A 57,387-nucleotide genomic window follows, 5' to 3' on the forward strand; every position below is an offset into this window, starting at 1 on the left:
CTCGGTCGCCGGTTGCAGGGGAAAGGCGGAGAGCCAGTCGGCAGCCTCCGTCACGCAGGCACCGCCAGCTTTTCGGAGCCGGCGCGTGACTGAACCATCCGCACGATGTGCTCGGCGTCACGCAGCGCCTGGCGGACGGTCCAGCTGCGGTGCGTGAGAGGCCGGGCCAGATAAAGACTGCCATCGATCCACAAATGGGCATCCGGGACGAGGGTGAGGTGATCGCCCGAGGGGATGGTTCGCAAGCCCGACTTGCGCAGCGATGCCAGGGTTTCGATGACCAGCTCGTCATCGATGGCTGCCTTGGCAGCGGAGGGCGCGCGCCCCTGCTCGGCGTAGCTGATCTTCACGATGCCCGACGGACCTGCACGCGTCGGGTCGCTGGCGACCACGTTGACGTCGAACCGCCCTCGGCCGCCGGTCCGATCGCGCCAGGTGGTGAGCGCTGCTGCCAGCGCATCGGCGTAGATGCGGAAATCCTGCTCGCCCGCGGTTCTTTGCGCTGGAGTATCGAGGCTCTTGAAGCTCCGCGGTCTGATCGAGGGCATCAAGACCTCGACCGTCTCGGTCACCAGCGTCTGCTCTTCATCGGTCAGGCCGAAGTAGGAGAAGACGGCCTTGTCGAGCTTGTCACGAACAGACTGATAGTCGGCGCGCTGGAGCAGCTCGTCCTGGCCTCTCAGCCGATCGACGTAACTCGTGACCGAGGCCAGCGCGGTAGCGGCAGCGTCTGGATCGGGTGCGTTTTCCGGCGCGAAAAACGGAAAGGCGTCGACATCGGTGAGGTGGACGCCGTTGCGCTCGCACAGCATCTTCCAGCCGCGCATCATGAGGAAATAGCGGGCGAGGCTGGACCGAAGATAGACGGCGGCGAACTTGAGCAGGGGTGCGTCGGCCTCTGGACCGGCGATGACACCGATGCTATGCGTGAAGCTCGCCGGCTGGTCGTAGTAGACCGCGCGGACGTTCTGCTGCTCACGCGAGAAGCCATCGGGGAAGACGACGCGCGGACCGTCGAACACGGCGAGTACCGCATCGTTCAGGCCGACGACGGTGGTTTTCTCCGGCGGCCAAGACCGCAGCAGGTCAGGATGCAACACCGGAACCCCAGCGCTCAGCGCGGCGATCGGGATATGGCGCATGTCGCGAAGCGGGCCGGGGTCGACTGCTTCACGGCTCTTGTCTTCGAGATGAATGCCCTTCCGGTAGATCCAGCGCCTAAACTCGCGCGGCCCGCGCCAAAGGTTCGCGAAGGTTCCGCGCAGGCTGAGTCGGCTCCAGATCGCCAGGTCGTTGGCATCGCCCCACATCATGGTGACGAGAAGCTGCGGATCCTCGGCGACCGAACGGGTCTGCAACAAGTGTCGATCAGCCGACTGCATGGTGAGACGGCCGAGCGCGAGACTCAGGTCGGCCTTAGGAACCAGATAGTCGAAGACCTCGCCGAACGGGATGACCTTCGGGACGACGGCCTCGCGGCGAGCGCCGAGAAAGACATGGCAGGTGTTTTCGGCGGTCGGAAACAACAGTCCCTGAAGGTCACCGAAGTTGATGATGCGGCTCGGCTTGTAGGCGCGCAGCAGGTAGGAGACGAAGGCTTCGCTGGAGGCGCCGAGCAGCTGGCCGATCGGCAGGATCAGGCAGGTTCGGCCCCCTTTGTTCAGGTAGTCGAGCGCGCGCAGGGCGTAGGCTCCGGCCACCTGGCGGCGCGAGAAGGGCGTGCCCGCGCGCGCCGCCCAGGCGTCCGCCGAGGTGTGCGCTTCACCTTCCGGCTCCGCCCAAGGCGGATTGGAAATGATCAGCGAGAAGCGACGTCCGAAGAAGAGATGGCCATCGTCGAAGAAGTCCGCGTAATCCCGGCCGTGCGCGAGATTGTGATCCTTGAGCGGCGGCAGCTTGGTGCCATCGCGCTCCTGCGCATCCAAAATGTCGGCCGGATCGAGCCCCTCCAGCAGCGACAAGTAAAGGCTGAACGCGGTGACCCGGCATGCCATGAAGTTGATGTCGCCGCCGAAGATGCGGCGCGTGAGAAGTTCACTGCGCTCGGCAAAGCCGAGCTGGCGGCCCTTCTGCGCCTCCGCGAGCGCAATCAAACGGCGGTACGCCGTCGTCAGCAAAATTCCCGAGCCGCACGCGCCGTCGAAGATCGTCTCGGTCAGCGGATCGGGAGAGGCGAGGAACGCCTGATCGACGGCGAGCATGGCGAGATTGCGGGGCGTGTAATAGGCGCCGTCTTCCGCCTGCTCCTCGGGCGTGAGGAACTGTTCGTAAAGGCCAGAGAGCAGCTCGACCGGAATGTAGCTGAAGTCGTAGTTCCAGAAATCGCCTTGCCCGGTCTGCAGGTCGGTGCGGCTGAGAAACTGCGAGAGCAGGCCGAAGCCGCTGTCCGAGAGAGCCGTCCAGGCATCGTGCCGATCGTCGCCGAGGAAGTCGCCGTTGAAGTCCGACCGCAGCCGATCGATCAGCGCCGCGATGCCGGAACGGTCGAGCCGCGCGACCAACTCAGGGAGTTGGTCCACATTGCGCCGCGCTCGATAGGTCGCACCGACGATCTCACGATGTTCGAGGTAGGAGATGAAGAGCACCTGGCCCATCAGAAGCTCGGCGAGGCGTCGCCGCGCGCGGGCGTCGTCGATTGCGGTCAAACCCTCATCGGTCAGTTTCGCGACAGCCGTCGAAAGGTTTGCCAGCAGCTTGCGATCGACCCGCGCTTTAACGTCGAACCATTTCGGCATCCGCCGCGACAAGTTGGCCGTCGAGACATCCGAAGCGGAAAACGGGCCATCCGGACGCGCGTCTTCGAGCCGCAAGCGTTCGCCAGCATTCTTCAGCTTACGGGCCGGAAGCGCGATGGCTTCTTCGCCCTTCAGCTCGATCACAATCGTCGCCAGATTTTGGTTCCAGATACGCTGGCGAGCCTTGTCCAGTTCGGCCTGCGACAGCGACGTGCCGTCTTCCCCGACGAAAACGACGGTCGGCACACCCTCGACGTCGAAAACGGCCTGCGCGCGGATGGCCCCCTCCGGCTTGAGGAGGGTCTTGATTTCGAGAGCGTAGGGGTGGGTGTCCGGAACGGCATCGCCGCGCAGATGCAGAACGCCCGGCTCGGCTGCATAGCCGAGCTTCTCTAGCCAGCTCTCGACCGCTGCTGCGGTCATGGTCGCTGCTCGGATGTCGCGCGTTTAGCCCCGCGGGTTCCATCCATTGCGTAGGACCAGCCAGCAGCCGAACGTCGGGCTCGGATCGGGTGCCCCTTGCTACGCAGGTAGCTTAGGTCGCGATTGATTGTCGCCGCAGAAACGCCGAGCACTTCTGCCAGAGCGGTAGCGGACCCGCCCCCGCGATGAATAAGCCCGAGCAGGGTGTCATGCCGCTCCGCGATGGCTGCGCTCCGACCGTACGGCAAGCGAGTTTCCTCAAGTCTATCACCGATCGATAGACTCGGCGACCGACAAACGCAAGAACATCCGCGGAACGCTCGGAACAGCATGCCAGGTGCCGATTGCGACGGAGTAGCGGCTGGATCGACGCCCGCTCGGAGAATCCAGTTATCCGTTGAGCGTGCGCCTGCCAGCAATGTGCTCCTCACCCGATGGGCACCGTTGCTTCGCGCGCAAATGACTGACCTAAGAGCGCAGTGCGGACTGATCAGCGCCAGACGCGCTGCCTCAACGCAACCAATGGCTCCCCGGCGAGCCCACATCGTCGAGAAACAACATATGGTCTGGAATAGGCCGTCGATGTCGCCTGCCTTTGATCGGATAGGTCGCGGTCGTCTCGGTCAGGGCCGCGGATTCCATCCGTGCCGTGGTGTGCTCGGGCATCATGTAGTTGCCATACACCCATTCAAGCGTGCTGCCCCTCGGATCGAACGTGCGCATATGCTCCACATTGAGATGATGGCGCAGACCCTCGACGGCATTACCGCCGGTGGTCTCGTAGCCGACATGGAGTATGCCCGGGCGATCGTGCAGCTGCCGCGACTTGTCGCCGACGATCGACCTGAAATGCATCGCCTTGCGGCGCGCGGCACCCTCGGAGGCGCTCACCCAACCCACCACACTGGCGCGATCGACCGCCGTCGCATGAAATTTTCGCTTCGGCGCCGGCGTCCACGCGCCCGCCATCCAATAGTCGACCTCTTTCATATAATAGCCCGTCACCAGCTCGATCATCCTGCTCGAACCGAAGACAAGATCGTCGAAGCCGAGGATCGCCCGTAGCGGTCCGAGATTGGCGCGGCTCACCCTCCCGCCGCCCATATCATCCCGCCATTCGGAAGAGCCGCCGGAAAGAAAATCAGTCACGCGATCTGCCAGATAGCGCTCGGGCAGATTGACCAGCTCGGCCTCGTAGACCGCTTCGATCGTGACCGAAACCCGATGTCGTTCAGCTTCGTCCAAGGCGAGCCGCGCAAGCCGGGTTCCTGCCGCCCGTTCATCGGCGACATAGTCGGACCTTCCGGTGCGGGTGCACTCGACCGCCCAATGGCTGCGTCGCCGACTCACATGTAGATCGGGCGTGCGATGAGGCGGATCCTCCGTCACGAACTGAACATCGGCCCATCCTCGCGATCCGTAGGCGCCCGCAACCAGCAGTTCGTACAGACCGTCATCAGGCACAGCCCGATTGTTGGTCATCAGGCGAGCGACCCGATCCTCGATACCCCCCACTCGTTTGAGAACGGGCAGCAGCTGGCCGAGCCGGCGAAAAACCGGCGCGATCCGATACGCATCCTGCTCAAACCAGTTCGCCCGCTCGGCGGCATAGGCATTCGCCTGAAAGACGTACCAGGCAACGAGATCCGAGGGGTCGTACAATGCCGGCCGAACGCCCGTCGGCCAGAGATCGCGAGCCAGTTCGAAAATTGCCTGCAGAGCTTCTGTCCGCGCTTCCCAGTCTCGAGACGGTACCGTCGCCACGAGCCATTCAATTGCCGCCAGCGTGTCCTCGTCGCGCCGGTCCTGCCCCCCGCGAGGGGCTATCCACATTGGGCTTTGCGCCATCACTTTCCAGCCATGTTCGTGAGGCAGCTTCCGGCCAGTGGCACGTTCTTACTCCCCATCGCGCGCCTGCCATTCGGCCTCCATCCGCTCATCATACTCGACTACGGTCAACCGGAGGCGCTCGCGCGGTTTTTCGCCAGCCGCCTTGCGTTCCCGGAGGTTCATTACCGAGACGAAGAGGAACCAGTGGAAGACCCTGTCCACCGCGCGCAACGCTGGCTCGTACAGCTTCGTCGCCTTCCTGTGCTCAAGATAGCGCGCAAGAACTGCGCGCATCTTGCGTGCGCGTTCGGTCGGACTGGGGTGGGTAGCGCTCATCTCTCCGGCCAGCCCGAACACTTCGGAGCAGGCTTCGAGCGTCTCGACCGCCTTCAAAAAGATATAGGGTACGAGGCAATTGAACATGCCCGGAATTTTCAACCGCGCCATGGTCTCGATCGTAACAATCGCGCCGATGATATCGGCCTGGAACTCATCGTCATGCGCATAGAGCAGGAAGTCGCCAAGGCGGTGGACAGCTACCTGCCTTGTATTCGGCGCCTCGACATGGCGGAGATGCAAATGGCCAAGCTCATGCGCGAGCGGGAACAGGTTGAGTCCGAGGGCGAGCTGCTGCGCATAATTATAGGCCTCGGGCGACGGCAGCCAGGGCTCACTCGCGCGCGGCGTCCCCTTCAGCACGCTGGAGCAAAACAGATCCGCCGCGCGCATCTGGATTTCCGAACTGCGTGCATTGGCTTCGACGGCCATCAGGTCGAGCTTGTCGCCCTTGATCGCGCCGCCGCGCGCCAGACATTCGGCGACGAGCTTGCCGACACTGTTGCAGAAAACAAGCAGGTCCGGATCGACAAACACGTGGTAATAGGTCGGATCCCAACTGTTGGCCGCACATAGCGCGTTCACCTGGCCCGTCGCGAGCGACCAGACCAACAGCGCCCGATCGCCGACGTCCATCGTCGCGTCGACCATCGTCTTGGTCAGCATGTCGACCAAGGTGGCGGAGGAATAGCGAACCTCGGGCTCGTCGAATTCGGTGAGCTTCTCTACCGCAGGTCGCGCGAACATCGCTGCTGCGGCCATAGGGTCGGTGCCACCCTCAACGGCAGCCTTCATGATCCGGTCGCGATAAGCCGGGTCCATCGGCTCGCCGTCACTCTGCCGCGCCAATTTGCCCATCAGATGTTCGGCATGGCGCGCCTGCATCGAATGCGCCCAGTCGAGCGTGCCCTGGTCGATCGTGTCGCGCATAGCGGTTGAAGTCATGCAGTTAATTTGGGGCCGCAGCTCAACAGTCGCAAGCAACTGCGCCGTCAGCAATGCAAGGCCGACTTGCCCGAAGCGTTGTCGGTGATCGGCTCCGGCGCGGCAGCTTTAATCGCACGCGCGACCGCGAGATGCGAGATCATCCGCGCTGATCGCTCGTCCTTGCTGCGTTAACGAACGGCAGCTTTCAGGTCTAAATGCCGGGAGGGTGAATGGCTGGAGTTGGGACGCGTTACTGACGGTCTGCGTCCAAGCGATTTATCGGCAGCTTCTGTCAGAGGGAGACGTTCGCGGTAACTGAGCTGAACGACCAACTTTGGTCGGTCGTAGACAGTCGTGTGAATGAAGGTTTCAGAATGCGAGCGGTGGACTACATCATGGTTGGCCAAGCCGCAGGCTTTCGCAAAATCGGATGATGGCTTCACCCGAGATCAGCCGCTGATTGGCCATTCTACGCTGTGACGACGGACACACCGCCGTTTCCTGAATACGTCACCCGTCAAGAGCGGCGCCTCGACCAGCCTTGATCGCCTGAAGTTGCGGCAGGAGCGACGATCGCCGGGCGGAGGGCCTTACGCTTTTCGATATGAACGCGATCAACGGGTCGCGCTCCGCCGCCTCGCCGAGATGTCGGGCGCTTCCATCATCGAGTTCCACCGCATCGCCCGGTGCCATCGCGATGATCGCGTCGGCCTGTTCACGCGTCACGGACGTCGTCGAGGTAACGCCATCGGCCGGGTCATGGAGGTGCAGGACATATCGCATCGCCGGGCATGATACGGGCGTCGGGTCGACGCTGGCAACGGCGATCGCCGACGGCGGTCATACCTTCGCCTCGTAACCAGCGACATCAGGTCGAGAAGGCGGGGAGCCACGCGCGATTTCCCCGTATCGCTGGCCTTCACTCGCGCAATGACCGCGACGCCCGAAGCTGCCGGACGATTCCGTTGAAGGCGGCCGTGCAGCCTTGTGCCCGGCCGATATCATGTTCGACGGCGGCCGAACTCCAGAACATGTCGAGCGGCCAGCGTTCGGGACAATGCGAAATGAGGCAGCGGAGCGCCAGACGCACCTCGATCGTGTCGACTTGCTGCTCGCCGGACCGCGCCATGGCGGCACGCAGGATGCGGAGCGACAGGTCGACGACGATGCGGTGATGGCGCGATACCTCACGCACGGGCCTCAGTGGAAATCGCGTGATTTCACGCGCACCGCCTGCTCGGGATCCACGCCCGCGGCATGCGGCGGCCAGTAGCTGTCACGCGGACCCGGCCGCCAGCCGGCATCGCCGCGGTCGGGGCTGCCGCCGTGCCGCGCGCCATCGCCGCGTCCGGTCGCGTGCGGGAAATCCATCTGGCCGACCTGCGCGAGGAGCGGGCCATAATCGATGATCCGGTCGCAGATGACGTGGATCACCTGTCCCTCCTTCTGGACGCGACCCTTCATCCCGATCATCGCCGCCGACATGACCGTTCGGCGCTGTGCCTCGAACCGGTCGGGCCAGAGGATGCCGTTGGCGATGCCGGTCTCGTCCTCGATCGTGATGAACAGGACGCCCTTGGCGCTGCCCGGCTTCTGGCGGACGAGGATGATCCCGGCCAACTCGATATGGCGACCGTCCTTGATGTGGACGAGGTCGGCGCAGCGGGTGATGCCGCGACGGGTGAACTCCTGCCGGAGGAAGGCGAGCGGATGCGCCCGGAGCGAGAGCTGGAGCGCGCGATAATCCTCCACCACCTCGCGCCCGTCGGAGAGCGGGCGCAAGGAGACGTCCGGCTCCAGTCCTTCCGGGCTGAACACCGCCGCTCGCGTATCGGCGGCGGCGAAGAGCGGCAAAGGCGCATCGCCGAGCCCCTTCACCTTCCACAACCCCTGTCGACGATCCTCGCCGAGCGCGCGGAAGGCGTCGGCCTCGGCGAGCCGCTCGATAGCGGCGCGCGACACGCCGGCCCGGCGCCAGACCTCCTCGACCGAGCCGAACGGCGCTTGCCCCCAGGCGGCAACGATCGCGGCGCCATGCGCGTTGGCGAGACCACGAACCTGCCGGAGGCCGAGGCGCACCGCGAGATGGCGGCCGCGCGTCGGCTCCAGCGTGCAGTCCCAGCGGCTGGCATTGATGCAGACGGGCCGTATCTCGACGCCGTGTTCGCGCGCGTCGCGGACGACCTGCGCGGGAGCGTAGAAGCCCATCGGCTGCGCGTTGAGAAGCGCCGCGCAGAACACGTCCGGGTGGTGGTGCTTCATCCAGCACGAGGCATAGGCGATCTTGGCGAAACTTGCCGCGTGGCTCTCGGGAAAGCCATAGGAGCCGAAGCCCTCGATCTGCTTGAACGTCCGCTCGGCAAAATCGCGCGGGTAGCCGCGCGACACCATGCCTTCGACCAGCTTGTCATAGAAGTGGCTGACCCCGCCGGTAAACTTGAACGTCGCCATGGCACGGCGCAGCTGGTCGGCCTCGACCGCCGTAAAGCCTGCGCCGACGATCGCCACCTTCATTGCCTGTTCCTGGAACAGCGGCACGCCGAGCGTCTTCTCCAGCACCGCGCGGAGTTCGGGTCGCGGATAATCGGGCTTCTCGCGACCCTCGCGGCGGCGCAGATAGGGGTGGACCATGTCGCCCTGGATCGGACCCGGCCTGACGATCGCCACCTCGATAACGAGATCGTAGAAGCGCGCGGGCTTCATCCGCGGCAGCATCGACATCTGCGCGCGGCTCTCGATTTGGAAGGTGCCGAGCGTGTCGGCTTTCTGGATCATTGCATAGACGTCCGGATCGTCGTCCTGCAGGTCGGCCATGCCAACCCGGATGGCTTTAGCCTCCTCGAGCAGGTTGAAGGCGCGGTTCATGCAGCCGAGCATGCCCAGGCCGAGCACGTCGACCTTCATGAACTTCAGCGCATCGATATCGTCCTTGTCCCATTCGATGACCTGCCGGTCGACCATCGCGGCGGGCTCGATCGGCACGAGATCGTCGAGCCGGTCATGGGTCAGCACGAAGCCGCCGGGATGCTGCGACAGATGGCGCGGCACCCCGATCAGCTTGCGAGCGAGGTCGAGCGCGAGCCGCAACCGCCGGTCGCCCATGTTGAGGTTCAATTGGGCGACCTGTTTCTCGCCGACGCCTTCCTGGCTCCAGCCCCAGACGAGACCCGCCAGCGTCCCGGTCAGATCTTCGGGCAACCCCAGCGCCTTGCCGACGTCCCGGATCGCGCGTCGGGCGCGGTAACGCTGTACCACGGCGGTAATCGCCGAATGATCGCGGCCATAGGTTTCATAGATCCACTGGATGATCTCCTCGCGTCGCTCGTGCTCGAAGTCGACGTCGATATCGGGCGGCTCGCGGCGTTCGCCCGACACAAACCGCTCGAAGAGCAATTCATGCTTGATCGGATCGATGCTGGTGATCCCGAGGACGAAGCAGACGCAGGAGTTCGCCGCCGAGCCGCGCCCCTGACACAGGATGCCGCGTCGCCGGCTCTCGGCGACGATGCTGTTCACGGTCAGGAAATAGGGCGCATAGCCGAGTTCGCCGATGAGCTTCAGCTCATGCGCGATCTGGGTCCGATAGGCGGGCGGTACGCCATCCGGAAACAGGCGATCTGCCGCCGCTTCGGTCAATTGCTCCAGCGCGCCTTGCGCCGTCATGCCCGCGATCACCTGCTCGTGCGGATATTGATAACTCAGCTCACCCAGGTCGAAGGTGCAGCGGCGTGCGATCTCGGCGGTGGCACGGATGGCATCGGGAAAGGCGGCGAAACGCCGCTCCATCTCTTCAGGTGCCTTGAGGTGCCGGTCGGCATGCCGCTCACGCCGGAACCCGAGCGTATCGACGGTGCATTTCTCCCGGATGGCGGTGACCACATCCTGCAATAGCCGGGCGTCCGGCGCGTGATAGAGGATGTCGCCGACCGCGACGGTGGCGACGCGCGCGGCTGAGGCCAATGCGGCGAGGTCATGGAGACGGATGGCATCGTCGGGCCGATGCCGGAAGGCGAGCGCGAGGTAGCCGCGATCACCGAAGGTGCGGCGCAACCGGGTGAGGTGATCGGCGGTGGCGGTGTCGGCCTCGACCGGCAGGAGGATCGCGATCAGTCCCTCGCTCCATGCCGCGACATCCGGCCAGCCAAGCGTGCAGCCGCCCTTGCCCGCTCGCGACTTGCCCAGCGTCAGCAGGCGGGTGAGCCGCGACCAGGCCGACTTGTCGGTGGGGTAGAGCAGCAGCGCGCCTCCGTCGTCGAGATCGACACGTGCGCCCGCGATCATCCGCACGCCCGTCGCCTTCTGCGCCTCCCACGCCCGCACCAGTCCGGCCACGCTGCCGCGGTCGACGACGCCCAGCGCGCTGTGGCCCTGCAACGCGGCGGCGGCGAACAGTTCGTCGGGGCTGGAGGCGCCGCGCAGGAACGAGAAATGGCTCGTGACCTGCAACTCGACATAGCCCGCCATCAGCCGAACAGTCCGTGCAGATACCAGCTGAGATCGCCGGTTGCGGCATCGACCCCGTCGCCGCGCCGGAACAGCCAGAAGCGGGCACCTGCATCATCCTCGACCCGGAAATAGTCGCGCACCGCCCAGACCTCGCCATCGCGTCGCCACCACTCGCCATGAATGCGCTCCGGGCCGTCGCCGGCGACCACGGCGTGGACCTTGCCCCGCCATGTGAACCGCCGCGGCGGCGCGTCCGGCAATAGCGCCAACACGCCCACGAGCGGTTCCGGTCGGGACAGGAGGCGTACCGGGCGGCGCCATGCCGGCCAGCCGGTCGGCGCTTCCAGTGGCCCGGCGCGGCGTACCGCACGCTCGGGAACGTCACTTTCCACCGACATCGTGGTGAACAACGCTGCCTCTCCGACGCGGCTGGCGAGCTGGTCGACGAGCGTCGCGACATCGGCAGGCGCATCGTCTCCGGCGAGACTGGCGGCGAGTGCGGTTGCGCCCAGCGGATCGGTGCGCGTCGCGGCGAGACGCATCGTCTCGATGCCGTCGCCGGGATCGATGCGCTCGATCCACAGGTGGAACAGGCGGGCGAGGTGCGAGGCATCCCGCGTGGCGCGGGCGGTACCCACCGCCACCCGCTGCGCGCTGCCGTCGATCCGTTCGAGGATCAGCACCAGCGTGCGCGCACCGCGTCCCGCCCGCCCGAGCAGCTCGACCAGATCGGCGAGGAGGTCGGCGATTACCTGTTCGATCGCCTCGGCGGTGCCGATCGGCTCGATCAACCGGCGCTCGGCGACCGGCGTCTCTTCGGGGAGGATCGGAACGATCGGCTCCGCCACCCGACCCAGCGCTTCGTCGAGCCGGCGGACGCTGGCGAGACCCAGCCGGCGGGCGAGCGGCGCGCGCGGTAGCGGCAGGAGATCGACGATCCGGTCGAGGCCGAACCGTCGGGCGGCCACCTGCGCCTCGGACGATAGCCGCAGCGCCGCTGGCGGTAGCGGCGCCAATGCCTGCGCTTCGCTACCGTTTGCGACCAGCGTCGTCGTGTCCGATCCGTAGCGGGCCAGCGCGTGCGCCGCGCCCGGCGTACCGGCGACCGCGACCCGCGCGGTGTAGCCGAACCGTCGGCAGAAGCGGATCAGCCGCGCGCAGAACCGCGCCTCGCCGCCATGGAGGTGCGCCGCGCCGGTCAGGTCGAGCCACATCCCGTCCGCGTCGCTGGGCGCCGCGGTCGGGGTCCAGTGGCGCGCGGCATGGAGTGTCAGGCTGTCGAGCACTGCCCGATCCGCCGCCGCATCGGCCGGGCGAACATCGAGGTCGGATACCAGCGCCCGCGCCTGTGTCACCGCCATCCCGGGCACCAGCCCCAGCGCATGCGCCGCCGGGCAAACCGCGGTGATCAGCTTACGTTGTCCGATCGTTTCCGCGAGGACGAGCGGCACCGTGTCCATATCCGGCACCGGAGATAGCGGGCGCATGCGTCCACCGGACAGGGGGCGCTTGAACGGATGCTCCGCCGCCTCCGACCGCCGTCCGAGTTCGCGCATCGTCGGCTGCTGATGGAGCGGCATCGCCGCCACCTCCTGTGCGATCCCGGCCCGTTCACCCTCGGCTTGTTCGCCCTCGATCCGTGCCCAGCGCGCACCGGGCCGCCAGCCGCCGCCCTGCGGTACCGAGCAGGCACCGGGGTCGTCATCGATCGGCAGGAGCGGGGCCGCCTGCGGCTCAGGCAGCGCGCGCGGTCGCTCCAGCCGCCGCAACCGCTCGATCGCGAGGTGCGGCAGGTAGAGCGAGGCGACCCGTGTCATCGCATGCCTCCAGTTCGAGAGAAAATCCCGGGCCACCGCGCTGGCGGGCCAGCTCGACCATCCAGCATGCACGCCCGACCCCGGGCGCCGCCAATCGCGCGGATGGTGCACAGGCGATCCGCCAGCGCGTCATCGCCGCCGAGATGTCGGTGAACGGACACACCTCCGGCTTTCGCCAGCGACGTGCCAGCAGTGCCGGTGTGCTCCCGGTCGTGGCGGCGAGCTGCAACCGCCGGGTCGCGACCATGTCGGCGCGCTTCACCTCGCCGACCACCGCTGCCAACCCCCCGTGGCGCAGGCCATCCTCCATGACCGCCAGCACCTCCTTGTCCTCGCGCGTCTCGGCGAACAGCAGCGCAGCCGGATCGAGGCCGGCCTGTTCGAGGCCGGGTGCGTAGAGATCGAACCGCGTCAATGCCCACAACACTCGCCGGCCGCTGCCCGCCGCCGCACGCGCGGCGATCCCGACAGTGAACAGCGTCGCTGCCGCATCGTCGGCCAGCGCCGGCGTCATCGGCGAGACCTCGTGCAGGCCGCTGCGGGCAAGGCCGCCCTCCGCCAGCCGGGAGTCGATCGCCTCGACACCGAAGGGCAGAACAGCAGCGTCGCTCGCGCGCAGATCGCCCACGCTCTTCCGCAGGAGGGTCAGGGCTTCGTGGCGACGGGTATCGGCGGACATCATTGCAGCGACTCATATGTTCGCTTTATGTTCCAGAAACCTTGACGATCGGTCAAGGGCTTGAATGAACCTTCTCCCAGAGAAATGCGGAGCCGAGGCGATGAAAAATGCCGATTACGATCATGTCGGCCGGCGTCTGCGGACGCTGGAGCAATGCGCGCTCTACAGGCGGACGCTACGGCTGACGTGCCCGCGATGCCGGCACGTTCGTGTCCTCGACGCGGTGGCGCTCTGGTGGCTGTTCCACCGCCGCGGCTGGAACGATGGACTGTCGGTGATGGCGCAGCGGCTGCGCTGCTCACTCCGCGACAAGCAGGGCCATGTGACGCGCCCTCGCATCGTCATCGGCCGCGACGAGCCTACGGGCGAGCAGCCGCCCTACCCGGATGCGGCGACGTGGAAGAGGCTTGTATCGCGCTATCGCTCGTGATCGAAGGCAGGAATGTGCAACCTTGTGTGATTGCGGTCCCCGCCACAAGCGGAAAACTACCCAGCGGCTGAAGCCATTTCGATTATTTGACCCAGGGGTCAGGCCCGTGCCGTGGGAGTCGGCTCTGGGGCGACCGATGTTCCATTTTCCGGTCAATATCTATCACGGTAGAGTGTCGCCAAGTAGGACAGGAGGCATTGGATGAGATTTGAGGTTCTCGGGGCAATTCTCAGCCTAGCAGTCGTTCAGGTTGATGTAGTGCCGCCTCCGGGACCGCCACCACCTCCTCCAAAGGAGGGCGCAGCTTCTTTCAACGCGATCGACAGCTTGTCCTTTTTGGAAGGAGACTGGAAAGGCGAAGAGCACGACAGTCTTGGAGGGGCGAGCCATCTGGCAGAACGCCGGGTCGGTCGTTTTGGGAAAGGTGATGATCATCTTCTGATAGGGTCTATCCTAGTCTACGGGAAAGAGGGGCAAGGCGCGGTGATACACCACCTGCATGTGCTGACGTACGATGCTATCAGAGGTGGGTTTTGGATATACGATCCTTCATTTTACAACGACAACCTCAACCCAGCGCGTGGCCATGATGAGCAGGTGATTATCGACCTGAACTCGCCCAAGACAATGACATGGACGCGGACGATATCCGGACGGCAGCGCCAGATCATCAAAGTCACCGGCGATCGGTGGGATGAGCGCGTCGAAAGTGAACTAAGCAACGGGCAAAAGCGGGTCGTCGAGACAATACTGACAAAGCAGCCAGGAAGGACCGCGTGGGGAGATGCCCCTGATCGATGACAACGTCGGGGACGATCACGCAACGCCGGTCACGACCAGGCGAAGCACCTGATCGGCGATATCATGTTTGGGCTACCGAGGTTCGAGCTTGTGTCCGAGGTCGGCGCGGAGCCGCCTCACCATGGGTCGTTCGATGGCTGATCGAGGGCTGCTATCTACCTTGGACGGGCTCTGGTGGCACTCCGGTTACAGCGCAGTCGCCTCGACCTCGTTCTCTCGGTTGCCCCCGCGTTGCGGCGGAGCTGGTGCAGGTTGCGCGGGATCAGACCGTCATGCGGTTGCTTCCTCGCGCGTCCAGCGGAACTCGGTGCCGTCGGCCCAGATGCGGTGCATGATGATCGCCAGCTTGCGCGCGACCGCGACGATGGCCCTGCGTAGTCCGCGTCGCTTTGCGACAGCCATGCCCCACGCCTTCAGCGTCGACCACCGCTTTGATCGCGTCAGCAGCGCAAGCGATGCCTGGTAGAGCGTCGTGCGCATCAGCGCGTCGCCTGTCTTTGAGATGGAGCCGTTCCGATCCGTCTCGCCGCTCGCATACTTCCGCGGCGTCATGCCGAGGTGAGCGCCTACATCGCGCGAGTGCTGGAAGCGGCTCGGGTCATCGATGACGGCGAGGAAGGTGACAGCCGTTACCGCGCCAACCCCCGGCACGGTCATGAGGCGTCGGCAGGTGTCGTCATTGGCGACGGCATCAAGCAGCATCTTGTGCAGCACGGCGCACTGCCTCACGCAGCGCCGATCGCGCGATGAGCATAGGCCTCACCATAGCTGCGAGCCTCGGTCGATCCTCAACCAACTCCATGGCACGCTGTTCGAACTGCCCCGACGCGATCCGGCCCGAGAGCTTCAGCCCGAAGGCACGGAGCGTACCACGCACCTCGTTCTCGATGTCGCCATGCTTGATCAAGAGGGTCTTGCGGTTGGCGAGCAGCATCCGCAGTTCCTGGCCCACTGGGCTCTTGATGTGGACCGGACGATACCAGCCGACCCGGATAACCTGCGCGATGGCGCGCGCGTCGTTGCGGTCCGTCTTCACCGGCATCGTCTTGGTCAGGGCGCGCAGCCGGCGCGGGTCGATGCAGATCATCGGGAGTCCACGCTCCGCAAGCTCGGAATACAGCCAGCGTGCCAAGCCGCCAATCTCCAACCCGACCTTCTCGGGATGAACGTCTCGCTCAAGCAGCCAGTCGGCGATGGCGTCTGGCTCGGAAGGCGCTGTGCCCTCCAACTTGATCGTCCCGTCTTCGTCGACCACACAGATCGCCACCTCGGCCAGCGAGACGTCGAGCCCAACATATTGCATCATGGCATCACTCCGCGTCTGCCGGCCCCATGCCGGCTCAGATCACGGTGCGCGTCGAAGAGAGTGAACCGCAATCACCCCATCTACAACCTGCAGGTCGATCCTCGCGGCTATTTCGATGGGCTCGCCGCGACCGAGGATTCCGGGAATGTCCTGACCGTGGAAAAGGATTACGCCGCACCCGGGAAGCCGGGCTACGTCGTTCGCAACCATGATGGACAGCGCGTGCTCAGCACGATGCGCTGGGGCTTTCCGACCCGCAAACCGCGCAAGCGGGATCGTGTCCCACCGAGTGGTGTAGCTTCGGCGGCGTAGCCGCATCGATCTCCGGGCAGGCCGGGGTTGGTCAGGCGGCCATGGCTGGCAGCGTGACGGTGGGATCATCGCTCAATTGCGCGACGCTTTCCAGCGTCATGTAACGTCCCCGCTGGACGGCCCATTCGTCGTTCTGCTCGAGCAGCAAGGCACCGACGAGACGGGTGATGGCATCCTCGTTGGGAAAGATGCCGACGACGCCAGTGCGTCGCTTGATCTCGCCGTTCAGGCGCTCGAGTGGGTTGGTGCTGTGCAGCTTGGTGCGATGCTGCGGCGGGAAGGACATGTAGGCGAGCACGTCCTCCTCGGCGGTGTCCATCATCCGGGCGAGCTTGGGGACGCTGGGGCGCAGCTGGTCGGCGACCTTGCACCACTGTCCGCTGGCCGCCTCGGGCGTGTCCTGCGCATACGCCGTGGCGATGAAGGCGGAGACGACACGGCGCCCGCTCTCGCCGGCATGCGCCATGGCGTTGCGAGCGAAGTGAACCGGGCACCGTTGCCATGTCGCGCTGAACACCCGTGATACCGCCGCCTTGATGCCCTCATGAGCATCCGAGATGACGAGCTTCACGCCCCGCAGGCCTCGCCGCGCCAAGCTGCGCAGGAAGTCCGTCCAGAACGTCTCGGCCTCCGATGCGCCGATCGCCATCCCCAGCACTTCGCGTCGACCATCGCCGTTCACGCCCACCGCGATGGTGACGGCGACGGAGACGATGCGTCCGGCCTGCCGCACCTTCAGGTAGGTGGCGTCGACCCAGACATACGGCCAGTCGCCCTCGATGGGGCGGTCCAGGAACGCCTTCACGCGTACGTCGATCTCCTCGCAGAGCCGGCTGACCTGGCTCTTCGAGATGCCACTCATCCCCATGGCCTTGACCAGATCATCGACCGAGCGGGTCGAGATGCCCTGGATGTACGCCTCCTGCACGACCGCGGTCAGCGCCTTTTCGGCCAAGCGGCGTGGTTCGAGGAAGGCCGGGAAATAGCTGCCGGTCCTCAACTTGGGGATACGCAGCTCGACCGTGCCGGCTCGCGTCTCCCAGTCGCGCTCGCGATAGCCATTGCGTTGGGCAAGCCGGTCGCTGCTCTTCTCGCCATAGCCGGCGCCGGTCAGGCTGCCGACCTCAAGGTCCATCAAACGCTGCGCGGCAAAGCCGATCATCTCGCGCAGGAAATCGGCGTCCGCGCTCTTTCCCACCAGCGCCTGCAGGTTCATCGTATCGTCGGTCATCGGGGTCTCCGTCGGTTGAGTTTCGCAATCCCAACCTAGCCGAAGATCTCCGATGGCCACCCCTCAGCTACACCACGTCCCGGGACGCGACCCTTTTACCCGGTCATCGTCGAGACGAGCGCCGAATGGCGCGAATGGGACGCCTTTCTGGATACGGATCGCGTCGCTCCGGTTGCCCCGGACCTGCTCGACCGGCGCCCTTCGGCATTGAGTACCGCAGGGATCACGTTCGCGCACTATGATCCACCCGCACCGGGTTGGCCGTGGGTATTGCTGTGCCACTGGCCGGCTTGTCACGTCGAGATCGCGGACGGCCACGACGACCTGTTCGCCCGGTCCGCCTACTCAATGGAGGTAACGCCGGATCCCGATGCTCGTGCGACGTTACAGGACAAGTTGTTCCATGCGCTGGGAAGCCGAGCCGCGCTGGACATCGTCATCGTCCCGCCATCTGCTGTCATCGGCAACGGCTGAAGCGACGCTCTTTCCCCGTACCACCGTGCTGGGGTCCCCGAACCTATAACCCCGCCGCGACGTGCCGCGGTCTCGCGCCGCCTCTGCAAGTGAGCGCGGACGCAAGGGGTGGACGACAGCGTCGCGCGATGTGGCGGGCGTCGTGCGTGGTCGCGGCGCGCGCGGCGAGGGGCAGCGCGCGAGCCGGTAAGGCAACGTGCGTGGCGAGTGCGGGATCAGAGGAGAGGAGGATTTGAGATTTGTGTCGCCGGGAATGAGCTCGAGAGCGACGTGAATGTCGAAAGGTTGAGACGATGAACATCGGTGAAGTTCGCAACGTCAACGGGCGTCTGATGGGTTCGATCGCGACGCGTACGATCGATCTGCCGAAGATCGGGCTGCGCCGCGTGGAGAGCGACAATCCGCGCGCTCCGAAGTTCGAGGTGGTGGCGCTCAACGTCGCGCGGCGCTGGGTGCAGATCGGCGCGGTGTGGGAAGCGGCGATGAAGCGGTCGGGCGAGGTCTTCCTCGCCGGCACGATCGACGATCCGAGCCTGCCCGAGCCGCTGCCGGTTGCGCTGTTCCCCTCGGCAGACTTCGACGGCTACGCGATCGCGTGGCGTCGTGACACGATGCGCTCCGAATTCGGCGGCGGCTTCGGTGCCAGCAACTACGACACCGAGGCGCAAGGCGATCGCGGTCGCGGCGGTGATCGCCGGGGCGGTCAGGATAGCGGCTTCGGCGGCAGCACCGCGGGTGAGCGCGGCGAGCTGGTCGGCGCGGGCGGGGACGATCTCGACGACGACAACCCGTTCTGACCGCGCGGCGCTGACCGCCTGACCGGGGCCGGGGGAGCATCGCTTCACCGGCCCTTTTTCCTGTCCGAGCATCCGGAGCCTGCATCGTGGCCACACCCCATACACCTCGCACCGCCGAAATCACCGATCCGTGCACGAAGTCCAGCGCGGCACCGTCCGCACCCGATATCGGGTCGGTCATCGCGCGGGTCTTCGACCTGCTGGAAGGCAGCGGGCTCGAGCCCTTCGCGGCGCAGGTCGCAGCGAGCATCGTCAATGGCCGCCGCCGGGCTTGTCGAGCCTGATCGTGCCATGCCGGGCCGGAGGGCATCGCTCCTTCGGCCCTTCACCTTTCCAGATACCCGGAGCCAGCACCATGGCCGATACCGACCTGACCCGCAGCGTCCGCGACTTCGCCGACCTGCCCACCCTGATCGCGGCGATGACCGCCACCCCCGAGTTCGAACGGGCGTTCGGCGATCCGATCCCGTTGTCGATCATCCAGCCGGGCGACGAACCCGGCGAGCACGATATGCCCGAGCCGCTTGCGGTACAGGCCGAGTGCGGCGCGATCGTCGCCACGATCTTCGACCTCTTCTCCGACACGCGGCTGGAGCCGCTCGCGGCAGAGGTCGCTTGGGGGATCGTCAACAGCTTCCACTTCACCGCCCAGAAGCTGGAGCGGCGCGAGCAATCGCTGGTGGACGAACTCGGCGATCTCGCGCGCCGCCCGGACCTCAGCGAGGTCTACAACAACGAGCTGGAGGAGAAGCAACTCCTCTGCCAGTCGGTCGCGGAGCATCGCGAGGCGATGGAGGTGTGCCGCGACTACGCCGCCGAGATGTACCGCGTCCTGTCGGGCTGGCCGTGGTCGCCGGCGCGGGGAAGCCGGGCATCAAAGGCATCGACCGCGACGCAGGTGGCAGTGAAGGATTATCTGCGGCAGCGCACGATGCAGGAGCGGGAACGCTACCTGCCCGACGGGCCGCTGGTGATCGCGTCCGGCCATGCCGAGTGGCACGACTGGCAGCCGATCTGGGACCGGCTCGACGCGATCCGCGAGCGGATCACGACGATGACGGTGGTGACCACCGCGCAGCGCAAGGGGTTCGATGCGATCGTCGCGGCGTGGTGCGCGAGCCGCAACGTGCCGCTGCTCGCCTACGGCTTGATGGGCGGTGGACGGCGAGCGCCGTTCCTGCGCAACCGCAAGCTCGCCGAACTCAAACCGGTCGAGGCGGTCCTCGGCGAGGGGTCGGGCATTCAGGCCAACCTCTACCAGACCCTGCGGCAGGCGGGGGTTCCGATCCACGCCTTCCGCAAGGCCGATCAGGCACCGGTCGCGCAGGTCGGACGTCCCGGCGCGGCGTCGCTGCGGCGGACGGCCTGACCTTCGTCACGAACCGGAATGGCGCCGCGGGCGCCATCCCCAATCGCAAGGATCATCCCATGCGCGTCTACGGCGGCTGTATCGAACCCGGCGGAATGGAACTCGAAGACGACTGGTGGGAGGCGCCGTGTCCTGAGTGCGGCAAGCCAGCGCGGCACGGCCATGTCCAGCAACTGGAGGGCGGTTGCATCAACGCGTACTTCCCCATCTCGTGCGAGGCCTGCGGCCTTCACGAGGGCTTCTGGGGCGACCCCTGAGCCGCCACCACCGGGGTTCGGAATACCCCTGTGGCGAGCGTCGGGGGAAACTCCTCTCCCGATTCCTGTCGATGATCCCACGGGACCGCGCCGGCCTCAAGGACGGCGGGGGGCCCACCATTTCGCTGCGCGAAATCGTGACCCCCACCGCCGCTCCGCGGTCGGGCTGACGCCCGATCCTTGACCCCGTCGCTCGCAGCCCGTGGCGGGAGGGGGCCTCTTCGAAATGCAGGAGGCAACGATGTGCAGGGTACTCAACAAGCGGGTGGACGGCGTGCCGGCGGGGGCCGTCTATATCGGGCGGGGGTCGAAATGGGGGAATCCGTTCGTCATCGGGCGGGATGGGACGCGGGCGGAGGTCATCGCGAAATACGAACGCTGGCTGCGGACACAGCATCATCTGCTGCGCGCGCTGGACGAGTTGCGGGGCAAGGATCTGGTGTGCTTCTGTACACCGCTGGCGTGTCACGGCGATCTGCTGCGGCGGCTGGGACAAGCTACACGAGCCGAGCGGATCGGGTGGTGGTGGGGGGCGGGATAACCGCCCGGTCGGGGGATCGGATCGATGTCCGGTCCCCCGTGTCATCGGTTATCCACCCTCTCTGATGTTCCGCTGAAAAGGCCCGTCATGGGCATCGAGCCCATGCCGGTCCTGGGCGCTCGGGGCAGGCGTCGGGGATAAATTTCTCTCTCAACAAGTCCTATCGTGGCACGGGACCGCGTCGGCCTCAAGGACGGCGGGGCCCCACCATTTTTTCTGCGAAAAAATCGTGACCCCCACCGCCGCTGACGCGGTCGCTTCGCGATCCTTGACCCCGCCGCTCGGAGCCCGTGCAGGGGAGGAGACCTCTCGAAGAAGAAGGAGGTTTCGATGACCAACGCTACCGTTTCCCAGCTATCCGATATCGCCGACCTGTACGCCGCGGAGACCGCGCAGCCCTCGGACAGCTTCGCCGCCGCGTTCACCGAGACGGTCGACAGCTTCCAGATCAACCGTGGTGACGATCCGGTGACCGCCGGGCTGCCCGATGCTTGGGCTGCGGAACGCGCGTCCGAGATGATGGTGCAGACACTCTTCGACGTGATGCGCGATACCCGGTTGGAGGATGTCGCGGCACGGCTGGCGTGGGGTGTGGTTCACGCCTTCCACAAGGTGGCCAAGCAACTCGACGACGAGGCGGACCGGGCGGCGGTGCAGATCAAGGAACTGATCGGATCGGCGGACGGCAGCGAGATCGGGACGGTCGAACTGGAGGAGGCGCAGACGCTGTGCCAGTCGCTGGACGAGGCGCGCGAGGCGGTGGCGTGCATGCGCGACCGGGCGGCGGAGACGTTCCGGGTGGAGACCGGACGGCCATGGTCGGCACCGCGCGCGACGCTCGTATCGGGCAAGCGCACCGCATCGGTCGTCACCGCTACGGACTTTCTGGCCGCACGCCGCCAGCGCCGGATCGAAGCGCACGCGCCGCAGGGACCGGTGGTGATCTTCTCGGGCGGAGCCAAGTGGCACGACCACCAGCAGCTCTGGGACCGGCTTGACCAGATCAGGGCGCGGGTGCCGGCGATGGTGCTGGTGACGACCGCGCAGGACAAGGGCTGTGACGCGATCGCGGCGGCGTGGGCGGCGAGCCGGGAGGTGGTGCTGGTGGCGATGACGCTCGACGGACGGCTCGGCAAGCGGGCGGGGTTCGCGCGCAACGAGCAGTTGGTGAAGATGCGGCCGGTGGAGGCGGTCGTCTGCGAAGGGTCGGGGTTGCAGTCGCACCTCGCAAGGGCAGTGCGTGCGGCGGGGGTGCCAGCGCACTTCTTCCGCTGCGATGGACAGCGGGCGGCGGCGTGAACGTTGCGGGGATCGGTCGGGTCACTCCCGGCCGGTCCCCTTTTTTGTCGGACGGCGACGACCGGTCCGGCTCGGGAGCACGGCCCTGGCGGGCCGCGTCCGTCGCCGAACCGGTGCGACGGCGATGCCGTCGGCCTCCTGTGCGCGGCTCCGCCGTGCTCGTCGCTGGGACATCCCTTCGGATGACGTCGTCGATGCTCGGACATCACCGGGTCGGATCGCTCCAGACCAGAGAAGAGGAGGATTTGGGGGGAATGGCCGAATGAAGGAGATCAGAGCCATGACCGTCGAACCGACACCCCAATCGAACGACAAGCCGTCCGTCTTCATCTCCGGGTCGATCGCGATCCGGCACCTGTCGGGGAACGTCACTGGCCGTATCGAACGCATTTTCGACCGCGGCCTCTCCGTCCTGATCGGTGATGCGCGCGGGGTCGACAGCGCGGTGCAGCGACTCCTTTTTGAACGGGGCACGGCGAACGTCACCGTCTTCACGGCCGATGGCTTTCCCCGCAACAATGTCGGTGACTGGCAGGTGCGCAACGTACCGGGCGAAGGGCGAGGCGGGACCGCTGCGTACCATGCCACCAAGGACCGGGCGATGGCGGCGGAAGCCGATACCGGTCTGGTCATCTGGGATGGGAAGAGCCGCGGTAGTCTCGCCAACATTCACCGTCTTTGTGCTCGCGGCTGTTTCGTCGCGGTGTGGCTGGAGCGCGAGGGACGGTTCGAGAACCTCAACTCGGATGCGAGACGCGCGGCGTTCGTCGAACGCTATCCCTGCCGATCGCACTGAACCAAAATCGCCATCAAGGGCGGTACGCTGCGATCCTTCGGATCGTCAGCGTACCGCCCTTCGTCATGCGGGCTTCGGGGTCGGCAGCGCCTTCAGCGCGCCGATAGAAGCGGTACCACCGACCCGGACCGCATGGGTCAGCAGGTCGCGGAACTCGCGCTCGGTGAGCGCCTCGATACCGATATCCTTCACTATCGCCGCATAGCGATCACGCAGGGCGCTACGCGCCTGCGTCACCTCTTCGACCATCTTGCGCTGGCGCGCTTCGAGGTCTGCCAGCCGTTCGCGTTCACTCAGTTTGGGCATGTCCAACTCACTGTCATCGGGCTGCCCGCCAACCGTCATTCTGCGACGCGCGCTGCGCGTGCGCAACCCGGATCGGAGGTCCGTATCATGATCGTCACCGTTCCGTTTCAGTGCAGCGACCGGGACCGGCGTGCCGCCGGTAAGTATGAAGGTGCCCCCTACCGGGGGATGTCCGCCCGTGTGGCTGATGTGGGTCGCAGCGGTCGGGCCGCTGCGTTGGTGAGGACGCACGTCCTTCGTCCGTTTTGATGCACCGTACGCACGGGTGCTGCGGAAAGAACCTTTATTATTATCAACTACATAGGCGTGGCCTGTCTGTCGGACGGTGCCGCCATTCAGTTCCGACGCGTCTGCCGAGATGAAAATCGTCCTGACGGATAGCTTGCATCTCAACGACTTGCCATGTCGGACAGGTCCGACGCGGCCATTTCCTTGCCGCCCGGTGCCGGATCGGCTATAGGTCTACCCGCTTCATCATCCCTCGCGGGGCTCCGACCGAACGGAGCGTCCGTGACCAAGATCAGTATTCGCATCGACGAGGCGCTGCACGCGCGCCTCATCGCCCGCGCCGACAAGGCCGGCGTCTCGCTGTCGCACCTCATTCGTCCCGCGCTCGAACAGACCGCCGACCCCACGCGCGGCTATGTCTTCTCGTCGCAGGACGAGATCCTCGCGACCTGCATCCAGATCCTCTCGATCGTCGCCACGGGGATCGGCCAGCAGTCTCCCAAGGCACTCCAGCAGGGGATGGCGGATGCCCGCGCGATCCTCGGCGAACGGGGGCTGCTCGGTGGGGAGAATGCACGATGAGCATCTTCCGCCACGATATGCTCGGCGCCTGGACCAGGGGCGGGCAGGCGACCGTCCACAACGTCCGGATGACGACGCAGGTCTTCTTCCAGACCGCCCTTGCCGGGGTCGTGCTCTGGATCATCGGCACCGTCTGGTATGCGCTCGAGAAGTCGACCGAGTATGAACGGTTCGTCCTGGTCAAGCTGGCCGAGGCGGCGATCAAGGTCGATGCGGCCCCCGGCACTAACGACCCCGTCCGTTTCCACGATCCCGCCGGGCACGAGTACTGGACCTCGGCCGACTGGCTGCTCGCCTCCGGGCTGACCAAGCGCACGCTCCACGGCTTCGAGGTCTACCTCCTCCACGGGGCGCTGATCTCGGGCGCGTTCGCACTGGCCGCGCTTGCCTGGGCCTGGTTCTATTTCGCGCGAATTGGGGAGGGGCTTGGTTCGAACGAGTATCTGCGCGGCGCGCATTTCGGCACCCGCCGTGATGTCCAGCGGGCGCTGCGCTGGCAGAAGAAGGGGCCGCTGAAGATCGGCGGCGTCGCGGTGCCCGAGGCGTACGAGCCCGAGCACATCCTGCTGTGCGGCGCTCCCGGCACGGGTAAGACTAACCTTATCGTCACCATGCTGGAGGGCATCCGCAAGTCCAAGCGGCGTGCGATCGTCTACGATACAGCCGGCACCTTCGTGGAGAAGTTCTACCGTCCTGGCGTCGACACGCTGCTCAACCCGCTCGACGCGCGCACCGCGCGCTGGTCGCCCTGGGTCGATGTGCCGCGTGACTATCATTACGACCAGATCGCCGAGTCGACGATCCCCGAAAAGCACGGCGATCCGTTCTGGGCGAAGGCGGCGCGTGGCACGCTGGTCGCCGTCCTGCGCAAGCTCGCGGCGCATAAGCACACCTATGTCTCGGTGCTGCTCGACCGCCTTGTCCGGTCGAAGCTGAAGGATCTCGCCGCCTTCGTCGCGGGAACCGATGCCGCCGCGTTCATCTCCACGGAAGGGGAGCGTACCTCCGCCGGCGTCCAGGCCGAACTCGCCTCGGTGATGCGCTCGTTCGGCTATCTCGACGATACCGAGGACGGCTTCTCGATCCGTGACTGGGTGGAGGAGGGGAAGGCGGACAGCTGGCTGTTCGTGACCGTCAAGGCCGACCAGCTTCCCTCATTGCGGCCGCTGATCACCGTCTGGCTCGACATCGCGATCTCCGCGATCATGAGCCTTACGCCCGACCGGAACCGGCGGCTCTACTGCGTCATCGACGAGCTGCCGACCCTCCAGAAGCTGCCGTCGCTCTCAGACTTCCTCGCCCGTGCGCGCAAGTATGGCGGCTGCGGCATCCTCGGTTTCCAGTCCTATCCCCAGCTGGAGGCGACCTATGGCATCCAGGATGCCGCGGCGATCACCGGCTATTGCTCGACCTGGGTCGCGCTGCGGGCGAATGACACTCCCACCGCCAAGCATGTTTCCGAGAACCTCGGCCAGGTCGAACAGGTCGAGGCGAACGAGGGGATGAGCTACGGCGTCAACGACATGCGCGACGGGGTCAACCTATCGCGGATGCAGGTGACTCGTCCCTTGGTGATGCACACTGAGGTCACCAACCTGCCCAACCTGTCGGGGTATCTGCGCTTCGGTCGCAACCTGCCGGTGATGCGGTTCGACGATCGCTATAATCCCATCGCCACCGTCGCGGCAGGGTTCGTCGAGCGCACCGGACCGGCGATCCGGCTCGACAAGGCGAAAACGCTGGTCAAGATCGCGCACGCGGAATCGAAGATCCGCGACGCGCAGGAAGTGGAGAAGGCGACAGGGAAGAAGGAAAGTCGGAAAGCTGAGGCGACCCCTGCGCCCGCGGCACCGGCCGATACTCCCGGAAGCACGGCGGAAGGAGAGCACGCCGCTACCCAGCCGGACCTCTTCGCGGGGAGGCCCTCCATCCCAGCGGGCGTCCCGATAGAGGAGGTGATCCTTGCCGCTGACGATGGCGATCTACCGGTTTCGTCGCGCGATGCCTGGCAGATGGTCGGGGTGCGTGCCGGCCAGCTGGCGAACCATCTCGTCCAGCATGGCGAGGCCGATGGCCCCCGTCATGATGCGAGGCCGGCATGATCCATCCCCGCCGCCTCAAGGGCGCCCCGGCCAATATCGCCCGCTACTATACGGTGGGCGATTACTACACCAAGGGCGCCGACGAGCATTCCGAATGGGGTGGAGCGCTCGCCGCCGACCTGGGTCTTGCGGGCAAGGTCGATCCCGCCGTCTTCAGGGAATTGCTCGCCGGCAAGGTCGCCGGCCAGCAGCTCGGCCGGTACCGGCACGAGGGCGGGATCGAGCATCATCCCGGCTGGGACTTCGCGGTCAACGCGCCCAAGTCGGTGTCGATCATGGCATTGGTCGCGGGCGACGAGCGGATCGTCGCCGCGCACGAGCGCGCGGTCGGGGTGGCGCTCGCGTATCTGGAGGAACACGCGACGCTTCGCCGGCGTGACGACGGCAAGATCGTCCACGAGACCACCGGCCGCTTCCTCGTTGCCCGCTTCACCGAGCATGCCAGCCGCGAGCTTGACCCCCATCTCCATACCCACGCGGTCGTGCTCAACATGACCAATCGCGAGGATGGCGGACCGATGGCGAGCCTCGAGACCCGCGCCATGTATGCCGAGCAGATGACGGCCGGGCAGGTCTATCGCAACGACCTTGCCCATTCGGTTCGCGAGCTTGGTTACGAGATCGACAGTGATCCGCGCACCGGGCTGTTCGAGATCCGCGATGTACCCAGGCATCTAATACATGCCTTCTCGCAGCGCGCCGAGCAGATCGACGCTTATGCGAAGGAGCATGGCCTGGAGGGGCAGGCCGCGCGGCGGCAGGCCTTCTACGCGACGCGGCCGCCCAAGGAGCGGATCGGTCTCGATGACCTCCACGGCCGCTGGGCGGAACGCTCCGCCGCCCAGCAGGAGAAGCTGGGGGAACTCCGCGACGCGGCGAAGGATCGCGAGGTGCCGGTCGATCCCGCCACTGCCGCCCGCGCGACGCTGTTCGGGATCCGTCAGACGGAGACGCGCGAGGCGGTCAACGAAATCGGGCGCATGCTCAGCGTCGGGCTCGCCAGCCATGTCGGCGAAGTGCGGCTGGCCGAGGTGCGACCGCTGATGGACAGCCATGAGGAGCGCCGCAAGCTCCTCGCCACCCGCGAGCCGACCGGCGACAAGGTGCTGCTGCGCGGCCGCACGACGCGGCGCACCGCCCGGCTCGAACAGGCGCTAGCGCACCACATCGCGCTCGGGCTCGACGATGCCCGGCCGATCGCCAGCGCCGACCGGCTGCTCCCCATTCTCGAGACCGCCGGCCTCACCCCGCAGCAGGAACAGGCGCTCGCTGCGGTCGCGCTTACCCGCGACCGCGTGACCGGCGTCCACGGTGTTGCCGGTGCCGGCAAGTCAATGCTGGTGGGCACGCTGCGCGCCGCGGCGGAACCCGGCGCCGAGTTCATTGCGCTGGCGCCGACGTCGTCCGCTGCCGCCAATCTCGGGCAAAGCGCCCGTATACCGTCGCGCACTGTCGCCAGCCTGCTCGCCGGCGGCGGCCACGGACTCACCCCCGCCCATGTCCTCATCCTCGACGAAGCGGGGCAGCTCGGCAACCGCCAGGCGCTGCGCATGCTGGAGATCAGTCGCATGACCGGCGCCCGACTGGTGCTGCTTGGCGACAACAGTCAGACCGGTGCGATCGAACAGGGCAAGGCGTTCTGGCTGATGCAGCGGCTCGGGATGCCGACCGCCCAACTGAACGAGTCGATGCGGCAGCAGACCCGGTCGATGAAGGTCGCCGTTACCCGCGCGCGGGCCGGTGATTATGCCGGCTCGATGGCCGCGCTCGACCGGGTGACCAGCGGTGACGATACCGAGGCGCTGGCGAAGAGCCTAGTCGACGAATGGACCCGCCTGCGCGCCGATACCCGCGCCTCGACCAATATCCTCGTGCTGGAGAACCAGACCCGCCAGCTCGTCCACGCCATGATCCGCGACACCCTGAAGCGCGAGGGTGTCGTTGCGGCGGAGGACACCCGGCTGGAGGTGCTGTCCTCGGCGGTGATGACCGACCAGCAGAAGCTCTATGCACGCTTCTACTCGGGCGGGCAGGTGGTAACCTTCGGCCGCGACATCGCCGCGGCCGGGATCGCGCGCGACACCGAATATCGTGTCGTCGGAATTGGCCGCGAGCCGAACGGACGTCAGGTCGTCAAGCTCGCCGACCAGCATGGTCACGTCATCCGCTGGGATCCGCGGCTGGGGCAGGTCCGGCACGTCAACGTCTTCAACGTCGAGGAGCGAGATCTCGCCCAAGGCGACCGCATCCAGTGGCGGCTGGTCAACCACGAGCTCGGCCTGAAGAACGCCGATCGCGGGACAGTCGAGAAGTTAGTCGGGGAGGTCGCGACGATCCGCTGGGATCGTGACGGGCGGGTGCAGGAGGTCGACCTCGACCGGCACCGCACCTGGGATCATGGCTACGCCGAGACCGTGTATTCGGCGCAGTCGAAGACTTATGCGCGCGTCTATGTATTGGCGCCGGTCGGCTCGGCGCTGGTCAACGGCCAGAACTATTACACTGCGATTACCCGCGCCCGCTTCGGGGTGAAGCTGTGGACCGAGGACCCTAAGACACTAGCCGAGAAGCTTGAGCAGAACCCGGGCGAGAAGACGTCGTCGCTCGAAGGGCTGGGGCGCCTCGACAAGGACGGGCATCGTGCGATTGCGGAGCGCCATCCCGACCAGCTCAAGGAGGGCAGGGCGGAGCAGGAGCGCTGGCGCGACGAGCGCCGTCAGCACGGCTTGGAACGGCAGCTGGGCCGGCGACCGGCGCAGCCCAACGGGATCGCGGAGCAGCTCGCCGAAGGCGCCCGCGAGATCGCGGTGCGGCTCGACCGCTTCCTGCAGTCGGTGCTCGACCGCGAACGCTTGCCGGATCGCGAACATAGCGAAACGCCCGTCCACGCGCCTGCCTTCCAGCCCCAAACTGCCGAACACGCCGCGCCGCAGCGTGGTCCTGAACGCTGAGGTTCATCATGACGACAGTCCTTCTCTGTCTTGCCATCATCACCGCGACGCTTGCCTGGCGGGCTTCGCGCGTGCCGATCAGACATCGCTGGCGTCGGCGGCAGGCGCGGCTCATGTGCGATGCGTTTTGCGGACGTGACCGAAGCCAGCCTCCAGCGCTGATCTATGCTCGGTTGCGCGCGATGGATGCACTGGTGTTCGAGGAACTGCTGCTCGAAAGCTTCGCGCGGCGCGGACCCCGTGTCGTTCGCAACCGGCGCTACACCGGTGATGGAGGGATTGACGGGCAGGTAGTGCTCGACGGCCGCGTCTGGCTGATCCAGGCCAAGCGCTATGCCGGCGCGATCCAGCCGGCGCACGTCCAAGCGTTTGTATCGCTCTGCGCCGCGCGTGGCTCCCCGGGGCTGTTCCTTCATACCGGGCGCACTGGCGCAAGAAGCCGCAACATCGTCGCGCCGCAAGACCCGGTCGAGATCGTCTCCCGCTGCCAGTTGCTGGCGCTCATCACCGGCGGTGCCATGATGATTGGCGGGAGGGGGTTATGAAGCGGAAGGCCGCGTTGATTTGCGCCGTACTGGTCGCGCTTATGGCGGTTCCTGCGAGCGCTCAGGGTCGCGGAAAGGGCACGGTTGCCCAAGAACAGTTGGTCGCGCGCTGTATCCATCAGGCCGCCCGCGGCAAGCCTTGGCTCGAGAAGACGCTATGGGCATTGCGGGATCAGGAGGGAGGGTGGATCGGGGCGGAGGTACGGAACCGTGACGGCAGCTATGATCTGGGGCCGATGCAGATCAACAGTTGGTGGGTGTCTCGCATGGCGCGGCTTGTTGGTCGGCGACTGGATGAAATCCGGCATCGGTTGCGGTACGATGCCTGCTTCAATGTCGAGGCGGCGCGCTGGTTACTCCTGAGCAACCTTGCCGCTTCGTCCAACTACTGGCAGGCCGTTGGCGCTTATCATTCGCCTACACCGGTGCGTCGACATCGCTACGCCATCAGCGTCGCACGCCGTCTCGGCCGCCGCCTCGCAGTCCCCCCGATGCGGGCATCATTTCGCTGAGCGTGATCGGTATAGTAGGCTATCATCTATTTTGACGGTGGTAGAGAACGGTGCCGTTTTTGCAGGTGGGGCTTGGCGTCCTCCCGGTCAGAGTCGACGAGGTCGCAGCATCCTGAACCAGGCGACCCGCGTCGGATTGTTGCGAGCCGCACAGGAATTTCGTTCACGCTTGATCGGGCACGATGAAGCGCCCGCCCGTTGGGGCGTTCACCGTCAGCGTCAGCCATTCTCGACCAGACGGCGGAATTGCCGATCCGCACCCGCCTTGATGACGCGCCCATGCCCGAAAGCCGCGACGTCGAAGCGCTCGCTGGCCAAGCGCCTCAAACTCTCCATCGCGACGGCTTCGTTCTCCCCGACGGCCGGTCGTCTCAGGGTCAGATAGTGGACGCACGCGTCCGCCGCGAACAGGAGCGAGCGGTCCGGCCAGAGAAGCGCGACATGTTCTGCGCAATGCCCAGGCGTGTGAATGACGCGGATGTCGCCGAACGGCAGCACATCACCGTCCTGTAGACCGATGTCGATCTCGACCGGCGTCCATATCGCCGGTCCCGACCGCTGGATGACGGCGTACATGATCCGAGACCAGAGTCCGGTAAAGGCATGGATCGGGCATACTGGCTTCCGACCCGACGCCACGGCAATATCGGCCTCGTGCATATACGTCGCCGCACCCGTCGCCCGCACCAAAGCCGCAGCGCTTCCGACGTGATCGGGATGCGCGTGCGTCAGCACGATGTGCTTCAGGCCGGACGGCTGATGCCCCAGTTCCGCAATCGCGGAGAGGATGCGACCTTCCGAATCGGGAAAGCCGGTGTCGACGAGCGCAAGTCCCTCACCGCTCTCGATCAGGTACGCGTTCACCGCCCCCAGCTTCAACTGGTAGCAGCCATCGGCGATCTGTTTCATTCACCCTCTCCGCAAGCACCGAGGAGGGATCGCGGCTCCACGCACGACCGTGCGGTCGCGGCAAGATCCTGGAGGGCTTGATGCGTGGCGCCGTCTCTCGCCTGCACCGCCATGCCCTGCAACACGGCACACAGGAACGCCGCCATGCCGTCGCAACGGTCGCGTGGGAGCCACCGGCCGAGTTCATCGGCGAACCGTCCGGCCAGAGCGCCGCGCCTTGCCCGCAACTCGTCCGCGAGATCCTGATGATCGGGGTGGCAGCCCAAAAGGCCCGTTGAGATCATGCAGCCGCGCTCGCCCGGTGGCCCGGCGACCAGCAGGACCGCACGCTCCAACATGCCGGCAACAGCTTGGTCCAGGGTGAGATCGCAAGCGTCATCCTCGATCAGGCTCAGCGACGCGCGTTCGGCATATCGGTCGAGCGCTTCGCGGTAGAGCCCGGCCTTGCTGCCGAAGGCGGCGTAGAGGCTGGGCGGCGCGACGCCGATCGCCTCGGTCAGCATGGCGAGCGAAGCGCCTTCGTACCCGTGCCGGCGGAATAGGCGCACGGCCGTGTCGACCGCGAGATCGCGATCGAACCCGCGCGGTCGACCGCCCTTGTTCGGCATCGTGCTCATAGCGGACGCTAAACAACCCTCGACCACGGTCGTCAAGGCGGGCAGTTAAATAGCGAACGATAAAGAAGTTGCGCGATGATCCTGAAGACCTATGCCCGGATGTTTTCCGCCGATTGCGACGCGACGCTGGCGATGCTCGAACGACTTCACGGTCGGAAATCCCATCTCCGCTTTCGGTTCGGCGAGTGGGAACTGGCCGGCATCGGCGACATGCTCGTCGTCGCCGGTACGGAGGAGTCGCTGGCCCCGATCCGGGACACGCAGGGGCCGGTTATCGTGCGCGACATCGAAGCCGTGCAGACAGAACTCCTCGCCGGTGGCGCCACCATCACCACGCCGCTGGTCGATGTGCCGACCGGTCGCATGCTCTACGCGCGCCATCCCGACGGGCTGCATGTCGAATATGTGCAGTGGACGGACGAGTTGGTGGAACGCCTCATCCGGGCGCCCCAGCGTGACGGCCGACTGTCTTCGGAACTGTAGCGGATCCGGAAATGGCCGTGACGATGTACCTGCACTGCTCGGAACATCACGTCGGCTCCGTCGCGCATGCTTGTGTTTCGGGGGCAGGTCGTATCCCAGACGGTCAGGCGACCTCAAAGAAGGTGGTCCAGACCTCGGGTAAGTCCCTTCATTGCGCGGACACGGCGTGCCGCGAGCAGCGTGCCGTCGATATAGGGGGTGGCCGAGGCGCCGGCATCGTGCCGGAGCGTCAGGCGTTCGCTGTCTGCGCCGAACTGAACCTCAACCGACAGGAGGTAGGACGGGAGCCTCACCGCGTGAACCTGGACCGGTTTCGGTGTGCCCAGACCATCGCCCCGCGTTGCCGGTTTGCCGGACAGGTCCCCGACCGGGATGGTCGTCGCGTCCTGGCGGATCATTGCCAAGGCGTCGGCGAGTTCGACCGTCGTGCCCGAAGGAACGTCGGGCTGGCTCGCACCCGCATACTCGACGATCTCGACATCGGCGACGTACTTCGCCGCCTCCAGCGCGAAGCGCTTCATCAGTGTCGCGGTGATCGAGAAGTTGCCCGAAGCGATGACGCCGACGCCCGCCGCATTGGCTGCCGCCTCGATCTCGGTGAAGTCCTCACCCATCAACCCCGAGCTTCCGATGACGACGGCACATCCCGCCGCCAGCGCGGTCAGACAGTTCGCCTTGGCGACATCGGCGCGGGTGTGGTCGATCAGGACATCGGCGGAGGCTGCGAGCTTCCGATCCAAGCTGCTTGAGACGACGATGCCGCAGGCGGCTTGGCCGATGGCCTCCGCCACATCCCGACCGGCCGCCTCTCGCGCGACCGCGCCGACTAGCATCAGGTCGTCGGCCGAGAGGACGGCTTTCACGAGTTCGCGCCCGACCCAGCCGGTCGCGCCTGCGATGACAACCTTCAATGTCATGGGCTCATGTCCTTCGATCACGTTCAACGGCATCTACACTTACCCAGCTTACAACTGGCTCGCGATGGTGAGGCACAGAAAGCCGAGCGTCACCGCCCACAGGCTGACGATATGGAAGCGTTCGGCGCGTTCGACCCGTGCCCGCCAGTCGGCGGGCGGGGCATCCGGGTCCCAACCAACGGACGCCCGGTTGATGCCGATCGTCCGGAAGATCCGGGCATAGGCCCACAGGAGGTTCCGGTGACGGCGACGCCTCGAAGAGCGAGCGCCGGGCCGGATTGTGATGCCGCGGTGACCGTCAACGTACTAACAAATGCGGGCAGGAACAGCGTCGGCATGAGGATGCGCAGCCGTCGCGTCAGTGCCTGGCGCAACCGCACCTGATCGGATGCCGCCAGGAAGGGCGCGTGGATGACGTAGCCATAATGGGCAGCGATCTCCGCACCGGCGAGCAGACCGGCGAAGAAGAGGTTGATGACGATCAGCGACGCCATATCGCTTCTACCTCCGCTGATGCGCCAGCGAGTGTTCCATGCCGTCGGCGCCGAACATGTCGGCGAAGCTGCTCTGGCACTCGCGGGAGATGTCGCCTGCCCGGCTGAACATCCTCTCCTCGAACGCCGCCACGCCGTTGCGCCAGTCGCGCGCGGCGACCAGCGCCTCGGCCAGCTCGGCTGCGTCGAGCATGGCGAGGTTCACGCCGGTGCCAAGCGGCGGCATGAGATGCGCAGCGTCGCCGATCACTGTCAGTCCCGAGCGCGTCGGCCAGTCGAGCGCCGCCGGAAGCGTCATGATCGGGCGGACGGCCGTGAGCCGGTCCGCATCGATCATCAGGCGGCGCAGGGGCTTCGCCCAGCCGTCGAAGAGTCCCAGCACTTCGGCTGCATTCAGCATCGCGGGTTCACCGACGCGCTCGCCGTCGTTCAGGTCGCAACGAATGGCGGCGTAGACCCGGATTGTCGCGTGGCCGTTGCGCTGTGCGATCACGCCTTTGCCCTCGCCCAGCGCGAACATCGTGCCGCGCCCGACCAGGCGCGACAGCTCGGGGTGTCCGTCGTCGACATCCGTCAGCCAGAACTCGACGAAGGTGATGCCGGTATATTCGGGCATGACCGGTGTCATCGCGCGCCGAACGCGTGACCAGGCGCCATCGGCGCCGACGATTAGGTCGAAGGGGCCGGCGACGATAATACCAAGGCGAAGGCTGTGAGTGCCATCGGGATGATCGATGACCTCGTCCACCCGCTTCCCCCATCGGATGTCCGCATCGGGTAGAGCCGATAGAAGCAGCTTCCGAAGCTCGATGCGGTCGATCTCGGGGCGTTGCCCCTCGCCAAGCGCTGGGATCTCCTCGCGCATGGTCGCGGCGGTCGCATGGTCGAGCACGCGTTGTTCCTGATCTTCGTGACGGGCGATCGCCATGAAGGCATCGAGCATGCCCGCCTTCGCGAGCGCCAGTTGTCCTTCGCCAGGATGAAGGTCGAGCGTGCCGCCCTGGTCGCGTGCGTCCACCGCCGCATCGCCATCGAAGATCGTGGTGCGCCATCCGTGGCGCTCCAGCACCGTCGCCAGTGTCAACCCGCCGGGACCGCCGCCGACGATGGCAATGGACGGGCGTTGCGAAGAAGGTGATGCGGAGGTAATCATATTGGCACCTATACATATCAATAGGAGCCTATGAAACGATGCCATCGAACGATGCCGACTGGCAGCCGGAGCGAATGGCGACGCTGGCAATCGGTCACCTAGCCCGACTGCTGTGGAAGCTCAACGATGTCCGGCTACGTGCGGTCGACCTCACTGCGTCCCAACTGCCGGTGATCGTAGCACTGAAGAACGGCGAGCGCCGGACGCAGATGGAGCTGGCCCGCCTTGCCGGCGTGGAGCAGCCCAGCATGGCGCAGCTTCTCGCCCGCATGGAACGCGACGGCCTGATCCGGCGCATGCCGGCTCCCGACGACCGGCGTAGCAGCCTCGTCTCGCTCACCGAAGCGGCCTTGCAGCGGCTCGATCCCGGTCGCGATGTCCTTCGCGCGGTGGAGGGGGCCGCCTGCGCCGGGTTGGACGAGAACGAGACGGAGGTTTTGATTCAACTGCTTGGCAGGGTGGCGAAGAACGTCGAAGCCGCTTTGTAGCGGACCTAGCGCGAAGGATGGTGGTGTCGATGCGCACTTACCGCACTTGCCGTCCAGCCGGCACCGCAAGGCGGTGAGCCTCAAGCCACCAGATGAACTCGTCGAGCCAATGATCGCTTGTCGTGCCTTGTGGGTGCAGATCGAAGCCGTGTCCGCCATGCTCATAGAGATGCAGCTCGGCAGCCGCCCCCCCTTTCCGCCATGCTCGGTACAGCAGCACGGGATCGTTCGTCTGATACTCGTCGTCGGCAGCGCCGGCGATGAACGCGGGGGGAGCGCCCGTAGGCACCGGCGCGCGCAGGCCGCCATAGAAGAGCCCGACGAAGTCGGGACCTGATGCCGCATCGCCGATCGCCAGGTCGGCAGCGAGATAGGCGCCGGCCGAGAAGCCGATGACGCCGACGCGACGAGGATCGATGCCCCATTCGGAGGCGTGCTGCCGCACGATGGCGATGGCGCGCACGCCATCCTCGACCGCATGAAGTTCGCCCGCGAACGCCGGCACCTCGACCGGCTCGCCCGTCTTCGCCCGCGACATGACGATGTCCATCTCCTTCAGATGAACGTCGGGCATCCGCATCGGCCCGTCGCCGCTCTGGATCGTGCGATATTTCAGCACGAAGGCGGTAATACCGCGTGCTGCCAGCGCCCGTGCGACGTCGGTGCCGCCGAAGGTATAGCCCAGCGCCACGAATCCGCCGCCCGGCGCGACGATCACGGCGGTCCCGTTCGCGCGACCGGGTGCGGGTCGATACAGCTCCAGCGTCGGCTCGCTGACATCGTAGATCAGCGTCTCGCCGTTCGGCAGGCGGTCCCGCTTCTCGGGCACGCCGAGCGATGGAACGCTACCTTTCGGGTAGAGCACGATGATGGTTCCGCCGGATGGCATTTGCGCGTCCGCCCGCGGCGACAGCAACGCCGCCGCCGCGATCACACCCGCCGTGGCGATCCACTGGCTCGAAAAGCTCTTCATCGTCATATCGTCACCTTGAGCGTGATGTAGGCAGAACGGGGCTGGTTGGGGGCGACCACCGGATAGCCGAGGTAGGAATAGGGATCGAAGGCCCGCCGGTTACCGAGGTTGACCACGGACGCGCCGAGCGTGAACCGGCCGATGCCGTAGGACGCCTGTGCATCGATGGCGGCATAGCCGGGCACCGCGATCGTGTTGGGCAGCGTCAGCTCGCGCGAGGTGAAGGCGCTGATGCCGGCACCCACCGCGAGGCCCTTGGCGGGGCCGTGCAGGATCCGGTAGCGCGCTGCGACACGCCCGCTGCTCTTCGGCACTCGGATCAGCCGATCACCGGGGGCCACGCCGTCGTCGCGGGTGTCGGTGTAGGCGTAATTGGTAAGCAGCGAGAAGGCGGGTGTAGGCTCCCACACCATGTCCACCTCAACGCCGCGTGCGCGCTGCCGCCCGCTCTGGACGTAGAAGCCGACGTTCGCCGGGTCGGCAGTGACGACTTTGTCGTGGGTCTGGCGGAACACGGCGATCGTGCCGGAGAGACCGGCTCCGGCGAGCGCCAGCTTCACGCCGCCTTCGATGTTGCTCGACGTCTCCGGCACTGGCGCTTGCCTGCCGATGAAGCCGAACGGCGCGCGGAACGCGGTCGCATAGCTTGCGAACAGCGCGACGCCCTTCACCACGTCGAGGGTCGCGCCGATCCGGGGCGAGAGGTGTGTGTAGGTCTTATCGTCGGCGACGCCGATGTTGCTGTTCTCGACGAACTTGAGCGAGGTCAGGCGCAAGCCCCCGGTCAGGTGCAGCGGGCCGTAGGTCGCCTGGTCCTGGATGTAGCCGGCGAACGTCGTGAAGCGATCATCGGTATAGGAGTTGACCGGAAGTTGCGGGGTATAACGCAGCTCATAGCTGGGGTTTGACAGGTCGATCGTGCCCGATGGACTGTCGCTGACGAACAGCCCCATCGCGCTGTAGAAGCTGGTCCAGTCGTAATTGGCCCCGACGAGCAGCTTGTGCGTGCCCCCGAGCAAGGTGGTGTCGTAGGCCAGGTTGGCATCGACCGTCGCGTCCTTGATGCGGTTTCGCATCGTAATCGGGAACACGTCGTAGAGCGGCGCGACCGTGCCTGTCGGGAAGAGGCCGGGAAAGACGAAGCTCCCCTGTTCATCGATCACGCTCGAGTAATAGCGTCCGCTCACCGTCAGCTTCAGGCGATCCGAGAAGGCATGGCGGAGCGTCGCTTGCCCCATGCGAATGTCGTTGGTCGTCGGCGGCTGATCGATCGGCGAGCCGGGGAAGGCATTACGGCGAACCGTGCCGGCCAGTGCCCCATCAGCGGGCAGCCCGGAATATTCGAGGTTGCTGCGGCGGCTGAACTGCCCTTGAAGCAGCAAGTCAGTCGCGGGATCCATCTGGAACGAGACGCTGGGCTGCACCGACCATCGCCGGCCATGCACCTTGTCGATCCAGCTATCGTTGCTTTGGTACTCGCCGGTGATCCGTGCTGCGACCCCATCCGCCAGCGGCACGTTGATGTCGCCATAGGGGTCCCAGGTCGAGAAGCTGCCGACGCGCGTCGCCAGATAGCCCCCCGGCTTGTCGTTCGGGCGGACGCTTTCGAGATTGATGACTCCGCCGAGCGGCGTGCCGATGCCACCCCCGTAGAGCGTGGCGGTCGGACCTTTCAGAACGTCGATCCGCTCGATGCCGACGAGGCTGTCGGGATCATAGGCCTGCTGGTTGCCGGCAAAAACCGACAACCCGTCTAGATACACCTCGGCCAGGAAGCCGCGGACGATCGGCGGGATGAACAGCACCTCGTCCGAGCGCGTCGGGGTTACACCCGAGACGTTCACCAGCGCGTCGCCCAGCGTGCGGCGATCCTGTTCCTGGATGAGCGTGCGGGTCAGCACCTGCACCGACTGCGGTACCTGAATGAGCGGCGTGTCGGTGCGCGTGGCGGCGCTCGTTTCCGGAGCCGCATAGCCGTCACGCACGCCCGTGACGATGATATCGCCAGTCCAGCTCTGCGTAGTGGCGCTATCGGTGGTTGCAGGAAAGGTGTTGGTGCTACGTACCTGTGCGGCAGTCGGCATCGCCAGCAGCAGGCAGGGTGCAACGGCCCCCGCGAGAAGGTGTATTCGAGACATCGGAGATACCTTTGACTGGCCCGACGCCTAAGGATGCGGGCCGCAATTCATGGTCGCGCCGGATCAAGCGGCGCGGGATGACAGGTCAGAGGTAGGCCGGCGGTCCTCGGAGCGGGGGACGCAGATAGGCCGGACGTGAGGGTGCCGGCGGGACGGCGGCGATCAGGCCCTGCGCCAGGATGAAGACGATCAGCGCGGCGAGCTGGGCGGGATCGATCGACCCCAGCATCGCAGCGGAGAGCCCTGAGAAGGCGCAGGGCATCTCCGCCTTGCCGTGATCCTTCGACTTGCCGTGGTCGGGCATGTCGCCGTGCATCCCCGGCATCTCCATCGTCATGGTCGCCGGACCGGTGCCCGAGCAGATGGTGACGGTCATGCGACCATGATCGCTGTCGATCATATAGCCGGTGGGGACCAGCAGCTTCAGCAGCAGCGTCGCCGCGCAGATCAGCACGGCAAGGTGGCGTTGCGCCAGAAGATGCCGGACGGCATTCACGGTAGTCGCATACTTTCCTTGGATAGAGCTGTCACTTGGGCATGCGCGCCGTTTCCGGCCACCTGATGCGGATGGCCACGCGCGTTTCGACGGCGGACGTGTCATACCCCGGCAGTTTCGGACCCATCGCGTTCACGGCGTCGACGAACGCGCTCAGCATACCACGAGCACCTTCCAGCACGCCGGGTAGCGCCCGATCGGGCGTGCCGCTGTCGAGCGGGGGCGTAGGAGCATATTCGGCGAACAGCTGAATCGTCTGCGCGAAGTCCAGCGGACGCAGCCGCTGGACGAGCGAGAGACCGAGGTCCAGTCCCGCCGACACCCCGGCGCCGGTGACGCGGTTACGATCGAACACCACACGTTCGTCCACTTTGGTCGCGCCGAAGTTCTTCAGCATGGGCCGCCCGATCCAGTGCGATGTGGCGCGATACCCGCGAAGCAACCCGGCGCGCCCCAGCAGCAGCGAGCCCGTGCACACGCTGGCGACCCACTTCGCTTGCTCGCCCCGGTCGGACAGGAACGCCAGCGTCGCCGGGTCGCCCATCGCGGCCAGCGTGCCCCCGACCCCCCCGCCGACAAGCAGGATGTCGAGATCGCGCGGGCAGGTTTCGAACTTCGCCGTGGGCGTCAGGGTCAGACCGTCGGCGTGGATCGGCTCCATGGTCCGGGCGACGAGATGCACCGTCGCGCCGGGTAAGGCCGACAAAAATGATGCGGACCGACGATGTCGAGCACCAGACGGGGCGGCGCAAAGCAAGCGCCGCCTCGAGGAGCAGGATGATGTCGATCGGAAATCAATATCTTCGAGGGATAGCGAAGGTAAGCAATTGACTATCTCAGGGCACATCGCGGTGGAATATAGTTACATCTAGCTCCGTTACGTCTCCAACCCGTTTGGAGTAAGACGGGAAGGATGGCCACTGCCGAGTAGAAAACATCATATTTTTTATAATAGGTTGCGGGAATGCGAGAGGCAGCGGTGGGTGCTGTCTCCGCAACCAACGATGATGCGGGCAAGGCTACAACACAGTTACCGCTCGGCTCCAAGAAACCGGGCGGAGGCGGATATGGTGTGCTACAGCCGCACGCCCAGCCCGATGCCGAACACCAGCGGATCGAGGCCGAGCTTTACCCGCTGGGTGCCGGCAGCCGTGGTGTCGAGGCGGACGCGGGTGTCGATGTCGATGTACTTGACGTCGAGATTCAGGAAGACCTTGGGGGTGATGTCCACGTCGATGCCGGCCTGTGCCGCCCAGCCAACGCTGTCCTTCATTTGAACACGGGTAGAGCCGACCGCGGCCTGCAGGCCATTCGAGGCTTTCTCGTTCCAGAAGATCGTATAGTTGATTCCCGCCCCGACATAGGGCCGCACGGGCGAGGCAGGCGCGAAATGATATTGCGCGGTCAGTGTCGGCGGCAATACCCAGGTGGTCGCGAGCTTGCCGATGCCGCCGGTGGTGCCGGTGGTGCCGCGCGCGGTGTGCTTCGTGGTGGAGGCGATCAGTTCGAACCCGAGATTGTCGGTCGCCATCCAGGTAACGTCCACTTCCGGCATCACTGCATTGCCTATCTCCAGCCGCTCGCTGGAGAAGGCGGGCGTGATGCCGCCAGAATCTTCGTTGGACACGACGGTGATAGCGCGTGCCCGCAGCAGCACGTCGCCGGCGCGGATGCCGACGCGCTCCGCGTCCGTGGTGGCCAGCGCGCCGGGATAGGCCTGCGCCAGCGCGGGCGTGGCAAGCCCGGCCCCTGCGATCGCCAGCATGAGCGCGCCGCCCGTGATCGTCTTCATCCCCGTTCTCCTCGATAGGTATGAAGATCGGCTAGGCGTGTGCCGCGGATCTCGCTTTGATCGCGGACAATCGATCTCTTGACCGCGATCAAAGCCGGTACGGTCGCCCGTGGCAGAAGGTTGGCATGTGGCCCTATCATCCCGAACTGCTCGCCCGGCCCGTGCCGCGCTACACCAGCTATCCCACCGCCGCCGAGTTCGATGCGACCGTCGGGCACGATGACATGCGGGCCGCGCTGGAGGCGGTCGGCGCCGACGTGCCGGTATCGCTCTATGTCCATATCCCCTACTGCCATGCGATCTGCTGGTATTGCGGATGCAATACCGGCGCGGCCAATCGGGTCGCGCGGCTCGACGCCTATCTAGCGCGGGTGCACGACGAGATCGCCCTGGTCGCGGCACGGCTCGGCAGAGACGTGAGCGTGGGCCGGATCGCGTTCGGAGGAGGGAGCCCCAACGCGATCGCGCCGACCGCCTTCACCGCCTTGGTCCACCGCATCGTCACCGCGTTCCGGTGCGAGGCGGCGGTGCTGTCGGTGGAACTCGACCCGCGCGGTTTCGGCCGCGACTGGGGGGCGGCCATGGCAGATGCCGGGGTCACCCGCGCCAGCCTGGGCGTGCAGACCTTCGATCCCGCGTTGCAGGCGGCGATCGGGCGGGTGCAGCCGGCGGCGGACATCGCCCGATCGGTCGACCTGCTGCGCGGTGCAGGCGTGAACTCGATAAACCTAGACCTGATGTACGGCCTGCCCGGCCAGACCGACGCGAGCCTGGCGGCGATGCTCGACGCGGCGCTGGCGCTCGCGCCCGACCGGCTGGCGGTGTTCGGCTACGCGCATGTCCCCCTCTGATCCCGCGCCAGCGGCGGATCGACGCGGAGGCGCTGCCTGACGCGCGATCACGATTCGGGCAGGCGGCGCTGGCGCACGAACGGCTGACCGGTGCCGGATACCGAGCGGTCGGATTCGATCATTTCGCCCGGCCCGACGATGCGCTGGCGGTGGCCGCGCAGGCCGGCACGCTGCGCCGCACTTCCAAGGCTTCACCGAAGATCAGGCAGAGGTGTTGATAGGGCTGGGCGCGAGCGCGATCGGCCAGTTTCCCGACCGGCTGTTGCAGAACGAGAAGAACGCCGGCGCATGGCATGCCGCCATCGCCGCCGGTTGTTTCGCGACCGCACGCGGCATCCGGCGGAGTGTACAGGATCAGATACGCGGCCGCGCGATCGAGCGGATCCTGTGCGGCGGCGGGGCGGACCTGTCCGACCTGACCGAACCTAATTCGGTGCGTGCCCGTCTGTGCCGGTTCGAGGATGCGGGATTGGTCCGCTGGACGGGCGCGCATCTTCGGCTGGCCGAGGCGGCGCGGCCCTATGCGCGCGTGATCGCATCCGCGTTGGACGCGTGGCGCGTAGAGGGCGACGCCCGCTTCAGCCATGCCGTCTGAACCGCTGGCGCGCGGTGCGACATGCGCCGTGCAGAATGTCTCGCCGTGCGCCGGGTTCGCCAGCGGCGACCTGTTCGCGCTTCACGTGGTGGGGCGGCGGGACGGGAATTGTGCTGGCCGGCCAGCCGGTCACCGCCTGGCCCGAAACCGGTGTCGAACACGCCCAAGGTGTCGCACATGGAGCCGCACGGCCGAGCGCAGATCGTGGGTTTGCTGTAGCTCGGCGACCCTGCCGGAGATGTTCACACACCGCATCCGTCCGACACGGTCGCGGCACTCGCCGATACTCACCTGTGTGTCTTCCCGCGGGGGGCGCTGGAGCAGGTGCTGACCATGTATTCCGCCGCCCGCCGCCCGTCGGTACCGTTGGCCGCCGGCGACTGTCCGGTGACGAGCAGTGCAGCAGCGCGGCTTCCACGGTGATCCGGCATCGACGGGTGGATCGATACCGATGGCGAGCAGCAGCGACAGCATGCGATGGCAGTCCATGACGGCATCCGGCATCATGCGGCAGCGGCCGCCGGGCAGGACCGCGGTGCGACAGCCAGCCGCCGGTCGCACAACGCGAGCAGGCCGGATCGGTGGCTGACGAGCACCAGTCCCTGGCCGGTGCGGGAGAGACGCGCGGCCAGCCGTTCCGCAACCAGCCCGCCGGTCGCGGCATCAAGACCTTCGCCCGGCTCGTCGAGCAGCAACCACGGCGCATCGGCGACATAGGCCCGCGCCAGGCTCAGCCGGCGACGCTCGCCGCCCGACAGGCGCGCGCCATCGTCGCCGAGCCACGTGTCCAGCCCAAGGGGCAGGGCGCGCACGACACCGTCCAGCGCCGCATCGGCCAGCGCCTGCCACAGCCGTGCGTCGTCGGCGACAGGGTCACCCGGCGCCAGATTGTCGCGCACCGTGCCCGCCACCAGCGCGGCATCCTGCGGCGCCCAGGCAAAGGCGGCTCGGGCGTTCGCCACGGCAAGGTCGAGGCCGTCCAGTGTCACGCGTCCGGGCGGGAGCGGGCGCAGGCCGATCATGCCTTCGACAAGCGTCGTCTTGCCGCTGCCCGACGCGCCGGTCAGCGCCAGCCGGTCGCCGGGCGCCAGCCGGCAGCCGTCCACCACCAGCGGCGCGGCGCGATCGGTGATCGCTGTCCCCAGCGGGGCGCGGGAGGGGGCCAACAGCGCGTCCAGCCGCGCCTCCGCCTCGTCGAGCCGGCCGCGCTCGGCAAAGGCGCGCAGCATCGGGGCGACCGCATCCACGGTCATCGCCGCCGCGAGTGCCGCGAGCGCCGCGATCGGTGCGCCGGCGGGAACGGAAAGCACTAGCGCCGTTGCGGCGGCGAGCGAAACCGCGCCCGCGTGGAGCAGTTCGAACCGGCCCATGACCGCGGCCTGCGCAGCCTGCGCCTCGACCAGCGTATCGCCGGCACATCCGATACGTTCCGCCGCCCATGCTTCCAACCCGAAGCAGCGCAGTTCCGCAGTGGCCGCCCCGAGCGCCACGACCTCCTCGTGTAATACGCCGGTCGTCCGCTGCACCGCGCGCCCGGGTGCTTCCAGCCGGCGCGCGAGCCGGTCACCGAGCAGCAGCACGGCGCCGACGCAGCCGATCGTGGCGCCTGCCGCCGCCCATCCACCGAGCCACGTCAGTGCGGCACCGACGATCGCCGCCGCGAGGATGCCCCACGGCCCGGACAGACGCACGAAGCGCAGTTCGATCGCATCGACGTCGCCGATCAGCCGCGCGGTGGCCTCCCCATGGCCGAGCGCCAGCGCGCACTCCACCGGGGCGGCGGTGATCGCGGCGAACAAGGCGGGCCGCAGCCGGGCAAGCGCACCGAGCGCGGCGGCGTGTCCCGCCAGCCGCTCGCCGTACCGCGCACCCGTCCGGGCGATGGCGAGCAGGCGGATGCCGGCGGACGGCAGCATGTAGTTGAACGCCTGCGCCGCCGCGATGCCTGCCGTGCCGGCCATGGCAGCGGCGGTGATGAACCAGCCGGACAGGCCGAGCAAGGCGACGGATGCCGTGGCGACCAGCGCGGCGCACGTAGCCGCCTGCCGCAGCCGCTTGCGCTCTGCATGACGCTCGGCGGCGAGGATGGCGGCGAGCGTCATGCGGCGTCTCCGAGATACACGACATGGTCGGCGATGGCGGCAAGTGCGGGGCTGTGCGTCGCGATCAGGGTCGTGCGTCCGCGCGCGGCACACGCGATCGTCGCGACCAGCGCGGCCTCGCTCTCCGCATCGAGATGCGCGGTCGGCTCGTCGAGCAACAGGAACGGCGCGGGCTTGAGAAGCGCGCGGGCCAGTGCGAGGCGGCGGCGCTCGCCGCCCGACAAGCCGCCGCCGCGGGCGTCGAGCCGCGTGTCGAGTCCGCGCGATCGGCGTGCCAGCATCGGCCCCATGCCCGCGGCCTCGACCGCGACGCGCACCGCGGCCGGGTCGGCGGCAGGATCAGCGAGGGTCAGGTTTTCGCGGATCGTGCCCGCGACCAGCAGCGGGTGCTGCCCGGCCCAGCCCGCCTGCCCGGCGAGCGTCACGAGCGGCACGCCGCCCGCAGTCATCGTCCCGCTCGACAGCGGCGCGAGGCCGAGCAGCAGGTGGAGCACGCTGGTCTTGCCGCTGCCCGACGGTCCGAGCAGCGCCACCGTCTGGCCGTCGGCAATGGTGAGGTCGAGCCCGGCGACCGCCGCCCGGTCGCTGTCGGGGTAACGGATCGTGACGCCGCGCAGCACCAGCGGCGCGTGGGCGGTCGCAACGGACGGAGCGCAGGGCGCGGGGAGTGCCATCAGCGTCTCGGCGGCCGTCTCCGCGGCCTGTTTGTCGTGATAGGTAGCCGCCAGCCGACGCATCGGCGCATAGAATTCGGGCGCGAGCGCGAGGACGAAGAACGCCTTGCCGAGCGTCAGCGTCTCGGGCGCCGGAAAAGGCAGCAGACCCAGCAGCGAGAAGCCGCAATAGACCGCGACCAGCGCCACCGACAGCGCCGCGAAGAATTCGAGCGCCGCCGATGAAAGGAAGGCGACGCGCAGGACGCGAATCGTGCGCCGCGCCAGCTCCGATGCCGCATCGCCGATCGCCCCGGTTTCACGCGCCTCCGCACGGAAGGCGAGGATGACCGGCAGCATCCGCACCCGGTCGGCAAAATGGCCGGACAGTCGTGCCAGCGCGGCGAACTGGCGGCGCGACTCGTCGGCGGCGGCACCGCCGGCCAGCATCATTGCGGCAACGAAGGGAACGAGCGTCGCTGTAAGGATCGCAGAAGCAACGGTGCTGGCGCAGGCTGTGGCCGCCAGCACGAACAGGGGGGCGAGAACGGCGGCACGTCGCGCGGGCATGAAGCGGGCGACATACCCATCCAGCGCCTCTACGGCATCCACCGCGGCATGTGCGAATGCACCTGTGTCAATCGGTACGCCGGGCTCTCGCCGGAGGGCGGATGCGATCACCGCCCTGCGTTGCCCGCGTTTCGCCGCGGCCGCGCCGGCCGCGCCGCGCCGGATCGCCGCCATGGCGAACAGGCCGCGCAAGGTGCCCATCAGGGCAGCCAGACCGGCCCAGGGCAGCACCGACGCCATTCCGGCGGGTACCGCCACGACACCGCTTGCCAACGCGCTTGCGAAGCCGATCGCGGCAGCGGTGTCGAGGAGCAGCAACCCGTCCGCGCCGTTCCGTCCTCCGCCGGCTGAGCGCAGCCAGCGTTGTTTGGTACGGGCGAAGCTTCGGTCTTGCGTCATGGTCGTCATGGTCGGGACTGGTCGGCAATCGCGGGCGGGACGTCTTTGACCGCGGTCAATGTGCCTCGGCCGCAAGCGGCTAACGAAGCGTCATCGAACCGGGCCGGGGCGGCCCGTCGCATGGGAGCTTTGCCATGGATCCGGGTGTCGTCGACCTGTCGCGGCTGCAATTCACGCTGACCGCGCTCTACCATTTCCTGTTCGTTCCGCTGACGCTCGGCTTGTCGTTCATGCTCGTCATCATGGAATCGGTCTATGTGATGACCAACCGCCCGGTGTGGCGGGTCACGACGCGGTTCTGGGGCAAGATCTTCGGCATCAACTTCGTGCTGGGTGTCGCTACGGGCCTGACCATGGAGTTCCAGTTCGGCACCAACTGGTCGTATTTCTCGCACTATGTCGGCGACATCTTCGGTGCGCCGCTGGCGATCGAGGGGCTGATGGCCTTCTTCCTCGAAGCGACATTCGTCGGTCTCATGTTCTTCGGCTGGGACCGGCTGTCGAAGCTGGGGCACCTGATCGTCACCTTCATGGTGGCGCTGGGCACCAACCTGTCGGCGCTGTGGATCCTGATCGCCAACGGCTGGATGCAGAACCCGGTCGGCGCGACCTTCAACCCGGACACGATGCGGATGGAGGTAAGCGATTTCGGCGCGGTGCTGTTCAACCCGATCGCACAGGCCAAGTTCGTCCACACCGTCAGCGCGGGGTACGTCATCGCGGCGGTGCTCGTGCTGGGCGTGTCGGCCTTCTGGCTGCTGAGGGGCAGGTTCGTGCCCGTCGCGCGCCGGTCGATGACGGTGGCCGCGGCTTTCGGCCTCGCCGCCTCGCTGTCGGTGGTCGCGCTGGGCGACGAGAGCGGCTATGCGCTGACCGACAACCAGAAGATGAAGCTCGCGGCGATCGAGGCGGTCTGGCACACCGAGCAGGGCCCCGCCGGCCTCACGCTGTTCGGCTATCCCGATTCGGTCGCGCACGAGACGCGCTACAAGGTGGAGATCCCGTGGCTGCTGGGGCTGATCGCGACGCGCAGCCTGGACGGCACCGTCACCGGCATGTCGGACCTGGTGCTGAAGGCGCGGGAGCGGATCGCGTCGGGAGTGATTGCCTATGATGCGGTCGAGCATCTGAAAGCGAACCCGCAGGATATCGCGCAGCGGGCGCGGTTCGAGGCGCACAGGCGCGACCTCGGTTATGCGCTGCTGCTCAAGCGGCAGGTGGCCGATCCGCGCGCCGCCACGGCGAAGCAGATCGAGGCGGCGGCGTGGGACACGGTGCCCGACGTGGGACTGATGTTCTGGAGCTTCCGATTCATGGCGTTCGTCGGTTTCGCGATGATCGCGCTGTTCGCCACCGCCTTTCTGCTGTGTTCGCTGCGCCGGCACATGGACGCGCGCTGGTTCCTGAAGCTCGCGGTCGCGGCGATCCCGCTGCCGTGGCTCGCGGCGGAGCTTGGATGGGTGGTCGCCGAACTGGGACGCCAGCCTTGGGCGATCGAGGGTGTGCTGCCGACCTTCCTCGCCACGAGTACGCTGTCGCGTGGCGCGCTGTGGACCACCATTGCGGGCTTCACCCTGCTTTACGGCGCGCTGGCGGTCATCGAGGTGCGGCTGATCCTTGCGGCGATCGCGCATGGCCCGGAGGAACGCGACGACCAGCCGGCACCGGGGGCGATCCCCGCCGCCATCCCTGTCACCGCCTGAAGGAGGGCGCACCATGTTCGATTACGAGATATTGCGCCTGATCTGGTGGGCGCTGCTGGGCGTGCTGCTGATCGGCTTCGCCCTGACCGACGGCTTCGACCTCGGCGTCGCGGCGCTGCTGCCCTTCGTGGCGCGCGACGATGCCGAGCGGCGGATGGTCATCAATTCGATCGGGCCGACGTGGGAGGGGAACCAGGTGTGGTTCATCCTCGGCGGCGGCGCGATCTTCGCGGCGTGGCCGTTCGTCTATGCGGTCAGTTTCTCGGGTTTCTACCTTGCCATGTTCCTGGTGCTGGCGGCGCTGATCCTGCGACCGGTCGGGTTCAAATACCGCTCCAAGAGGCCCGATCCGGCGTGGCGCACGCGCTGGGACTGGGCGCTGTTCGTCGGCGGGTTCGTGCCGGCGCTGGTGTTCGGCGTGGCGGTGGGCAACGTGCTGCTCGGCGCGCCCTTCCGCTTGGATGGCGACCTGCGATCCTTCTACGAGGGGTCCTTGCCGGGCCTGTTCACGCCGTTCAGCCTGCTCACCGGCCTGCTGTCCGTCGCCATGCTGGGCCTGCACGGCGCGGCGTGGCTGGCGATCAAGGTGGAGCACGGGGCCGTTCACGACCGCGCGCGCACCTTCGGCACGGTGGCCGCGCTGCTGTCGATCCTGCTGTTCGCGGCCGGCTTCGCCTTCGTGGCGTGGGGCGACATCGGCTACCGGCTGGTCGGCGCGGTCGATCCGCTGGGGCCGTCCAACCCGCTGCGCACCACCACCGAGCAGGCCGGCGGCGCGTGGCTTGCCAACTACGCCGCCTATCCGTGGATGACGCTGGTGCCCCTGCTGGGCTTTCTGGGAGCGGTGATGGCGCTGGTCGGGATCCGGGCCGGGCGCGAGACGCTGGCCTTTTCCGGGTCATCGCTGTCGGCGACCGGGATCATCGCCACGGTGGGATGTTCGATGTTCCCCTTCATCCTGCCTTCCAGCATCGACGCGCACAGCAGCCTGACCGTGTGGAACGCGTCGTCCACCCACAAGACGCTGGGCATCATGCTGGTCGTCACGGTCGTATTCCTGCCGATCGTGCTGGCCTACTCCGCCTGGGCCTACCGGGTGATGTTCGGTCGCGTCACGGCCGAGGCCGTCCGCACCAATCCCGACTTCTACTGAAAGGCACCGCGATGTGGTATTTCACCTGGGTTCTCGGCCTCGGCCTCGCGGTCGGCTTCGGCATCCTCAACGGCATCTGGCACGAATTCCATCTGCCGCTGGAAGATGACGCGGAGCGCCCGTCCGCGCGGTAGGACGATCTGCCCGGGCGACACGGGATCATGGACGCGCTATAGGCCATGTCCATGATCCCGATCGCCGTTTGCGCCGACTGCGCCGTCCGAGACCGCGCCTTGTGCGGCAGCCTCGAAGACCGCGAACTGGTCGCTCTCAACGCCATCGGCCAGCGCCGCCGCGTCGCGGCGGGTCAGGCGATCGCCTGGGCAGGCGACGAGGCGGTCGTGTGCGGCAACCTGCTGTCGGGCATGGCAAAGCTGGTCGCGTCCACCACCGACGGACGCGAGCAGATCGTCGGGATGCTCTATCCGGCCGACTTCTTCGGCCAGCCCTATGCCGGCACCACCGATTTCACCACCGTCGCGCTGACCGATGCGGAGCTGTGCGTCTTTCCCCGCGCGGCGTTCGAACGGGTGCTGGAGGACCATGCCCGGATGGAGCGGCTGCTGCTCCAGCGTACGCTCGATTCGCTCAACCATGCACGGGGACGGATGCTGACGCTCGCGCGCAAGTCGGCGGGCGAGAAGGTCGCCGGCTTCCTGCTCGACATGGCGCAACGCGCCGCCGACGCAGGATGCCGTGTTGAAGGCGATGCTCCCGTCACCTTCGACCTGCCGCTGACACGCGGGCAGATCGCCGACATCCTGGGCATGACGATCGAGACGGTCAGCCGTCAACTGACCCGGCTGAAGGCGGCCGGGACGATCGCGCTGCCCGGCGGACGCACGGTGACGATCCGCGACCGCGCCGCGCTCGCCGCCCGCGCCGAGGCGGCCTGACGGTCAGGCGATCGCCGGCCGCCGAGGGCTGGCCCGGAACCGCAGGCTGTCCAGCAACAGGGTGCGCGCCGCCTGGGTCAGCCGATGACGCGCAAGCGCAAGGATCGCCAGTTCCTCGCAGTCCATCGCCTGACGGCAATCATCGAAGAAGCAGCGCAGCATATAGCCGAGCGTATTCGGTGTCACGCGCCCTGCCATGTCCGGCGTGCGCCGCAGCGCCTCCGCAAGGTCGTGGGCATGTTCGGCATCGGCGGCATACCGCGCCGCCATGTCCTGCATCAGCGCGGCGGATAGCGGATCCTCCGCATCGAAAAGCGCGTTCAGCGCGGGATAGGATGGGTCATCGCGATCGTCGGACGTCGTCGTCAGGACGGACAACGCTTCACATATCTGTTCGACGACAGCGTCGGATGGCATATCGGGAAGGTCATCGGCGCAGCGCTCCAGCAGATCGCACAACTCGCCAAGGCGGCGGTGGTCGGCAATCAGTCGCGCGACGTCGATCTCCTGGATGACATGCCAGCGGCTTGCCAGCGGCACGACGTTGCCGGAAAGGGGTATGTTCATTGTCATGCTCCTGATCGGATCAGGACGCTGGCACGGCTTTTCAGCCGAGGCATTGACCGTCGTCAAAGCAGGCCCGCCGCCAACGGCCATGCGGAGGCCATGGCGTGTGATGTCATCGTGGTGGGCGCGGGGCCGGCCGGACTTGCCTTCGTTCGGGGGCTGGCGGCGGTGGCGGGACCGGCGTGGCGGCGCTCATCGACCGTTTCTACGACCTGATGGAGTGCGAACCACGCCATGAACCGCACGCTGCGGGAAACCGCCGTCGGCCAGGCCTTCGCCGCCCCGATGCGGCGATCCTTCGCCCGCATGGCGGCGATGGTAATGGCGAAGGGCTGACCGGCCCGGTATCGCCCCGGATATTGACCACGGTCAAACCCGGCCGGTCGCGATCGTCGTAACGGCACGGCATGGACAATCCTTCCACCGGCCGTCGATTCTGGGATCGCACGCATCATCTCGGACGCATGGACCTGCGCGAACTCGTCCGCGCCTATTTCACCCACTACGCGGTCATCGCCTATCTGTCGCTGGCCGTTCTCTGCATCGCGGGGGCCGTTCGCTGGCCGGCGTCGGCGGGCCGGATGGCGACGGCGGCGCTGATTGTCGCCTTCGCCTATCCGCTTGTCTGGTACGTGCTGCATCGCTGGGTGCTGCACGGCCGCTGGATGTTCAAGGTGCCGGCGCTGGCGGGCATCTGGAAGCGCATCCACTACGACCATCACATGGACCCGGACCGGCTGGAGATCCTGTTCGGTGCCCTGCACACCACCCTGCCCACGCTGATGGTGGTGGCCGCGCTGCCGGGCTGGCTGATCGGCGGCACGGGCGGCGCGCTCGCCGCCTTCGCCACGGGGCTGCTGTACACCTGCTCCTACGAGTTCATGCATTGCGTGCAGCATCTCGGCTGGAAGCCGCGCAACCGCTGGATGGCGACCATGAAGCGCCGCCATATGGAGCATCATTTCCACGACGAGGACGGCAATTACGGCATCACCAACTTCGGTTGGGACCGGCTGTTCGGCACGCTGTACGACCGCGGGAGCCGACCGTCGAAGAGCGCCACCGTCTTCAATTTGGGCTACACCGCCGAGGCGGCCGCGCGTCACCCGGCGGTGGCGAACCACTCGCGCGCGATCGCACGGCGCCGCCCCGGCCGGGGCGGCGCACGTCCCGGCGAGTTCTGATGGCGTCTGATTTCATTCCACGGCCCATGCAAACCAGCAGAAGGAGGCGATTCACATGGCAAGGACGATGAAGGCGGCGGTGGTCCGCGCATTCGGGCAGCCGCTGACGATCGACGAGGTGCCGGTTCCGGACGTCACCGACGGCATGATCCAGGTCGCGATCCAGGCATCGGGCGTCTGCCACACCGACCTGCACGCCGCCCACGGCGACTGGCCGGTGAAGCCGAACCCGCCCTTCATCCCGGGACACGAAGGCGTCGGCTTCGTCTCCGCCGTGGGCAAGGGCGTCCGCCACGTGAAGGAGGGCGACCGGGTCGGCGTGCCGTGGCTCTACACCGCGTGCGGGCACTGCGTGCATTGCATGGGCGGGTGGGAGACGCTGTGCGAGAGCCAGCTCAACACCGGCTATTCGGTCAACGGCGGCTCCGCCGACTATGTGATCGCCGACCCGAACTATGTCGGCCACCTGCCCGACGCGATCTCCTTCACCGAGATCGCGCCGGTGCTGTGCGCGGGCGTCACCGTCTACAAGGGGCTGAAGGTCACCGACACCAAGCCGGGCGACACGGTCGCGATCTCCGGTATCGGCGGGCTGGGGCACATGGCGGTGCAATATGCGGTGGCCATGGGGCTGAATGTCGCGGCGGTCGATGTCGACGACGCCAAGCTCGACCTCGCCCGCCGGCTGGGCGCGACGATCACCGTCAACGCGCTGCACGACGATCCCGCCGCGGTCATCAGGCGCGAGACGGGCGGAGGCGTGCAGGGCGCACTGGTGACGGCCGTCAGCGAGAAGGCGTTCGCGCAGGCGGTCGGCATGGTGGCGCGCGGCGGCACCGTGTCACTCAACGGCCTGCCGCCGGGCGACTTCCCGCTCAACATCTTCGGGCTGGTGCTGAACGGCATCACCGTGCGCGGCTCGATCGTCGGCACCAGGCTCGACCTGCAGGAGTCGCTCGACTTCGCGGCGGCCGGCAAGGTGAAGGCGACGGTCGAGACCGCACGGCTGGAGGACATCAACCAGGTGTTCGACCGGATGCGGGATGGCCGGATCGAAGGCCGCGTCGTGCTCGAAATGGCGGCCTGAGGGAGGTATGACCGACCGCATCGCCTGCGCCGCGCTTCGTGGACGCGTGACCGACGCCGATAACGCCGCCGCGCTGATCCGCCCCGGCGAGACGATCGCGACGAGCGTCTTCACCGGCTCCGGCTATCCCAAGATGGTGCCGCAGGCGCTCGCCCGGCGAATAAAGGCGGAAGGTGCGGCGGGGCGGCCGTTCCGGATCAACCTGTGGACCGGCGCCTCGACCGGGCCGGAACTGGACGGCGCGCTGGCGGCGGTGGACGGCATCGCGCAGCGGCTGCCGTACAGCGCCGATCCGGTCGCGCGCGAGAAGATCAATCGCGGCGAGATCGACTATCTCGACATGCACCTGAGCCAGGTCGCGCCGATGGCGTGGGAAGGCGTGCTGGGCCCGCTCGATACCGCGATCGTCGAGGTGTCGGGCATCCGCGCCGACGGGTCGCTGATCCCGTCATCGTCGGTGGGCAACGACAAGACCTGGCTCGACCGCGCCGGCCGCGTGATCCTCGAGGTCAACCGCTGGCAGGGCGCGGCGCTGGAGGGGATGCACGACATCTACTATGGCACGCGCCTGCCGCCCGACCGGGTGCCGATCCCGCTCGTTCGCCCGGACGACCGCATCGGCACGCCCTACCTCGCCTGCGATCCGGACAGGATCGTCGCCATCGTCGAAACGGACGCGCCCGACCGCAACCTGCCCTTCGCGGCGCCCGACGACACGGCGCTCGCCATCGCCGGGCACATCATCGACTTCCTGACCCACGAGGTTTCGCGCGGGCGTTTGCCACCCTCGCTGCTGCCGATCCAGTCAGGGGTCGGCAACATCGCCAACGCGGTTCTGTCCGGGCTCGTCGACGCACCGTTCGAGCCGATGACCGCTTATATCGAGGTCATCCAGGACGGGATGCTCGACCTGCTCGATGCCGGGAAAGCTGCGCATGGCCTCGGCCACCGCCTTCTCGCTCAGCCCGCAGGCGGCCGCGCGATTGAACGCCGACATGGCCGCCTATCGCGACCGCATGATCCTGCGCCCGCAGGAGATCAGCAACCATCCCGAACCGGTGCGCCGGCTGGGCTGCATCGCAATGAACGGGCTGATCGAGGCCGACATCTACGGCAACGTCAATTCCACGCTGGTGATGGGGTCGCGCATCCAGAACGGCATCGGCGGATCGGGCGACTTCGCGCGCAACGCCTATGTCTCGATCTTCATGACCCCCTCGACCGCCAAGGGCGGCAGGATCTCCGCCATCGTGCCGCAGGCGGCGCATGTCGACCACATCATGCAGGACGTGCAGGTGATCGTCACCGAGCAGGGCTTGGCCGACCTGCGCGGCCTGTCGCCCCGTCAGCGCGCGAAACAGGTGATCGAACGCTGCGCGCACCCGGTCTTCCGGCCCTTGCTGGCGGACTATGCGGCGCGCGCGGGGGGCGGCGCCTACGGCCTCCACGCGCCCTCCCTGCCGGGCGAGGCATTGCCGTGGCATCGTCGCTACATGGAAACGGGAACGATGCTGCTCGCTTGACCGAGGTCAATGCCGCGTGAACACGCCCGACGCACCCATGGCGGACAAGGAGACAGCCATGACCATCGCCGACACCGACCTGCTCGTCACGCGCGAGGGCGTCCGCCTGCATGTCCGCAAGGCTAGGCTCGACGATGAGGCCGCGCTCGCCGCCTTCTTCGCGCGGGTGACGCCGGAAGATCTGCGCTTCCGTTTCCTGGCCAGCGTGGGTCAGGTCGGAAACAACCGGCTGATCGCGATGGTGGGCGGCAAGGATCCGCACACCGATAGCCTGATCGTCTTCGATGACGACAGCGCGGTCGTCGCCGTCGCGATGCTGGCCGGTGACGCCACCGGTGAGAGCGCCGAGGCCGCCATCACGGTCAGGAGCGATCGCAAAGGCCTGGGAATCGGCTGGACGCTGCTTGACCGACTGCTCGGCGATGCACGCCGGCAGGGATATGCCGTCGTCGAGTCCATCGAGGATCGCTCAAACCGCGAAGCCATCGAGGTCGAATGTCAGATGGGGTTCGAGACCTTGGCCGTAGAAGACGACCCGATGCTGGTGCGGGTCATTCGTCGGCTGCGTTGAACGAAGCAGCCGGCTTATACGTCCCTGCCGCTTGTCGAACAGGATATCCGATGCCGCAATCCACCACCTCCCGTATCGCCGTCGTCGGTGCCGGCAACGTCGGCGCCACCGCCGCCTATGCCCTGATGCTGCGCGGCCAGTTCGCCGAGATCGTGCTGATCGACGCCAATGTCGATCGCGATCGCGCCGAGGCCGCCGACATCGCCGACGCGAACGCGATCGCGCGGCCGGCGCGCGTCCGGGCGGGCGACTATGCGGATACGAAGGATGCGGCGATCCTCGTACTCACTGCCGGGGGCGTCACCCATGGAAATGAGGATCGGCTTTCCGTCGCCGGACGCAGCGCGGAGATCGTCCGCGACTGCGTGACACAGGCGATCACGGCGGGCTTCGAGGGCATCGTCGTGGTCGCAGCCAACCCGGTGGATGTGATGACGCAGGTCGCGCAAGCGGCATCCGGCCTGACGCCGGCGCGGGTCATCGGCACCGGCACGCTGCTGGACAGTAACCGCTTCCGCAAGCGCGTCGCCGAGAGGCTGGAGGTCGCTCCCGCGGCCGTCGAGGCGCTGGTGCTGGGCGAGCATGGCGACAGCGAGGTAGCGGCCTTCTCCACCGTGCGGGTAGGCGGCGCGAGCCTGGACGCCTTTCCGTCCGGCGGAGCGGTCGACCATGCGGTGATCGCAGATGAGGTGCGCCGCGCCGGCTACGTCATCAACCGGGGCAAGGGCTACACCTCGTTTGGCGTGGCGACAGCCATCGTCCGCATATGCGAAGCGATCCATCGCGACGAGCGTGTCGTCCTGCCGGTCTCGACGCTGCTCGATGGCCGATACGGCATCGCCAACGTCTGCCTTTGCCTGCCGTGCGTCATCGGTCGAGAGGGCGTGCTGCGCGTGCTGGAGCCGGCACTGAACGCTGTCGAACTGGCTGCCCTCGGTCGTTCGGCGGAGGTTCTGAAAAACGCGTTGCGCAAGGTCTGGCCGGGGCTCTGACTTTGCTGTCATACCCCTGCCGCGAGCGAGTGTTGGTTTCCGGTTCGATCCTGTACCCGCAACCACCGATAATCCGCTAGGGCCATCGCTGTGCCGTCCCGCGGGGGTTGGCCGATCGACGACTTTTGACCGCGGCCATGATCGGCTAAATCCGATTGTGGTAAGATCGGGCGTCAGCTACATGGAAGCGCTTCATCACTCCACGGGCCTATGGATCTGGCTCGAGGATGACATCCGATACCGTACTTCAGTTTTGTAAGAACCGCCCGACCTGGGGGCGGTCCCTATGACAACGCCCATGGCGACCGTGGCGCTCGAGTCAGTGGCGGTACCTGACAAGCACTGCCGATCGAACGAGCATTCAAGCCACGCCCTCCGTCCATCTCTGCCCCCTGTTCGGCAGACGGTGTTTTCCAAAGATCTGGTCACTTCTGCAGTTCGTGTCTCCGAACAGCGGCTCGGGCGCTCCGTCAGCGACAGCGAAGCAAGAATGCTGTTGGCTCGTCTGGTCGACTTCGTGCGTCTGGGTGTAGACGGGGCTGAGAACACCCCAGCGGACATGAGATCGTCCGACCCGAGCTGCTTGGACAGACAGGAGTGGGGCGGTGGGGGCGAACCGAAAGGGAGATAGGCTGTGGCCAGACCTCGCAAGAACGTCGATCCCCGAATACCCCGTCGACAGTCGTCGGGTGCCGGCGGCAAGCGCGTCGTACTCTACGCGCGCGTTTCCACCCAGGAACAGGAGAGGGAGGGCTTCTCGATCCCCGCGCAGATCAAGCTCCTTCGTGCCTATGCAGATGCACAGGGCATGATGGTTGCAGGCGAGCATGTCGATGTGGAGACCGCCCGCAAAACGGGCCGCACCGAGTTCGAGGCGATGCTGCGCTATATCCGCAAACACCCTTCCGCCGGCACGATACTCGTCGAGAAAACCGATCGGTTGTACCGCAACATCAAGGATTGGGTCACGCTCGACGAGGCGGAGGTCGAGATCCACCTAGTGAAGGAAGGTGTCGTGCTCTCGCGTGAGTCGCGTTCCTCCGAGAAGTTCATGCACGGCATCAAGGTGCTGATGGCGAAGAACTACATCGACAACCTATCGGAAGAAGCGCGCAAGGGCATGCAGGAGAAGGCGCAGCAGGGGCTTTGGCCGTCGCTCGCGCCGCTCGGCTACCTGAACGCCAGAAGCGCCGAAGGGCGCAAGATCATCGACGTCGATCCGGAGAACGGCTCTATCATCGCCCGACTTTTCGAGCGCTGTTCTACCGGCGCGTTTACCCTTCGCGAGTTGCGGGACAGCGCGCGCGAGGCTGGGCTTCGTTACCGGCGCAGCGGCAAGCCAGTCGGAATCAGCACGATCCATTACATCTTGCGCAACAGGATCTACTCCGGCCAGTTCGAGTGGAACGGTCAGCTATGCCATGGCAGCCATATGCCGCTGGTCTCGCCCGAAACGTGGGAGACCGTACAGTCTGTGCTCGACGGTCGCAGCCTGTCCAACGTCCGTGCCGACCCGCACGAATTCACCTTCACGGGTCTGGTCACCTGCGGTCATTGCGGCTGTGCCATGACGGCGGAGATCAAGAAGGGCCGATATATCTACTATCATTGCACTGGGCACCGCGGGAAATGCGACGAGCCCTACGTCCGCCAAGAGGTGATCGAGGCACAGTTCGAGGCATCGCTGCGTCGACTCCACATCGATCCGGAGATTTTCGATCTCGTCAGGCGTGCGTTGAAGGAAAGCCATGGCGACGAGAAGCGCGACAGGGAGCAGGCAATCACTCGCCTGCGCGGCGAGGCCGACCGGTTACAGCAGCGAATCGACACGCTCTATATCGACCGGCTCGATGGACGTGTGACGTTGGATTTCCATGATCGCATGGCGAAGCTGTGGCGCGAGGAGCGTGCCCGCTGCCTGCGCGATCTGGAGGCGTTGTCCGGAGCCAATGACGGCTTCGTGGACGATGGCATCGCATTGCTCGATTTCGCCCGAGGGATGCACGTCGGCTTCTCTCAGGGGTCCCTAGCGCAGAAAAGAACCGCATT

General features: G+C 66.6%; 52 protein-coding genes and 3 pseudogenes (2 of these 55 only partly in view). 29 read left to right on the forward strand and 26 right to left on the reverse strand.

All coding sequences use genetic code 11. The features are described 5' to 3' along the window. The 10 genes from AC07U4_RS19420 to AC07U4_RS19465 all read right to left on the reverse strand — a co-directional run. Positions 1-54, reverse strand: partial view of a hypothetical protein gene (locus AC07U4_RS19420; protein WP_495196621.1) — the 5' portion only. Its footprint begins 651 nt before the window's first position; only the first 54 of its 705 coding nucleotides appear in the window; it begins with the start codon at positions 52-54; its stop codon lies off the left edge, out of view. Then, the gene (locus AC07U4_RS19425; protein ID WP_495196622.1) at positions 51-3,158 is read right to left on the reverse strand and encodes an N-6 DNA methylase; all 3,108 of its coding nucleotides are present in this window, start codon (positions 3,156-3,158) and stop codon (positions 51-53) included. Before AC07U4_RS19425 ends, AC07U4_RS19420 begins: the two co-directional genes overlap by 4 nt. Further along, the gene (locus AC07U4_RS19430) at positions 3,155-3,703 is read right to left on the reverse strand and encodes an HTH domain-containing protein (RefSeq protein WP_495196623.1); all 549 of its coding nucleotides are present in this window, start codon (positions 3,701-3,703) and stop codon (positions 3,155-3,157) included. Before AC07U4_RS19430 ends, AC07U4_RS19425 begins: the two co-directional genes overlap by 4 nt. After that, complete coding sequence (locus AC07U4_RS19435) at positions 3,669-4,922, reverse strand: hypothetical protein (protein ID WP_495196624.1); 1,254 nt, start codon at positions 4,920-4,922, stop codon at positions 3,669-3,671. The genes AC07U4_RS19430 and AC07U4_RS19435 overlap by 35 nt, the downstream gene beginning before the upstream one ends. A gap of 132 nt (positions 4,923-5,054) precedes the next feature. Continuing rightward, positions 5,055-6,254: a M48 family metalloprotease gene (locus tag AC07U4_RS19440; RefSeq protein ID WP_495196625.1), complete on the reverse strand. Its 1,200-nt coding sequence runs from the start codon at positions 6,252-6,254 to the stop codon at positions 5,055-5,057. Between the two features lie 507 nt (positions 6,255-6,761). After that, entirely contained in the window at positions 6,762-7,034 is a 273-nt protein-coding gene (locus tag AC07U4_RS19445; RefSeq protein WP_495196626.1) for a hypothetical protein, read from the reverse strand. Between the two features lie 136 nt (positions 7,035-7,170). Continuing rightward, positions 7,171-7,446 (reverse strand): hypothetical protein, encoded by a 276-nt coding sequence (locus AC07U4_RS19450; RefSeq protein ID WP_495196627.1) that lies wholly within the window; start codon positions 7,444-7,446, stop codon positions 7,171-7,173. 5 nt (positions 7,447-7,451) lie between these two features. After that, complete coding sequence (locus AC07U4_RS19455; protein WP_495196628.1) at positions 7,452-10,715, reverse strand: error-prone DNA polymerase; 3,264 nt, start codon at positions 10,713-10,715, stop codon at positions 7,452-7,454. After that, on the reverse strand, positions 10,715-12,514 hold the full coding sequence (locus AC07U4_RS19460; RefSeq protein WP_495196629.1) for a Y-family DNA polymerase: 1,800 nt from the start codon (positions 12,512-12,514) through the stop codon (positions 10,715-10,717). Before AC07U4_RS19460 ends, AC07U4_RS19455 begins: the two co-directional genes overlap by 1 nt. Next, positions 12,432-13,196 (reverse strand): ImuA family protein, encoded by a 765-nt coding sequence (locus AC07U4_RS19465; RefSeq protein ID WP_495196630.1) that lies wholly within the window; start codon positions 13,194-13,196, stop codon positions 12,432-12,434. Before AC07U4_RS19465 ends, AC07U4_RS19460 begins: the two co-directional genes overlap by 83 nt. Positions 13,197-13,257: 61 nt before the next feature. Here AC07U4_RS19465 and AC07U4_RS19470 point away from each other — a divergent pair, with 61 nt between their 5' ends. Continuing rightward, positions 13,258-13,623: a hypothetical protein gene (locus AC07U4_RS19470; protein WP_495196631.1), complete on the forward strand. Its 366-nt coding sequence runs from the start codon at positions 13,258-13,260 to the stop codon at positions 13,621-13,623. Positions 13,624-13,824: 201 nt separating this feature from the next. Beyond that, complete coding sequence (locus AC07U4_RS19475) at positions 13,825-14,424, forward strand: hypothetical protein (protein ID WP_495196632.1); 600 nt, start codon at positions 13,825-13,827, stop codon at positions 14,422-14,424. A gap of 270 nt (positions 14,425-14,694) precedes the next feature. Here the strand turns inward: AC07U4_RS19475 and AC07U4_RS19480 are convergent. Further along, a pseudogene (locus tag AC07U4_RS19480) lies at positions 14,695-15,730 on the reverse strand (IS110 family RNA-guided transposase). 60 nt (positions 15,731-15,790) lie between these two features. On the opposite strand from AC07U4_RS19480, the gene AC07U4_RS19485 reads away from it, so the two are divergent. After that, positions 15,791-16,042: a hypothetical protein gene (locus tag AC07U4_RS19485; protein WP_495196633.1), complete on the forward strand. Its 252-nt coding sequence runs from the start codon at positions 15,791-15,793 to the stop codon at positions 16,040-16,042. 31 nt (positions 16,043-16,073) lie between these two features. On the opposite strand, the gene AC07U4_RS19490 is transcribed toward AC07U4_RS19485, so the two are convergent. Then, positions 16,074-17,273, reverse strand: a complete 1,200-nt coding sequence (locus tag AC07U4_RS19490) for an IS256 family transposase (protein WP_495196634.1) — start codon at positions 17,271-17,273, stop codon at positions 16,074-16,076. A 270-nt stretch (positions 17,274-17,543) separates the two neighbouring features. Between AC07U4_RS19490 and AC07U4_RS19495 the strand changes: the two genes are divergently transcribed. From AC07U4_RS19495 to AC07U4_RS19530, 8 genes are all read left to right on the forward strand, one after another. Further along, a complete protein-coding gene (locus tag AC07U4_RS19495; RefSeq protein WP_495196635.1) occupies positions 17,544-17,747 on the forward strand; it encodes a hypothetical protein in 204 nt (67 codons plus the stop codon). Between the two features lie 293 nt (positions 17,748-18,040). Beyond that, entirely contained in the window at positions 18,041-18,544 is a 504-nt protein-coding gene (locus AC07U4_RS19500) for a DUF736 domain-containing protein (RefSeq protein WP_495196636.1), read from the forward strand. An 86-nt stretch (positions 18,545-18,630) separates the two neighbouring features. Beyond that, a complete protein-coding gene (locus AC07U4_RS19505; RefSeq protein WP_495196637.1) occupies positions 18,631-18,828 on the forward strand; it encodes a hypothetical protein in 198 nt (65 codons plus the stop codon). A 71-nt stretch (positions 18,829-18,899) separates the two neighbouring features. Beyond that, positions 18,900-19,913, forward strand: a complete 1,014-nt coding sequence (locus AC07U4_RS19510; protein WP_495196638.1) for a DUF2493 domain-containing protein — start codon at positions 18,900-18,902, stop codon at positions 19,911-19,913. Between the two features lie 59 nt (positions 19,914-19,972). After that, positions 19,973-20,170: a hypothetical protein gene (locus tag AC07U4_RS19515; RefSeq protein ID WP_495196639.1), complete on the forward strand. Its 198-nt coding sequence runs from the start codon at positions 19,973-19,975 to the stop codon at positions 20,168-20,170. 241 nt (positions 20,171-20,411) lie between these two features. Next, positions 20,412-20,711, forward strand: a complete 300-nt coding sequence (locus AC07U4_RS19520; protein WP_495196640.1) for a DUF4326 domain-containing protein — start codon at positions 20,412-20,414, stop codon at positions 20,709-20,711. Between the two features lie 330 nt (positions 20,712-21,041). Beyond that, entirely contained in the window at positions 21,042-22,010 is a 969-nt protein-coding gene (locus tag AC07U4_RS19525; RefSeq protein ID WP_495196641.1) for a DUF2493 domain-containing protein, read from the forward strand. Positions 22,011-22,290: 280 nt separating this feature from the next. Continuing rightward, the gene (locus AC07U4_RS19530) at positions 22,291-22,806 is read left to right on the forward strand and encodes a hypothetical protein (protein WP_495196642.1); all 516 of its coding nucleotides are present in this window, start codon (positions 22,291-22,293) and stop codon (positions 22,804-22,806) included. Between the two features lie 63 nt (positions 22,807-22,869). Here the strand turns inward: AC07U4_RS19530 and AC07U4_RS19535 are convergent, their stop codons facing one another. Next, positions 22,870-23,112, reverse strand: coding sequence for a hypothetical protein (locus AC07U4_RS19535; protein WP_495196643.1), 243 nt, complete (start codon positions 23,110-23,112; stop codon positions 22,870-22,872). A gap of 510 nt (positions 23,113-23,622) precedes the next feature. On the opposite strand from AC07U4_RS19535, the gene AC07U4_RS19540 reads away from it, so the two are divergent. Genes AC07U4_RS19540 through AC07U4_RS19560 form a run of 5 tightly spaced genes read left to right on the forward strand, consistent with a single transcriptional unit; the run spans position 23,623 to position 30,032 of the window. Beyond that, positions 23,623-23,922: a toxin-antitoxin system HicB family antitoxin gene (locus AC07U4_RS19540; protein ID WP_495196644.1), complete on the forward strand. Its 300-nt coding sequence runs from the start codon at positions 23,623-23,625 to the stop codon at positions 23,920-23,922. Continuing rightward, complete coding sequence (locus AC07U4_RS19545; RefSeq protein ID WP_495196645.1) at positions 23,919-26,024, forward strand: type IV secretion system DNA-binding domain-containing protein; 2,106 nt, start codon at positions 23,919-23,921, stop codon at positions 26,022-26,024. The genes AC07U4_RS19540 and AC07U4_RS19545 overlap by 4 nt, the downstream gene beginning before the upstream one ends. Beyond that, positions 26,021-28,975, forward strand: coding sequence for a MobF family relaxase (gene mobF / locus AC07U4_RS19550; protein WP_495196646.1), 2,955 nt, complete (start codon positions 26,021-26,023; stop codon positions 28,973-28,975). The genes AC07U4_RS19545 and mobF overlap by 4 nt, the downstream gene beginning before the upstream one ends. 8 nt (positions 28,976-28,983) lie before the next feature. Next, a complete protein-coding gene (locus tag AC07U4_RS19555) occupies positions 28,984-29,520 on the forward strand; it encodes a restriction endonuclease (RefSeq protein WP_495196647.1) in 537 nt (178 codons plus the stop codon). After that, positions 29,517-30,032, forward strand: a complete 516-nt coding sequence (locus AC07U4_RS19560; RefSeq protein ID WP_495196648.1) for a lytic transglycosylase domain-containing protein — start codon at positions 29,517-29,519, stop codon at positions 30,030-30,032. The genes AC07U4_RS19555 and AC07U4_RS19560 overlap by 4 nt, the downstream gene beginning before the upstream one ends. A gap of 219 nt (positions 30,033-30,251) precedes the next feature. On the opposite strand, the gene AC07U4_RS19565 is transcribed toward AC07U4_RS19560, so the two are convergent. Both AC07U4_RS19565 and AC07U4_RS19570 read right to left on the reverse strand, forming a co-directional pair. After that, a complete protein-coding gene (locus AC07U4_RS19565) occupies positions 30,252-30,941 on the reverse strand; it encodes an MBL fold metallo-hydrolase (protein ID WP_495196649.1) in 690 nt (229 codons plus the stop codon). After that, on the reverse strand, positions 30,938-31,558 hold the full coding sequence (locus AC07U4_RS19570) for a TetR/AcrR family transcriptional regulator (RefSeq protein WP_495196650.1): 621 nt from the start codon (positions 31,556-31,558) through the stop codon (positions 30,938-30,940). Before AC07U4_RS19570 ends, AC07U4_RS19565 begins: the two co-directional genes overlap by 4 nt. A gap of 75 nt (positions 31,559-31,633) precedes the next feature. On the opposite strand from AC07U4_RS19570, the gene AC07U4_RS19575 reads away from it, so the two are divergent. Further along, positions 31,634-32,041, forward strand: coding sequence for a VOC family protein (locus AC07U4_RS19575; RefSeq protein WP_495196651.1), 408 nt, complete (start codon positions 31,634-31,636; stop codon positions 32,039-32,041). A 113-nt stretch (positions 32,042-32,154) separates the two neighbouring features. Here the strand turns inward: AC07U4_RS19575 and dapB are convergent, their stop codons facing one another. The 3 genes from dapB to AC07U4_RS19590 form a co-directional block, all read right to left on the reverse strand. Continuing rightward, the gene (gene dapB, locus AC07U4_RS19580; protein WP_495196757.1) at positions 32,155-32,979 is read right to left on the reverse strand and encodes a 4-hydroxy-tetrahydrodipicolinate reductase; all 825 of its coding nucleotides are present in this window, start codon (positions 32,977-32,979) and stop codon (positions 32,155-32,157) included. A 68-nt stretch (positions 32,980-33,047) separates the two neighbouring features. After that, the gene (locus AC07U4_RS19585; protein WP_495196652.1) at positions 33,048-33,452 is read right to left on the reverse strand and encodes a hypothetical protein; all 405 of its coding nucleotides are present in this window, start codon (positions 33,450-33,452) and stop codon (positions 33,048-33,050) included. A gap of 7 nt (positions 33,453-33,459) precedes the next feature. Continuing rightward, complete coding sequence (locus AC07U4_RS19590) at positions 33,460-34,605, reverse strand: FAD-dependent oxidoreductase (RefSeq protein ID WP_495196653.1); 1,146 nt, start codon at positions 34,603-34,605, stop codon at positions 33,460-33,462. A 38-nt stretch (positions 34,606-34,643) separates the two neighbouring features. Between AC07U4_RS19590 and AC07U4_RS19595 the strand changes: the two genes are divergently transcribed. Beyond that, complete coding sequence (locus tag AC07U4_RS19595) at positions 34,644-35,093, forward strand: MarR family winged helix-turn-helix transcriptional regulator (protein WP_495196654.1); 450 nt, start codon at positions 34,644-34,646, stop codon at positions 35,091-35,093. Between the two features lie 37 nt (positions 35,094-35,130). Here the strand turns inward: AC07U4_RS19595 and AC07U4_RS19600 are convergent, their stop codons facing one another. From AC07U4_RS19600 to AC07U4_RS19620, 5 genes are all read right to left on the reverse strand, one after another. Then, a complete protein-coding gene (locus tag AC07U4_RS19600) occupies positions 35,131-36,027 on the reverse strand; it encodes an alpha/beta hydrolase (protein ID WP_495196655.1) in 897 nt (298 codons plus the stop codon). 41 nt (positions 36,028-36,068) lie between these two features. Beyond that, positions 36,069-38,204, reverse strand: coding sequence for a TonB-dependent siderophore receptor (locus tag AC07U4_RS19605; RefSeq protein WP_495196656.1), 2,136 nt, complete (start codon positions 38,202-38,204; stop codon positions 36,069-36,071). 85 nt (positions 38,205-38,289) lie between these two features. After that, complete coding sequence (locus AC07U4_RS19610; protein ID WP_495196657.1) at positions 38,290-38,700, reverse strand: DUF2946 family protein; 411 nt, start codon at positions 38,698-38,700, stop codon at positions 38,290-38,292. A 31-nt stretch (positions 38,701-38,731) separates the two neighbouring features. Beyond that, the gene (locus AC07U4_RS19615; protein ID WP_495196658.1) at positions 38,732-39,382 is read right to left on the reverse strand and encodes a DJ-1/PfpI family protein; all 651 of its coding nucleotides are present in this window, start codon (positions 39,380-39,382) and stop codon (positions 38,732-38,734) included. Between the two features lie 393 nt (positions 39,383-39,775). After that, on the reverse strand, positions 39,776-40,492 hold the full coding sequence (locus AC07U4_RS19620) for an OmpW/AlkL family protein (RefSeq protein WP_495196659.1): 717 nt from the start codon (positions 40,490-40,492) through the stop codon (positions 39,776-39,778). A gap of 125 nt (positions 40,493-40,617) precedes the next feature. On the opposite strand from AC07U4_RS19620, the pseudogene hemN reads away from it, so the two are divergent. After that, a pseudogene (hemN, locus tag AC07U4_RS19625) lies at positions 40,618-41,938 on the forward strand (oxygen-independent coproporphyrinogen III oxidase). A gap of 503 nt (positions 41,939-42,441) precedes the next feature. On the opposite strand, the gene AC07U4_RS19630 reads toward hemN, so the two are convergent. After that, the gene (locus AC07U4_RS19630) at positions 42,442-44,040 is read right to left on the reverse strand and encodes an ATP-binding cassette domain-containing protein (RefSeq protein WP_495196660.1); all 1,599 of its coding nucleotides are present in this window, start codon (positions 44,038-44,040) and stop codon (positions 42,442-42,444) included. Continuing rightward, entirely contained in the window at positions 44,037-45,671 is a 1,635-nt protein-coding gene (cydD, locus tag AC07U4_RS19635; RefSeq protein ID WP_495196661.1) for a thiol reductant ABC exporter subunit CydD, read from the reverse strand. The genes AC07U4_RS19630 and cydD overlap by 4 nt, the downstream gene beginning before the upstream one ends. 125 nt (positions 45,672-45,796) lie before the next feature. Between cydD and AC07U4_RS19640 the strand changes: the two genes are divergently transcribed. The 4 genes from AC07U4_RS19640 to AC07U4_RS19655 are packed head-to-tail and all read left to right on the forward strand — an operon-like array spanning position 45,797 to position 49,414. After that, positions 45,797-47,365: a cytochrome ubiquinol oxidase subunit I gene (locus AC07U4_RS19640; RefSeq protein WP_495196662.1), complete on the forward strand. Its 1,569-nt coding sequence runs from the start codon at positions 45,797-45,799 to the stop codon at positions 47,363-47,365. Positions 47,366-47,378: 13 nt separating this feature from the next. Then, entirely contained in the window at positions 47,379-48,518 is a 1,140-nt protein-coding gene (gene cydB, locus AC07U4_RS19645) for a cytochrome d ubiquinol oxidase subunit II (RefSeq protein ID WP_495196663.1), read from the forward strand. Between the two features lie 11 nt (positions 48,519-48,529). Continuing rightward, positions 48,530-48,652 carry a cytochrome bd-I oxidase subunit CydX gene (gene cydX, locus AC07U4_RS19650; protein ID WP_495196664.1) on the forward strand — a complete coding sequence of 41 codons (123 nt, stop codon included), beginning with the start codon at positions 48,530-48,532 and terminating at the stop codon, positions 48,650-48,652. Positions 48,653-48,703: 51 nt separating this feature from the next. After that, a complete protein-coding gene (locus AC07U4_RS19655; protein WP_495196665.1) occupies positions 48,704-49,414 on the forward strand; it encodes a Crp/Fnr family transcriptional regulator in 711 nt (236 codons plus the stop codon). Between the two features lie 3 nt (positions 49,415-49,417). Here the strand turns inward: AC07U4_RS19655 and AC07U4_RS19660 are convergent, their stop codons facing one another. Further along, positions 49,418-49,981, reverse strand: a complete 564-nt coding sequence (locus AC07U4_RS19660) for a hypothetical protein (RefSeq protein ID WP_495196666.1) — start codon at positions 49,979-49,981, stop codon at positions 49,418-49,420. Between the two features lie 407 nt (positions 49,982-50,388). On the opposite strand from AC07U4_RS19660, the gene AC07U4_RS19665 reads away from it, so the two are divergent. The 6 genes and pseudogenes from AC07U4_RS19665 to AC07U4_RS19690 form a co-directional block, all read left to right on the forward strand. Beyond that, entirely contained in the window at positions 50,389-51,165 is a 777-nt protein-coding gene (locus AC07U4_RS19665) for a sterol desaturase family protein (protein ID WP_495196667.1), read from the forward strand. A 55-nt stretch (positions 51,166-51,220) separates the two neighbouring features. After that, positions 51,221-52,252, forward strand: a complete 1,032-nt coding sequence (adhP, locus tag AC07U4_RS19670) for an alcohol dehydrogenase AdhP (RefSeq protein ID WP_495196668.1) — start codon at positions 51,221-51,223, stop codon at positions 52,250-52,252. Positions 52,253-52,259: 7 nt separating this feature from the next. Next, positions 52,260-53,775: pseudogene (gene scpC, locus AC07U4_RS19675) on the forward strand (succinyl-CoA:acetate CoA-transferase ScpC). Between the two features lie 58 nt (positions 53,776-53,833). After that, positions 53,834-54,346, forward strand: a complete 513-nt coding sequence (locus tag AC07U4_RS19680; protein WP_495196669.1) for a GNAT family N-acetyltransferase — start codon at positions 53,834-53,836, stop codon at positions 54,344-54,346. Between the two features lie 50 nt (positions 54,347-54,396). After that, entirely contained in the window at positions 54,397-55,338 is a 942-nt protein-coding gene (locus AC07U4_RS19685; protein ID WP_495196670.1) for an L-lactate dehydrogenase, read from the forward strand. Positions 55,339-55,972: 634 nt separating this feature from the next. Continuing rightward, positions 55,973-57,387: the 5' portion of a recombinase family protein gene (locus AC07U4_RS19690; RefSeq protein ID WP_495196671.1), read on the forward strand. Its footprint extends 478 nt past the window's final position; only the first 1,415 of its 1,893 coding nucleotides appear in the window; its start codon is at positions 55,973-55,975; its stop codon lies beyond the right edge, outside the window.

The organism is Sphingomonas sp. GW821-FHT02B09 (assembly GCF_059421875.1).

Bases quoted from the DNA above. Each gene is read 5' to 3' on its own strand.
- AC07U4_RS19425 (WP_495196622.1), bottom strand. From the start codon at position 3,158: ATGACCGCAGCAGCGGTCGAGAGCTGGCTAGAGAAGCTCGGCTATGCA.
- AC07U4_RS19585 (WP_495196652.1), bottom strand. From the start codon at position 33,452: ATGGCGTCGCTGATCGTCATCAACCTCTTCTTCGCCGGTCTGCTCGCC.
- AC07U4_RS19680 (WP_495196669.1), top strand. From the start codon at position 53,834: ATGACCATCGCCGACACCGACCTGCTCGTCACGCGCGAGGGCGTCCGC.
- AC07U4_RS19555 (WP_495196647.1), top strand. From the start codon at position 28,984: ATGACGACAGTCCTTCTCTGTCTTGCCATCATCACCGCGACGCTTGCC.
- AC07U4_RS19595 (WP_495196654.1), top strand. From the start codon at position 34,644: ATGCCATCGAACGATGCCGACTGGCAGCCGGAGCGAATGGCGACGCTG.
- AC07U4_RS19490 (WP_495196634.1), bottom strand. From the start codon at position 17,273: ATGACCGACGATACGATGAACCTGCAGGCGCTGGTGGGAAAGAGCGCG.
- cydD (WP_495196661.1), bottom strand. From the start codon at position 45,671: ATGACGACCATGACGCAAGACCGAAGCTTCGCCCGTACCAAACAACGC.
- AC07U4_RS19640 (WP_495196662.1), top strand. From the start codon at position 45,797: ATGGATCCGGGTGTCGTCGACCTGTCGCGGCTGCAATTCACGCTGACC.
- AC07U4_RS19535 (WP_495196643.1), bottom strand. From the start codon at position 23,112: ATGCCCAAACTGAGTGAACGCGAACGGCTGGCAGACCTCGAAGCGCGC.
- AC07U4_RS19445 (WP_495196626.1), bottom strand. From the start codon at position 7,034: ATGCGATATGTCCTGCACCTCCATGACCCGGCCGATGGCGTTACCTCG.
- AC07U4_RS19665 (WP_495196667.1), top strand. From the start codon at position 50,389: ATGGACAATCCTTCCACCGGCCGTCGATTCTGGGATCGCACGCATCAT.
- AC07U4_RS19590 (WP_495196653.1), bottom strand. From the start codon at position 34,605: ATGATTACCTCCGCATCACCTTCTTCGCAACGCCCGTCCATTGCCATC.
- mobF (WP_495196646.1), top strand. From the start codon at position 26,021: ATGATCCATCCCCGCCGCCTCAAGGGCGCCCCGGCCAATATCGCCCGC.
- AC07U4_RS19620 (WP_495196659.1), bottom strand. From the start codon at position 40,492: ATGAAGACGATCACGGGCGGCGCGCTCATGCTGGCGATCGCAGGGGCC.
- AC07U4_RS19510 (WP_495196638.1), top strand. From the start codon at position 18,900: ATGGCCGATACCGACCTGACCCGCAGCGTCCGCGACTTCGCCGACCTG.
- cydX (WP_495196664.1), top strand. From the start codon at position 48,530: ATGTGGTATTTCACCTGGGTTCTCGGCCTCGGCCTCGCGGTCGGCTTC.
- adhP (WP_495196668.1), top strand. From the start codon at position 51,221: ATGGCAAGGACGATGAAGGCGGCGGTGGTCCGCGCATTCGGGCAGCCG.
- AC07U4_RS19545 (WP_495196645.1), top strand. From the start codon at position 23,919: ATGAGCATCTTCCGCCACGATATGCTCGGCGCCTGGACCAGGGGCGGG.
- AC07U4_RS19660 (WP_495196666.1), bottom strand. From the start codon at position 49,981: ATGAACATACCCCTTTCCGGCAACGTCGTGCCGCTGGCAAGCCGCTGG.
- AC07U4_RS19475 (WP_495196632.1), top strand. From the start codon at position 13,825: ATGAGATTTGAGGTTCTCGGGGCAATTCTCAGCCTAGCAGTCGTTCAG.
- AC07U4_RS19655 (WP_495196665.1), top strand. From the start codon at position 48,704: ATGATCCCGATCGCCGTTTGCGCCGACTGCGCCGTCCGAGACCGCGCC.
- AC07U4_RS19560 (WP_495196648.1), top strand. From the start codon at position 29,517: ATGAAGCGGAAGGCCGCGTTGATTTGCGCCGTACTGGTCGCGCTTATG.
- AC07U4_RS19685 (WP_495196670.1), top strand. From the start codon at position 54,397: ATGCCGCAATCCACCACCTCCCGTATCGCCGTCGTCGGTGCCGGCAAC.
- AC07U4_RS19440 (WP_495196625.1), bottom strand. From the start codon at position 6,254: ATGCGCGACACGATCGACCAGGGCACGCTCGACTGGGCGCATTCGATG.
- AC07U4_RS19430 (WP_495196623.1), bottom strand. From the start codon at position 3,703: ATGTGGGCTCGCCGGGGAGCCATTGGTTGCGTTGAGGCAGCGCGTCTG.
- AC07U4_RS19465 (WP_495196630.1), bottom strand. From the start codon at position 13,196: ATGATGTCCGCCGATACCCGTCGCCACGAAGCCCTGACCCTCCTGCGG.
- AC07U4_RS19630 (WP_495196660.1), bottom strand. From the start codon at position 44,040: ATGACGCTCGCCGCCATCCTCGCCGCCGAGCGTCATGCAGAGCGCAAG.
- AC07U4_RS19530 (WP_495196642.1), top strand. From the start codon at position 22,291: ATGACCGTCGAACCGACACCCCAATCGAACGACAAGCCGTCCGTCTTC.
- AC07U4_RS19460 (WP_495196629.1), bottom strand. From the start codon at position 12,514: ATGACACGGGTCGCCTCGCTCTACCTGCCGCACCTCGCGATCGAGCGG.
- AC07U4_RS19500 (WP_495196636.1), top strand. From the start codon at position 18,041: ATGAACATCGGTGAAGTTCGCAACGTCAACGGGCGTCTGATGGGTTCG.
- AC07U4_RS19565 (WP_495196649.1), bottom strand. From the start codon at position 30,941: ATGAAACAGATCGCCGATGGCTGCTACCAGTTGAAGCTGGGGGCGGTG.
- cydB (WP_495196663.1), top strand. From the start codon at position 47,379: ATGTTCGATTACGAGATATTGCGCCTGATCTGGTGGGCGCTGCTGGGC.
- AC07U4_RS19605 (WP_495196656.1), bottom strand. From the start codon at position 38,204: ATGTCTCGAATACACCTTCTCGCGGGGGCCGTTGCACCCTGCCTGCTG.
- AC07U4_RS19570 (WP_495196650.1), bottom strand. From the start codon at position 31,558: ATGAGCACGATGCCGAACAAGGGCGGTCGACCGCGCGGGTTCGATCGC.
- AC07U4_RS19455 (WP_495196628.1), bottom strand. From the start codon at position 10,715: ATGGCGGGCTATGTCGAGTTGCAGGTCACGAGCCATTTCTCGTTCCTG.
- AC07U4_RS19470 (WP_495196631.1), top strand. From the start codon at position 13,258: ATGAACCTTCTCCCAGAGAAATGCGGAGCCGAGGCGATGAAAAATGCC.
- AC07U4_RS19515 (WP_495196639.1), top strand. From the start codon at position 19,973: ATGCGCGTCTACGGCGGCTGTATCGAACCCGGCGGAATGGAACTCGAA.
- AC07U4_RS19520 (WP_495196640.1), top strand. From the start codon at position 20,412: ATGTGCAGGGTACTCAACAAGCGGGTGGACGGCGTGCCGGCGGGGGCC.
- AC07U4_RS19575 (WP_495196651.1), top strand. From the start codon at position 31,634: ATGATCCTGAAGACCTATGCCCGGATGTTTTCCGCCGATTGCGACGCG.
- AC07U4_RS19525 (WP_495196641.1), top strand. From the start codon at position 21,042: ATGACCAACGCTACCGTTTCCCAGCTATCCGATATCGCCGACCTGTAC.